The following is a 54,394-nucleotide window of genomic DNA, read 5'->3' on the forward strand; positions in this document are numbered from 1 at the left end:
GTGCGCCAGGCCGGCGATGATCCGGTTGCGATAGGGAAAATGGCGCGCTCTGGGATCCACCCCCGGCGGCTGCTCGGCGATCAGCAGTCCGCGTTCCGTGATCGCCTGCTGCCGGTCGGCATTTTCAGGCGGATAGGCGACGTCGATGCCGCCGGCGATGATTGCGATGGTGCCGCTCTCCAGCGCGCCGTCATGCGCCGCCGTGTCGATCCCGCGCGCCAGCCCGGAGACGATGACCGCCCCCGCTTCGCCGACCTGCCGTGCCAGCTGGCGGGCGAAGCGGCAGGCGGCGGCCGAGGCGTTGCGCGCGCCGACCATGGCGATGGCGGGCTTTTCGAGCAGCGACAGATGGCCTTTGACGATGAGAGCCGGCGGCGCTGTCTCCAGCTCGGCGAGCAAGGGCGGATAAAGACCCTGGCCGAGGAACAGGTAACGCGCGCCGAGCGCGGCCACCGCCTCCATTTCCCGCTCCACGACGCCACGCGCGACCAGCTTGGGCGCCCGCCCGCCGCCGCGCGCCGCGAGGTCCGGAATCGCGTCGAGCGCCGCGCCCGCCGAGCCGAAGCGGGCGAGCAATTGGAAATAGGTGACGGGGCCGATATTGTCGGAGCGGATCAGCCGCAGCCTGGCGATCTGGTCTTCCGAGGCGGAGCGCTCAAGCATCGGACGGATCGCTTCGGCCGCCGCCGCCGACGCGCGGCTCCGTCCCGGCGAGCAGCCGCTCCAGATTGGCGCGGTGCTTCCAGAATAGGAGCAAGGCGAGGCCGAGATAGACCAGCACGAGGTCGAACCGCCCGAAGGCCGCGGCGGCGACCGGCGCCATCAGCGCGGCCGAGACTCCGGCGGCCGACGAGTAGCGGGTCAGCGCGAGCATCCCCAGCCAGGCCGCCGCATAGAAGATCGACGATTCCCAGTGCAGCGCCGCCATCAGGCCGAAGAATGTGGCCACCCCCTTGCCGCCCCTGAAGCCCAGCCAGACCGGGTAGAGATGGCCGATGAACGCGGCGATCGCCGCCATCTGCTCGTGCCCCGGGAAGAGCCAGGCGACGAGGAGTACCGCGGCCGCCCCCTTGAGACCATCCAGCAACAGGGTGAGCGCGGCCAGCCCCTTGCGGCCGGTGCGCAGCACATTGGTCGCGCCGATATTGCCCGAGCCGATCGCGCGCAGGTCGCCCGCGCCGGCGAAGCGGGTCAGCAGCACGCCGAACGGGATCGACCCCAGAAGATAGCCGAGCAGCAAGGACAGCAGCGGAGCGGCCAGAATATCTGCGTTCACTGGGTAGGTTTCCCCCGAAAGCGCCAGCTTACCAACAAATGACGGCGGCGCAACAATTTGGAATAATGCACTTTATCCCGAAGCGGTTGCACGCCTCGGCGGGCCCGCTAAAGCGGCCGCCGATGACGATCGCAAGAGCGCTGCTGATTTTCGACTCGGGTGTCGGCGGCCTGTCCGTGCTGCGGCCGATACGCGATCTCCTGCCTTCCGCGCCCATCGTCTATGCCGCCGACAATGCCGGCTATCCCTATGGCACCAAGAGCGAGGCCGAGATCGCGGCGCGGGTGCCGGCGCTGCTCGGGCGGCTCGCCGAACGCTTCGATCCGCGGCTCATCGTCATCGCCTGCAACACCGCCTCGACGATCGCGCTGGATGCGGTGCGCGCCGCGCTGGACGTTCCGATCGTGGGAACCGTCCCCGCGATCAAGCCCGCCGCGGCCGTGTCGAAGAGCCGGGTCATCGGCGTGCTCGGCACCGATGCGACCGTGCGCCAGCCTTATGTCGATCGCCTCGCCGCCGAGTTCGCGTCCGACTGCATTGTCCTCCGTCACGGATCGGCCGAGCTGGTGGACCTGGCCGAAGCGAAGCTGCGCGGGGAGCCGGCCAGTCCCGCCGCTTATGCCCGCTGCCTCGACGGCCTGCTCTCGCAACCCGGAGGCGACCGCCTCGATACCATCGTCCTTGCCTGCACCCATTTTCCATTGGTCGAGGAGGAATTGGCCGCCGCCGCGCCCCGGCCGATCGCCTTCGTCGACGGCAATGAGGGAATCGCGCGGCGCACCGCCTGGCTGACCCGCGACCATCGATGGCCGGCGGAGCCCGGCGAAGGCACCGCCATCTTCACGCGCCGCTCGCCCGGCATCGAGGCGTATCGCAAGGGGTTGATTTCTTACGGCCTCGGACGCATCGGGGTCTTGTAGCAGGGTTGTTGCGAGCCGTTCTCACTGGCCTTCCACCCCTCCGATCCATTAAGAACGGCCGAGCACCGGGAGCTTAGACTTGGATTATCAGCGCATATTCGCGCAGGCGATCGATCGGCTGCATGCCGAGGGGCGCTATCGCGTCTTCATCGACATCTTGCGCAACAAGGGCGCCTTTCCCGACGCACGCTGCTTTGCCGGCCATAATGGGCCGAAGCCGATCATCGTCTGGTGCTCCAACGACTATCTGGCGATGGGCCAGCATCCCGACGTGGTCGAGGCGATGGAGGCGGCGCTGCATGATGTCGGCGCCGGATCGGGCGGGACGCGCAACATCGGCGGCAACACCCATTATCATGTCGAGCTGGAGGCCGAGCTCGCCGATCTCCACGGCAAGGAAGCGGGCCTCCTCTTCACGTCCGGTTACATCTCCAACGAGGCGACGCTCTCGACCATCGCCAAATTGCTTCCCGGCTGCGTCATCTTCTCCGACGAATTGAACCACGCCTCGATGATCGCCGGCATCCGCAATTCCGGCTGCGAGAAAAGCGTCTTCCGCCACAATGATCTCGCGCATCTGGAAGAGCTTTTGAGCCAGACACCGGCCGAGGCGCCCAAGCTTATCGCCTTCGAGAGCGTCTATTCGATGGACGGCGACGTGGCGCCGATCGCCGAAATCTGCGACCTCGCCGACCGCTACAACGCCATCACCTATCTCGACGAGGTCCACGCCGTCGGCATGTACGGCCCGCGCGGCGGCGGCATTTCCGAGCGCGACGGGGTCGCCGACCGTCTCACCATCATCGAGGGCACGCTCGGCAAGGCCTTCGGCGTGATGGGCGGCTATATCGCCGCCGACAGGAACATCATCGATGTGGTGAGGAGCTATGCCCCGGGCTTCATCTTCACCACCTCGCTGTCGCCGGTGCTGGTCGCGGGCGCTCTCGCTAGCGTGAAGCACCTCAAGAGCTCCAGCGTCGAGCGCGAGGGCCAGCAGGCCGCCGCCGCGAAGCTGAAGGCGATCTTCGCCGACGCCCATCTGCCGGTGATGAACTCCACCACCCACATCGTGCCCTTGATGGTCGGCGATCCGCTCAAGGCCAAAAGGATCAGCGACATATTGCTCGCCGAATATGGCGTCTATGTGCAGCCCATCAATTATCCCACGGTCCCTCGCGGCACCGAACGCCTGCGCTTTACCCCCGGCCCGGCGCATAGCGAGGAAATGATGCACGATCTCGCCAGGGCGCTGGTCGAAATCTGGGACCGGATGGAGATGAAGCTGGCGGCCTGAGCCGCAATATCCGGTGGCATTCGGCGACGCCTTTAACTAGAGGCTGTGCACCAATCCATGACTGGAGTCTCTCGCGTGGCCGAGCGCATTGCCATCGCTTCCGATCACGCCGCCATCGAGATGAAGGCGGCGCTCGCGGAGCATCTGCGCGGGCTCGGCCATGAGGTGCTGGACCTTGGGCCGGAAGGCGCCGCGTCGGTCGATTATCCGGATTATGGCTACAAGCTCGCCGAGGCGGTCGCTTCAGGCGCGGCCGGCAAGGGCGTCGCCATTTGCGGCTCCGGCATCGGCATCTCGATCGCGGTCAACCGCCATCCCGCCGCCCGCGCCGCGCTCGTCTCGGAGCCGCTTTCCGCCCGCCTCGCCCGCGAACATAACGACGCCAACGTCCTCGCCATGGGCGCGCGGCTGATCGGCGTCGAGATGGCCAAGGAATGCATCGACGTCTTCCTCGCCACCGATTTCGGCGGGGACCGCCACCAGCGCCGCGTCGAGAAGCTTTCCAACCCCGTCTTCGCCAAGGAACCCGCATGAGCAGCCGTCCCGCCAACGACCTCCACGATGTCCAGCCGGCCGGCTTCTTCACCGAGGCCCTACGCGGCGCCGACAGCGCGGTGGCCGACGCCATCGCCGCCGAGCTCGACCGCCAGCAGAACCAGATCGAGCTGATCGCGTCCGAGAACATCGTATCCCGCGCGGTGCTGGAGGCGCAGGGCTCGGTCCTCACCAACAAATATGCGGAAGGCTATCCCGGCCGCCGTTATTATCAGGGCTGTGGGCCGTCGGATTCGGTCGAGACGCTCGCCATCGAGCGGGCCAAAAAGCTGTTCAACTGCGGCTTCGCCAACGTCCAGCCGCATTCGGGCGCGCAGGCCAACGGCGCCGTCATGCTGGCGCTGACCAAGCCGGGCGACGCCATCCTCGGCATGTCCCTGGACGCGGGCGGCCACCTCACCCACGGCGCCAAGCCCGCAATGTCGGGCAAATGGTTCAACGCCATCCAGTACGGCGTCCGCCCCGACGATCATCTCATCGATTTCGACCAGGTCGAGGCCCTTGCGAAGGAGCACCGGCCCAAGCTCATCATCGCCGGCGGCTCGGCCTATCCGCGCCACATCGATTTCGCCCGCTTCCGCGCCATCGCCGACGAGGTGGGCGCGATCTTCATGGTCGACATGGCCCATTTCGCCGGCCTGGTCGCCGCTGGCGAGCACCCGACGCCGTTCGGCCACGCCCATGTCGTCACCACCACCACCCACAAGACCCTGCGCGGCCCGCGCGGCGGCATGGTGCTGACCGATGACGAGGCGATCGCCAAGAAGATCAACTCGGCGGTCTTCCCCGGCCTTCAGGGCGGCCCGCTGATGCACGTCATCGCCGCCAAGGCCGTCGCCTTCGGCGAAGCGCTCCAGCCCGAATTCAAGACCTACGCCCGCGCCGTCATCGAGAACGCCAAGGCGCTCGCAGGCACGTTGAAGGAGCGCGGCGCCGACCTCGTCGCCGGCGGCACCGACACCCATCTCGCCCTGGTCGATCTTCGCCCGCTCGGCATCACCGGCAAGGACGCCGACGAGGCGCTGGAGCGCTCGGCCATCACCTGCAACAAGAACGGCATCCCCTTCGACCCGCTGCCCCCGGTCAAGACCAGCGGCATCCGCATCGGCTCCCCCGCCGGCACCACCCGCGGCTTCGGCGTGCCTGAGTTCCGCCAGATCGGCGACATGATCGCCGACGTGCTGGAGGGCCTGCGCACCAAGGGCGAGGAAGGCGATCCCGCCGTCGAAGCCGACGTTAAGGCGCGCGTCCGCGAACTTTGTGCTCGTTTCCCGATCTACCCGTGACTTCCGTGGCGCAATCCCCATCCGTTCGTGTCGAGCGAAGTCGAGACACCCTTTCGAGCAAAGGCGAGAAATCGCCTCGGCTACGCTCGGCTGGGCCCCTCGACTTCGCTCGGGGCGAACGGGGCTTTGATGCCGCCCGCTAAATATGCGCTGTCCATTCTGCGCCCATGAAGACAGCCAGGTGAAGGACAGCCGTCCGACGGAGGACGGCGCCTCGATCCGCCGGCGCCGGCAATGCGAGGATTGCGGCGCCCGCTTCACCACCTTCGAGCGCATCCAGCTGCGCGAGCTGACGGTGGTCAAGTCCGAGAACCGCCGCGAGCCGTTCGACCGGCTCAAGCTGGAACGCTCGGTCGCGATCGCCTGCCGCAAGCGTCCGGTGTCGCAGGAGCGGATCGACAAGCTGCTCTCCTCGATCCAGCGGCAACTGGAAACGAGCGGCGAGAGCGAGATGGCGTCGAGCCGGATCGGTGAGATGGTGATGAACGGCCTCAAAGCCCTGGACACCGTCGCCTACATCCGCTTCGCCAGCGTCTACAAGGACTTCCGCGAAGCCAAGGATTTCGAGGATTTCGCGGTGACGGTCGGCGAGGCCGGACGAAGCCCGGAGCAATAGCAGTTTTCCGTTCGTGTCGAGCCCTTCGGCTGGCTTTGCCGGCCGCTCAGGATAAACTCCATCGAGACACCCAATCGAGCGAAGCCGAGACCTTACGACATGAGCTTCTGGACGTACATTCTTCGCCTCTCCAACGGCATCTATTATACTGGCCATACGGACGATCTGGATCGCCGGATCGCCGAACATCGAAGCGGGGCGATAAAGCGGTATACTCACGATAAGCGGCCCCTGGAGTTCATGTGGGCGGATGAATTCCCCACCCGCGCGGAAGCGCTGGAGGCCGAGCTCAAGATCAAGAAATGGTCGCGCGCCAAGAAGGAGGCGCTGATCGCCGCCGATTGGGACAAACTGAGCCATTTCGCCGTTCCGCCGGGCGAACGAAATCGAAGAACCTCGGCTTCGCTCGGGGGGGTCCCTCGACTTCGCTCGGGACGAACGGAGGTCAGGGATCATCCGAGGCAATCCGTTCGTGTCGAGCGCAGTCGAGACACCCTCCCGAGCGAAGCCGAGGGACGAATTGACACCGTTACCCACCCCGCCCCCCCCGCCATCGTCCTCGTCCGCCCCCAGCTCGGCGAGAATATCGGCAAGGCGGCGCGGGCGATGCTCAATTTCGGGCTCACTGACTTGAGGCTCGTCACCCCGCGCGACGGCTGGCCCAATCCTTCCGCCGGCCCCGCCGCGTCGGGCGCGGATAGCGTGCTCGAAAAGGCGCGGGTGTTCGGCAGCGTTGCCGAAGCCGTGGCGGATTGCCCGTTCGTCTATGCCACCACCGTGCGCAAGCGCGGCCTCGTCATTCCCGTCGTCTCGCCGGAAGAGACGGCGCGGGAGATTCGCGCGAACGCCGGCCCCTCCGCCATCCTGTTCGGCGCCGAACGCTCCGGTCTCGAGACCGAGGAGGTCGCCGTCGCGCAAAAGATCGTCACCGTTCCGATCAATCCCGAATTCCGCTCGCTGAACCTCGCCCAGGCGGTGATTCTGGTCGCCTACGAATGGTCGAAGCACGCCGATCTCATGATCCCCACCGAAGGGGATCCGGCCGAGCCGCGCGCGGCCCAGGAGCAACTCGAAGGCCTGATCGGCCAGATGGACGAGGCGCTCGCCGCCGCCGGCTATTATTATCCGCCGGATCGCGTCCGCGTCACCAAGAACACGATGCGCACCATCCTCAGCAAGGCCGGCTGGTCGAACCGCGAGATCCAGGCGCTGCGCGGCATGATCCGCGCGCTGGTGAACCCGAGGCAGCGCTAGCTGCGGCGATCGAAAACCAAGCCGCTCATCCTGAGGAGGGACTGAGCCACGGCGAAGGCCCATCTCGAAGGACAGACAAAGCGGTCCTTCGAGACGCCGCTTCGACTTCGCTCAGCGGCTCCTCAGGATGAGCGGTGGTGGTCCGATTCATGTTCGCTGCGTTAACCGCGTGTCTCGTCGTAGCGGTCGAATTCGTAGGCGATCGAGCTTTCGATGAGTGCGTCGTAGAGCGAGGCGATCCGCTCCGCCGGCGCATCCTCGCGCTCCGCCGCCGCCCGCGCCTTGGCGATCACTTCCGCCTTGCGCCGTTCGTCGCGCACCGCCTCGCGATCGGGCTTGATCCGCGCCGCGGCGTCCATGTAGCGGAAACGCTCGGCGAGCAATGCCACGATCCGCTCGTCCAGCCGATCGACGCCGTGGCGGACCTCCGCCATCGTCCGGCAGTCCGCCGGCTTCATTCTTTCTCCAGTCATGCCCGCTCTTTAACGGCCGCGCCCGCCCTGTCGAGGTTGACTTGTCGGGCCGAAGCGGCCAAGAGCCCGCCTTCGCAATTGGCTCCGCACCCCGGTGAAGCGGCAGCCGCGTCGATCCTCCGGATCGGCGGTGCGGTTCCGGGAAGCCTGAACACGAGCAAATTGGAGTATCACATGACAAAGCGCACCAGCGCCAAGTACAAGCTCGACCGCCGCATGGGCGAGAACGTATTCGGACGTCCCAAGAGCCCGGTCAACAAGCGCGAATACGGCCCCGGCCAGCACGGCCAGCGCCGCAAGTCGAAAGTCTCCGACTTCGGCATCCAGCTGCGCGCCAAGCAGAAGCTCAAGGGCTATTATGGCGACGTGACCGAGAAGCAGTTCAAGCGGACCTTCACCGAAGCCGCCCGGATGAAGGGCGACGCCTCGCAGAACCTGATCGGCCTGCTCGAGCGCCGCCTCGACATGGTCGTCTATCGCGCCAAGTTCGCCCCGACCATCTGGTCGGCCCGCCAGATCGTCAACCACGGCCACATCCGCGTCAACGGCGTCAAGTGCAACATCGCGTCGCGCCGGGTGGATGTCGGCGACGTGATCGAGCTCGGCCCCAAGGCGCAGGAGATGGCGCTGGTGATGGAAGCCCAGGGCCTCGCCGAGCGCGACATCCCCGATTATGTCGTTCCCGACGGCAACACCAAGGCGACCTATACCCGCGTGCCGACGCTCGACGAGGTGCCCTATCCGGTGAAGATGGAGCCGAACCTGGTCGTCGAATTCTATTCGCGCTAAGCGTCAGCCAATTGGCGAAGAAGAAGAAGAGCGGTCCTCGGGCCGCTCTTTTTTTGCTCCCCGATGAGGACGGGGAGGTGGCTTACATTCCGACCGCGGACCTGAGAAAGGCGTCGCTCTTGCTGAGCATCTCGATGCGGGCCGCCGAATCTTCGAGATAATGGTCGAGCTTCGGAAAGACGACGAGCTCGACCGCCTTGCCTGCATCGACCAATGCCTCCTTCATGATCTTCGACTGGTTGGGATTGACGTTGCGGTCGCGCTCGCCGTGAAAGATCAGCACCGGCGCGGCGAAGGCGGCGGCGTTCCGTGCTGGCGATCCCTGCGCGACATGGTGGCCCTCGCCGATAAATTCCCGCTGAAGGGCGAAGTTCGTCCAGCCGCGGCTCTCCTCCTTCAGAACGCGAAGATCGGTGACGGGAGCGATCGCGACGATCGCCTTGAAGAGGCCGGGATCGACCACGCCGGCCTGGAGCGCCGCATAGCCGCCATAGGACCAGCCGACGATGGTGAGCCGGGAGGGATCGGCGACGCCCTCGGCGATCAGCCATCGCCCACCGTCGTTGATGTCGCCGATCGCGGTGCGCCAGGCTTTGAAGCCGTTTTCCCGGAACCAATCGTCGCCGTAGCCGGCCGATCCGCGAAAATTGGGCTGGAGCACGGCGAAGCCGCGCGCGGCGAAATATTGCGCCATCCAGTCGAATCCCCATTCGTCTCGTGCCGACGGGCCGCCATGCGGCATGACGATGGCGGGAAGTCCCTTGCCGCTGCTGCCTGCGGGCAAGGTGAGATAAGCTGGGATCATGGCGCCGTCGGCCGCGCGATAGGTGACCGGCTTGACCGACGCGAGGACGACGTCTTCGAGCTGGGGCCGGCTGAGCAGCACCTCGGCGAGCTTGCGGCTGGCCTTGTCATAGACGTAATAGCGACCGGGATCGGTATCGCTGCCGGCCCAGAGCAGCAGCTTGCCCTCGTCCATGCTGGAATCGACGAAGCGGATCAGCGGCAGACCGGGAAGCGCCCGGGAGAGCGCCGCCGCCAGCGCCTTCAGCTCCGGATCGAAATAGGCTGCCCCCCGCTTTTCGGTGGCGAAGCCGGCGCCGACGATGCGGCCGCGGCGACCGATGCGGATGACCTCGTCGACATCGACCAGAGGATGGGCGAACATCAGCTCCTTCCGGAGCGAATCGTCGAGCGCCACCCGGAACAATGCCTTGCGCCCATCCACCTTCTCGAAAGCCCAGGCGAAGCCGCCGTCCACGGCGATCGGGTCCAATCCTTCGCCGGTGACGAAATTGTGGGTCGAGAACTCCTTCCAGTCGTTGCTCTCGTCGAGGCGATAGGAATAACGCCTCCGGTCACCGACCATCTCGGTGGCGCCCCTGACCGACTGCATCCCCTTGATGACGACATGGCCGCGGCCATCGGTGATGAACTCGTGCGCGCCGCGCCGGGCGCTGATCACCTCCTCGAATTCGGCATCGGTCGTATCGACCCGCGACACGCCGTAGGTGTGGATCAGCACCCTCTCCTTCTCGTCCGGCAGCCAGTCGATCACCGCGCCGCCACCAAGGCCTGCATAATCCTCGTCGCCGCCGGCGCTGAGCAGCTGGAATCCCGATCCGTCGGCGTTGACGGCGACCAGGCGGCTGACCGGCAGGTTCCTGCGGTCGGCCCGAACCATCGCGAAGATGGTACAGACCAGCCGCCGGTCGGAAATCCACCGGCAGTGCGACAGACGCTGAGGATCGCCGTCGGCGACGGTGACGAGCTTTGGTTCGCTCCCATCGAGCGTGACGGTGTAGAGCGCCGACCCCTGCCCATCGCGGGGCGTGATATAGGCCAGCTTCGTGCCGTCGGGAGACATGCTGATTTGCTCGACGCTCTCCCTGAGGCCGAAGGCCGCGGCCGGATCCGCCGGCTTATTGGCCTGGAGCAGGAGCGCGCCCGTCAGGACGAGCATCGCGCGGGTTAGCATCGCGTTCCTCCTTTGAAGCGCGCTACATTCCCATCGACGCGCGAAGAAAGGCGTCGCTCTTCTTGAGCATGTTGGTGCGGACGGCCGAATCCTCGAGATAATGGTCGAGCTTGGGATAGACGACCAGCTCCACCTCCTTGCCGGCGTCGGTGAGCTTGTCTTTCATGAAGATCGACTCCTTGACGTCCACATTGGCGTCGACGTCGCCGTGGAACATCAGCACCGGCGCCTTGATCTTCTCGGCATTCTGCGCCGGCGATCCCTCTCGGATATGCGGCCCGCTGCCGATGAAGTCACGGGACAAGGCGAAATTGGTGAAGAAGCGCGATTCCTCCTTGAGCAAAGCGAGGTCCGTCACCGGCGCGATGGCGATGATCGCCTTGAACAGGTCGGGCGCGACCACGTTCGACTGCAACGCCGCATAGCCGCCATAGGACCAGCCGACGACGGCGAGCTTGGCCGGATCGGCGATCCCCTCGGCGATAAGGTAGCGGCCCGCGTCATTGACGTCGCCGATCGCCGTCCGCCACGACTGGAAGCCGTTCTTCTGGAACCAGGCGTCGCCGTAGCCGGCCGAGCCGCGGAAATTGGGCTGGAGTACCGCATAGCCGCGATTGGCGTAATATTGCGACAGCCAGTCGAACCCCCATTCGTCGCGCGCGCTCGGGCCGCCGTGGGGCATCACGATCGCGGGAAGGTTCTTGGCCGTCACACCCGGCGGCAAGGTGAGATAGCCCGGCACCATCGTGCCGTCGGCCGCCTTGTAGTTGATCGGCTTCACCTCGGCGAGCTTGACGCCTTCGAGCTGCGGCCGGCTGAGCATGATCTCCTCCAGCTTCCGCTCGCCCTTGTCGTAGATATAGAAACGGCCCGGATCGGTGTCGCTCCCCGCTCGCATCAGCAGCTTGCTCTCGTCCATCGACGAATCGATGAAACTGATCAACGGCAGGCCGGGAAGCGCCTTGGAGAGCGAATCGGCCAGCGCCTTCAGCTCCTTGTCGAAATAGAGGCTCTCGCGCTTGTCGGTGACGAAGCTCGCGCCGACGACCCGGTCGCGGCGGCCGATCCGGATCAGCCCGTCAATATCGACCCGCGGATGCGAGGCGACCAGCTCCTTGCGGCCCGAACCGTCGAGCGCCATCCGGTAGAGCGCGTCCCTGCCATCGGTTTTCTCGAAAATATAAGCGACGTCGAGATCGGGATCGACCGCCACCGGCCTGATTCCGACCTCGGTCACCGTGTTATATTCGCCGAGCGTCCGCCAGTCGTCGGATCCCTTCGCCCGATAGGAATAATAGATGGTCGCCCCCATCTGGCCGGTGGCGCCCTGCGGCGGCCGCATCGCCATGATGCGGATGGTTCCGCGCCCGTCCGAAATATAGTTGCTGGCGTTGCGCTTGGCGCTTTCGACGTCGCGACGGGCCAGGGTGCGGGTATCTACCCGCTCCACGCCGAACCCGTCCTTCTTCTGCTCAATCCGGGTATTCTCGCGATGCTCGGGTATGTAATCCTTGCCCATCAGCACGGCGCCGTCCTCGTCGGGCAACCAGTCGACGATGCTTCCCCCGTAGATCGCGTAGCGCGCCTGGTGCCGGTTATCGAGTTCGCTCAGCACCTTCACGTCCGAGCCGTCGGAATCGACCGCGAAAAGGCGCGTGACGGTGATCGGGAAGCCCTGGATATCGACCATGCCATAGACCGAACAGACCGCGCGATCGTCGGCCACGAAGCTGCATCCGCCCAAGCGCTGTGGATTGCCGTCCGCGGCCGCCATCAGCTGCGAGGCGCCGGTGGCGAGGTTCACGCTGTAAGCGGCGGACCCCTGCCCCGCGCGCGGCGCGACATAGATGAGCGAGGCGCCGTCGGGCGAGAGGCTGACGCTCTCGACACTCTCGCGCACGCCGAACGCGGCGGCGGGATCGGCCGGAGCATTGGCGGGCAACAGGAAAAGCGCGGCCGCTGCGGTAGAAATACGGTAAATCATCAATCCCCCCAGAAACTTCAGCGCCGAACGGCGCTTCCGCGAACATGGCAAGGTCGGAACGGGCGCGCAAGCTTGCGTGCGTTCGGTCGCGGTGCCAGAAGGCGCCCGATCCCGGAAAAGAGCCCACAGGAGAGACCATGTCCGCGCGCACCCATTTCGGCCTTGCCGCGGCGGCCCTGCTCGCCGCCTGCGCTCCCACGACACAGGAAGGGCCGGCCGCGACGGCCTCCGCATCGGCGCCCGAAATCTCGCTCGATACGCTGAAGACGGTAACGCAGCTTCTCTCCTCCGACGAATATCAGGGCCGCGCGCCGACCACGCCGGGCGAGGAGAAGACGGTCGCGCTGATCGCCGACCGTTTCGAGAAAGCCGGGCTCCGGCCGGGCAATGAAGGCAACTGGTTCCAGGACGTGCCTTTGGTCGAGACGATTGCGACGCCGACTCCGCTCAGGGTCACCGGCGGCGCCGAGCCGCTGACGTTCGAATTTCGCACCGACATGGTCGCCAACACGTACCAGGTGCAGCCCTCGGTCAGCCTCGACAATAGCGACATCGTCTTCGTCGGTTACGGCATCAACGCGCCCGAGCGCGGCTGGAACGACTATGCCGGCGTCGACGTGAAGGGAAAGACGGTCGTCATCCTGATCAACGATCCCGACTACCAGACGCAGGGCCTGGAAGGCCCGTTCAACGGCCGCGCGATGACCTATTATGGCCGCTGGACCTACAAATATGAGGAAGCCGCGCGGCAGGGCGCGGCGGCCGCCTTCATCGTCCACGAGACCGAGCCCGCTTCCTATGGCTGGAACGTCGTCCAATCCTCTTGGACCGGCGCGCAGTATAATATGGACGCCGCCAACAACCATATGGATCAGTCCAGGGTGATCGGCTGGCTGACGAACGAGGCGTCACAACAGCTGTTCGCCGCCGCCGGCAAGGATCTGGCGTCCCTCTCCGCCGCGGCGAAGCAGAAGGGCTTCAAGGCCGTGCCGCTCGGTCTCCAGGCCTCGGTCGGCCTCACCAACGAGATCAAGCGCCAGGCGTCCAGGAACGTGATCGGCGTGCTGCCCGGCGCGACGCGGCCCGACGAATATGTGATCTACACCGCCCATTGGGACCATCTCGGCATTTGCGACGCGGTGGACGGCGACAGCATCTGCAACGGCGCCGTCGACAACGCCACCGGCACGGCCGGGCTGGTCGCTCTCGCCGAAGCCCATGCCAAAGCCGGCCCCGCCGACCGTTCGATCGTCTTCCTTGCCGTGACGGCCGAGGAATCCGGCCTGCTCGGCTCGCGTTACTATGGCGAGAACCCGGTCTATCCCCACGCCCAGACGGTTGGCGGGATCAACATGGACGGCTTGAACGTGGTTGGCAACACACGCGACCTCGTCGTCATCGGCAAGGGCAAATCGGGGCTGGAAGATTATCTCCAGCGCGCCGCGGACGACATGGGCCTGGACCTCAAGAACGAGCCGACGCCGGAGGCCGGCTATTATTACCGCTCCGACCATTTCAGCCTCGCCAAGTTCGGCGTTCCGATGCTCTATGCCGAGAGCGGCGAGGATCTGGTCGACGGAGGCATCGCCGCCGGCCGCGCCGCCGCCGAGGATTATCGCGCCAACCGCTACCATCAGCCGAGCGACGAATATGACCCGGCCTGGAACTGGGATGGCGCGATCCGCGACCTCTCCCTTTACTACCGCATCGGCCGCGATCTCGCGGAAAGCGATGCCTGGCCCAATTGGGTCGAAGGCGACGAATTCCGCGCCATCCGCGACAGGAGCCGGGCGGGAGCCCAATGACCGCGCGCCAGCCGCCCGAATGGGCGCCCCATGAATGGGTCTGGATCGGCTTTCCAAGCCACGCCGATCTGTGGGAGGACGATCTGGAGTCCGCCCGCGCCGAGGTGCTCGCCTTTGCCCGCGCCGTCCATGCCGGCGGCAAAGGCGAGCAGGTCCGCCTCGTCGTGGCCGATCCGGAATCCACCGCGCGCGCGCGCGCGCTGGCCGGCCCGGACATCGAGGTGGTCCAGGAGATGTTCGGCGACATCTGGCTGCGCGACACCGCGCCGCTCATCCTCAACAGATCGGGCGGCGGGCGCTCGGCGGCCGATTTCGCCTTCAACGGCTGGGGCGGCAAATATGAGCTGGAGGGGGACGACACGATCGGCCGCCGCCTCGCCGATACGATGGGCCTGGAGGCCGATCGCCACGACTGGATATTGGAAGGCGGCGCGATCGACGTCGACGGCACCGGCCTCGCCGTCACCACCGAGCAATGCCTGCTCAACCCCAACCGCAACAAGGGCATGAGCCGCGACGAAGTGGAGGCGCGGCTGAAAAGCGACCTCGGCCTCGAGCGCATCCTCTGGCTCGGCGACGGGCTTTTGAACGACCATACCGACGGCCATGTCGACAATCTCGCCCGTTTCGTCGGCGAAGGCCGCATCGCCATCCCCGTTCCCGCCGGCGTCGACGATCCCAATATCGCCGTCTATGAAGATGCGAAGGAACGCGCGGAGGCGTTCGGCCTGGAGGTCGTCCCCCTTCCCTCGCCCGGCCGCGTCGAGCGTGATGGCGAAATCATTCCGGCTTCCTATATGAATTTCTACATCGGCAATGCGGCGGTCGTGGTCCCGCTCTACGGCGCGGCCAACGATGACGCCGCCGTGGAAGCGATCGGCGCCCTGTTCCCCGGACGCGAGGCGGTGGGGTTCCGGGCCGACCATATCCTCACCGGCGGCGGCAGCTTCCACTGCATCAGCCAGCAGGTGCCGGTGTGACGCGTTTTGAAAACCGCTCATCCTGAGGAGCCGCTGAGCGAAGTCGAAGCGGCGTCTCGAAGGACGTGCACGGTCCTTCGAGACGGGCCTTCGCCAGGCTCAGTCCCTCCTCAGGATGAGCGGATGGAGTGAGATTTCAGCATGAGTGAAACCAAAGTCGCCGCCCTCCAGCTCCCCTTCACCGACTGCGTCGACGACAATATTGACGCCGTCTCCGCGCTCGTGCGCGAAGCCGCCGGCAAGGGCGCCCAAATCATCCTCCCGCCCGAATTGTTCGAAGGCCATTATTTCTGCCGCACCCAGGACGAAGGCCATTTCGCCCGCGCCCTCCCCGCCGGCGAGCATCCGGTCGTCCTCGCCATGCAGCGCCTGGCCAGGGAGCTCGGCGTCTACATCCCGACCAGCTTCTTCGAATCCGACGGCCACCATCATTATAACAGCCTCGCCATGATCGACGACGAGGGCGCGCTGATGGGCGTCTACAGGAAGAGCCACATCCCCGACGGCCCCGGTTATTCGGAGAAATTCTACTTCCGCCCCGGCAATACCGGCTTCAAGGTCTGGAAGACGAAATACGGCACCTTGGGCGTCGGCATCTGCTGGGACCAATGGTATCCGGAGGCCGCGCGCGCGATGATGCTGATGGGCGCGGACATCCTCCTATACCCCACCGCGATCGGCACCGAGCCGCACGATCCCGGCCTCGACACCAGCCGTCTGTGGCGCCGCGCGATGATCGGCCACGCGGTCTCCAACGTCGTGCCCGTCGTCGCCGCCAACCGCATCGGCACCGAGGGTGACCAGCGTTTCTACGGCCACAGCTTCATCGCCGACGAGCGCGGCGACATGCTGGCCGAGTTCGGGGCGGAGGAAACCGGCGCCCTCGTCGCCACGGTGGACATCGTCCAGGCCAAGAAGCACCGCGCCGCCTTCGGCTTCTTCCGCGACCGCCGTCCGGAGCTTTACGGGCGGCTGACTCAGGATATTTGAGCGGGTCCGATCAGAGGCTTGCCCGAACCTCCAGCGCCCGCGCGAACACGGCCTCGAACATCTCCGCCGTCAGCCGCCCGGTATTCTGGTTGTAGCGCGAGCAATGGTAACTATCGATCAGGATGCGGCCGTCGGGCAGGACATGCTCGGCGAGGTGGCCGAACTTGTAGCGCGCCGGAATGCCGCCGCAGGTCCGCACCGCCGCGCCGTGGGCGATCTGGCCGAGCGCGACCAACACCCGCGCGCTCGGCAGCGCCGCCAGCGACATGCTGAGATAGGAGCGGCAGGTCTCGACCTCGCTCGGCAAGGGCTTGTTCTGCGGCGGCAAGCACTTGACGGAGTTGATGATCGCGCAGCCGGTCAGGCGCAGGCTGTCGTCGATCCGTTCCTCATAGACGCCCGTGGCCAGCCCGAATTTCTTGAGCGTGTCGAAGAGCAGCACGCCCGCATAATCGCCGGTGAAGGGCCGCCCGGTACGGTTGGCGCCATGCTTGCCCGGCGCGAGGCCGACCATGGCCAGCCACGCCTGCGGATCGCCGAGCGCCGGCACCGGCGCGTTCCACCAATCGGGATGCTCGGCACGCAATTCCTCGCGGAAGGCGACGAGGCGCGGGCAGAGCGGGCAGTCGCGCGGCGGCTCGGCGTCGGGGACTGGAGATGTGGCGGCAGGAACAAGCACGCCTCACCCTTACCGTTCGGGCTGAGCTTGTCGAAGCCCTGTTCTTCCCTCTAACGCGAATAGAAAGCCCTTCGACAGGTTCAGGGCGACCGGGTTCCACAGCCTCATGTCATATCTCTACGCCATCGCCCTGGGCTCCAACCGGCGGCACGGAGCCCACGGCGCCCCCGCCGCCATACTGCGCGGCGCATTGGCGGCGATGGCGGGCGAAGGACTGTCGATCGAGCGCGTCTCCAAAATCCGCTCCACCCGCGCTTTCGGTCCCGCCGGGCGCGGCTTCGCCAACGCCGCGGCCTTGGTCGCCACCGACTTGGGCCCGCCCGCACTGCTCGGCCTGCTCAAGGCGATCGAGCGCGGCTTCGGGCGCCGCCGCGGGCGCCGCTGGGGGCCACGCGTGCTCGATCTCGACCTCATCCTGTGGTCGGGCGGCGCCTGGGAGGGTCCGGGGCTGGTCGTTCCGCATCCCGCCTTCCGCGACCGCCTTTTCGTCCTCGACCCGCTCGCCGAGATCGTCCCGGACTGGCGCGATCCGGTCACCGGCGCCACCGTCCGCCAGCTCCGCTTCCGCCTCGCGCGCCGAAGCCCGGTTGACCCGGCCCTCCCGCGAACCTAGGGAAACCGCGAAGAAGGGGCCCTTAGCTCAGTCGGTAGAGCAACTGACTTTTAATCAGTAGGTCGCTGGTTCGAATCCAGCAGGGCTCACCAACCCCTTATCATCGGAAAATGCGGGCTTTCCAAAGCCGGATCGTTGCTTGGCGCATCCTCATTCCGACACGCCATTCCGACAGCATTCCAACGCTTGAGCGCGGTTTCGCTCTTTCGATTTCCAGCGTCCTTCTCGCGCACCTCTGAATTGCACTTCCGAACTCATTATCGATAGTCATGCCCGGTGCGCCAGCGAAGCGGCCGATAACCGGGTGGCGCTGCTCGCGCTGGAAAATGATAGCGCCCCCGGCCGTAGAGTCGCCCGATAAGCTGGCCCCTCTCCTCGTCCGGCTTGAGCTGCTTGGGCGTGAGTCAGGTATAGGGTAATGCTTGCGACACTCGAACGGAGGATCACATGGGGGACGACAGGAAGTCGGAACGGGAGCCCGCCCGCATTGAGGGCGACGGTCCCGGGACGCAACGCTACGGTCACCTGTCCGGCGACCCGGCCTCTCCCGGACGCTACTACGGCTCGCCCCAATATGTCGGCGTCGGCGCCGGCGACGGCGTTGTCATCACCGGAGTCGATCCGGACCCCGCCGCGCTCGGCCTTGATGGCGAGCGCCAGATCAGAATCCGAGTTGAGACGGACGGACCGCTCGGCGTCGGCAATGTCGGACGGTTCCTGCAGGAGGTCGATGACGCGTTGCGACAGGCGGCCGGTACCGAAGCAGCAAGGCCAGAGCTTGCGCACATCGGCACCGGCAGCCTTATCGTGGTCGTGACCGTGGGCGGGGCCGTCGCGGTCGCGAAACTTGCGTTGGAAACGTTCAAATATTTCGACACGAGGCGAATCGAGAAGAAGCGTCGGAATGAGGATATCGCGCGCGAAGAACAGCACCGCCGCGAGGACCGAGAGGAAAGAGATCGGCGGCGTCGAGAAGAGCGGGAATGGGAAGAAAAGAAGGCCGCCGCCAAGCTGGACAGGCATGTTACGAACGTCATTTTCTATGGTGGAGGGGCACGCTATGAACTGCGACCGCCGCGCTAATTGGCTCACCAACCCCCTTTAGTCGCTGGCTTTTTCGTGCCGCTTCCGGCATGTCGTTTCGAGCCCATATCGAAACCGGACGACCCGCGCTTATGATGAACGCCCGCACCCGCTTCTGGACAGGGATCGCCCTTGCCGGTTCGCTGTGGCTGGCGATGCTGCTGCTGGGCGGCGCCGGCTGGGAGCAGGATGAAGCGCTGCTCGCCATGATCCGGGCCGACGAGGACGGCGTCCTCGCCCGCAACGCGGCCGTGCTGACCAAATTCGGCGGCTGGATGGTGCTGAGCGCGATCACGATCGTCGCGGCGATCTATTTGGCCTTCACGCGCCGGATCCGCGCGGCCCTGCTCCTTTTCATGGTGTTCGGCGGGCGGCTGCTGGTCGAATTGATGAAGGTGATCGTCGATCGCGACCGGCCGGGCGCGTCGCCTTATCTGGAGGCGCTCCATTCGATGAGCTTCCCGAGCGGTCACGCGACCAATGCGATGATCACCTATCTCGCCATCGCGATCCTAGTGCCCGTCCGTCAGCGCAACCGGGCGATCGCGGTTGGCATCGGCCTGGCGATGGCGATCCAGGTCGGCTGGAGCCGGGTGGCGCTGGGTTATCACTGGCCGAGCGACATTGTCGGCGGCTGGGCCTTTGGCCTGCTCTGGATCATGGTCTGCATGCGCCTCGCCAGCGCCCGTCCGGACGCCGAGCCGAATGCCCCGCCGCGCTGAGCCTGGGAACGCCGCGCCCCTCTCCTTCATTTAAGAGGAGAGGAGAATCACCATGACCGACAATAAGCGCCCCGACGACAGCGATCTCATCGATGCGATGGAGGACGCCCCGAGCCAGAGCGGCGCGAGCGGCGGCAACCTTCAGCGCGACGTCGCCAGCCAGGCCGAGGAAGAGCATCTGATCGACGGCAAGACCGGCGTAACCCGGGTCCGCAAGGAAGACAAGGCCGACGACGGCGACGTCCCGACCCTGCCGAACCAGAACTGACCTCAGTTTCTCGGGAGCGGTCAGGAGCGGCGAAATGCAACCGACAGGTTGTTGGCGGGCATCTCGACCACGCTCTCCAGCGCAAGGCCCTGCCTGCCGGCCTCGGCGACGACATCGTCCAAGTCGCGAAGCCCCCATTGCGGGTCGCGGCTCCTGAGGGATTGGTCGAACGCCTCGTTGCTCGGCGCCGTCGGCACACCAGCTCGCCGATAAGCCCCGTAGAGGTAGAGCGGGCAGCCGGCGGGCAGCAGCAGCCCGGCGCCCCGCATCAGGCCCACGGTCGCCGCCCAGGGGCTGATATGGACCATGTTGATGCACAGGATCGCGTCGGCGCGTTCGATCGGCCATCGGACGGCCGCGGCGTCCAGCCGGATCGGAGGCAGCAGGTTCGCCGCGCCGGCCTCCAGCCGCCACGCTTCGATCGACGCAAGCGCTTCCGGATCGGGGTCGCTCGGCTGGAACGTCAGCGTCGGAAAGGCGCGGGCGAAGTGCAGCACATGCTCGCCGCTGCCGCTCGCCACCTCCAGCACCAGCCCCGCCTCCGGCAAAATGCCGCGCAGCACGTCCGCGATCGGCTCCGCGTTGCGGGTGACATGCGGGGCCGAGCGACGCGCGTCGCTCATTCCGCAGCCTGGGCCTGCTCCGGCTCCTTATAGACCAGCACGGGCTTCCTCGCGGCCAGCGTCTCGTCGAGGCGGCGGCGCGGCGCATGGACCGGCGCGGCCTTGAGCGACGGGTCGCCGGCCTTGGCCCGCTCCGCCACCGATCGCATCGCGCCGATGAACTGATCGAGCGCCGCCTTGCTCTCGGTCTCGGTCGGCTCGACCAGCATCGCGCCATGAACGACCAGCGGGAAATACATGGTCATCGGGTGGAAGCCCTCGTCGATCAGGCCCTTGGCGAGATCGAGCGTCGAGAGGCCGCCGCCGAAGCCCTTGTCGCTGAACAGGGCCTCGTGCATGCACGGCCCGCTCGCCCCGAACGGCGCGTCGAGCACGTCCTCCAATTCGCGCAATATATAATTGGCGTTGAGCACGGCATCGCCCGACACCTGGCGGAGGCCATCGGCGCCGTGGCTGAGGATATAGGTCAGCGCGCGGGTGAACATGCCCATCTGGCCGTGGAAGGCGGTCATTCGGCCGAAGGTTTGGCCGTGATGCTCCTCCGCTGTTTCCTCCTCGATCAGCGCGTAATGGTCGCCCTGCTTCTCGACGAAGGGCAGCGGCGCGAACGGCGTCAGCGCTTCCGAGAAGACCACCGGCCCGGAGCCGGGCCCGCCGCCGCCATGGGGCGTCGAGAAGGTCTTGTGCAGGTTGATGTGCATCGCATCGATGCCGAGGTCGCCGGGGCGGACGCGGCCGACGATGGCGTTGAAGTTCGCGCCGTCGCAATAGACGAGCCCGCCGGCTGCATGGACCGCCTCGGAAATGGCGATCATGTCCGGCTCGAAAAGGCCGCAGGTATTGGGGTTGGTGATCATCACGCCGGCGATGTCCGGGCCAAGCCGCGCCCTCAGCGCCGCGAGGTCGACGCGCCCGCGTGGCGTCGCCGGGATGTTCTCGACCCGGTAGCCCGCGAACGCCGCCGTCGCCGGATTGGTGCCGTGCGCGCTTTCAGGCACGAGGATCACCTCGCGCCCGTCGCCCCGCGCTTCCAGCGCCGATCGAATGGCGAGCAGGCCGCACAATTCGCCATGTGCGCCCGCCTTGGGGCTCATCGCCACGCTGTGCATGCCGGTGAGTTTGATGAGCCATTCACCGAGGTCGGCGATGACCTTCATTGCCCCTTGCACGGTGTCGGTCGGCTGGAGCGGATGGATGTCGGCGAAGCCCGGCAGCCGCGCCATCCGCTCGTTCAATCGCGGATTGTGCTTCATCGTGCACGAGCCGAGCGGGAACAGGCCGAGGTCGATCGCGTAATTCTGCCGGCTAAGCCGCGTGTAATGCCGCACCGCCTGCGGCTCGGACAGGCCGGGAAGATTGATGGGGCGGTTGCGCTCAAGACCCGCCAGCCTGTTTCCCGGCGAAAGCCGGGGTCCAGTTTCGGAGTCCGTCTGGACCCCGGCTTTCGCCGGGGAACCAAGCGGCTCGAAGTCCACGCCGGTGCCGTCCTCTTCGCCCATCTCGAAGATCAAGGGCTCCTCGAGCATCAGCGCCCGATTGCGGGTGAAGGTCTCCGCGGCTGCGTCGCCGCCGCTCTCGGGGCGTTCGGGCCGCCAGCCGCTCTGATTCATGCTCATGCCAGGCACTCCCGAAGCGCCGCCGCCAGCGCTTCCACATCTTCCTCGGTAACGGTTTCGGTGACGGCGACGACGAGGCCGTTCTCCAGCGCGTCTGCGCCAGGATAGAGCCGGCCGAGCGAGACTCCGCCCAGAATGTCTTCTTCGGCCAGAGCCCGAACGATAGGCCGCGCCTCCTTGGGCAGCTTCAGCGTGAATTCATTGAAGAAGCTGTCATTGACCAGCTCCACACCCGGCACCTCCGCCAGCCGCTCGGCGGCTTGGGCCGCCTTGGCGTGGTTGAGCGCGGCGAGCTGCCGCAGCCCCTTCTCGCCGAGCAGCGTCATGTGGACCGAGAAGGCCAGCGCGCAGAGCCCGCTGTTGGTGCAGATGTTCGACGTCGCCTTCTCGCGCCGGATATGCTGTTCGCGGGTGGAGAGCGTCAGCACGAAGCCGCGCTTTCCTTCCGCGTCCACCGTCTCGCCGCAAAGCCGCCCCGGCATCTGCCGGACGAACTTCTCCTGACACGCGAACAGGCCCACATAAGGTCCGCCGAAATTGAGGCCGACGCCGATCGACTGGCCTTCGCCGACGACGATGTCGGCGCCCATCTCGCCCGGGCTGCGGATCGCGCCCAGCGCCACCGGCTCGGTGACGACGGCGATCAGCAGCGCGCCTTCGGCGTGCGCCTTCTCGGCGATGGGTGCGAGGTCGGCGATGCGGCCGAGTATGTCCGGATACTGGACGACGACGCAGCTCGTCTCCCCGTCGATCGAGGCGAGCAGCCGCTCCGTATCGCTTTCGGCGACAAGCTCCGGCAATCTGGTGTCGAGTACATCGCCGGTGAACCGCGCCATCGTCTCGGCGACCGAGACATAATGGGGATGAAGGCCGGCCGACAGCACGGCCTTGCCGCGCCGGGTGATGCGCCGGGCCATGACGATCGCCTCCCAGCAGGCGGTCGAGCCGTCATACATGGAAGCATTGGCGACATCGCAGCCGTAGAGCCGCGCCACCTGAGTCTGGAACTCGAACAAGGCTTGCAAGGTGCCCTGCGCGATTTCGGGCTGGTAGGGCGTGTAAGCGGTCAGGAACTCGCCGCGCTGGATGAGGTGGTCGACGCTCGCCGGAATATGGTGGCGATAGGCTCCGGCGCCGAGGAAGAAGGGCACCTCCCCCGCCACCAGATTGCGGCGCGCCAAAGCATTCATCTGCCGCTCGACCGAAAGCTCGCTGGCATGGTCGGCCAGCCCTTCGATCGTGCCGGTGAGGCGCGCCGCCTGCGGCACATCGACGAACAGATCGTCGACGGAAGACGCTCCGATCGAGCGGAGCATCTCGCTCCGGTCGCGCTCGGCCAATGGTAGATAACGCATCAATGGGGCTTTCTCATCGTGAATCTAAGTCGGACATAATCGGCGAACCAGCTCCCGTCGGAGCGCCGGAGCCTGGGGGCGAGGCGGCGTTCGACCGCGGCGGCGACCTCAGCCTGCTCGTCCTCGGGGACACGAGCGGCGTCCATCCAGCCGGTGCGAAAAGTCTTCACCCAGGCCGCGACGCCGCTCGGCAAATCCGTCTCGCGCGGAATGATCTGCGCCTCGATGGCAACGAAGCCCGCGCGGCCGTAAATCCGGGTGAACTCCTCCACGCCAGGATACCATTGCGGATCGGTCGGCGGCACCGGGTAGCCCCGCTCCGTCAGCTGCTCGCGGATGCCGGCACGGAGAATGGCGATATTCCCCTCCCCGCCCATCTCGCCGACGAAACGCCCGCCCGGCGCGAGCGCCCGAAACACGCCGCTCGCCACGGCGTCGGGATCGAGCATCCAGTGCAGGGCCGCGTTCGAGAAGACGGCGTCGAACTGGGTATTGAAATCGAGCGCCTGCCCGTCGGCGACATGAGCGTCGATCCCGCGCGCCTTGGCCGCCTCGACCATTTCCTCCGAGGCGTCGACGCCGACCACCCTCGCCCCCGCCGCGGCGATCTGCTCGGTCAGCACGCCATCGCCGCAGCCAAGGTCGAGTATCGCTTCGCCCGGCTTCGGATCGAGTAACTCGAGCGCCGCCGCGCCCAACGCCGGCACGAAGGCAGCATTGCCGGCATAATCCGAAGGGGACCAGCGCGAGGCGGCGTTGACGGTCACGGGCGCTCCATCCTCACAGGCTGTCGCAGAAGCTCTTGTAATCGTCCGCGCTCATCAGGTCCGACAGTTCGTGATTGTCGGAGAGAGTGAGCTTGAAGAACCAACCCTCCCCTTCGGCATCGCTGTTGACGAGCGAGGGGTCGGCCTCAAGCGCCGCATTGCCTTCGGTCACCTGGCCCGAAATCGGGGCGTAGATGTCGCTCGCCGCCTTGACGCTTTCGACCACGGCCGCATCGCCGCCCTTCGTCACCTGGGTGCCGGCGGCGGGGACCTCGACGAAGACGATGTCGCCGAGCTGACCCTGCGCGAAATCGGTGATGCCGACGGTGGCGCTATCGCCCTCGACGCGGATCCACTCATGCTCCTTGGTGTAATAGACGGTCATTGGCCGGCTCCCTTGCGATGGTAGCGATGGGGGACGAACGGCGTCGAAACCACCTCCGCCTCGAAAATCTTGCCGCGCGACGCCAGGCGGATGTCGCTGCCGGGCTGGGCGGAGGCGGCGGGCACATAGGCCATGGCGATCGGCGCCTCCAATATCGGGGAGAAGCCGCCGCTGGTGACCCGGCCCACTTCGTTGCCGTCCGCGTCCACGACCATCGCGCCTTCGCGCACCGGCTGGCGGCCCGATACCGCCAGGCCGACGCGACGGCTGACCGCGCCGTTTTCAAGCTCGTACTGGATGCGACCCGCGCCCGGGAAGCCGCCTTCCGCCTTTCGCCGCTTGGAGATGGCGAAGCCCAGGTCCGCCTCGATCGGCGATGTCCGTTCGTCGAGGTCGTGGCCATAGAGCGGCAGTCCCGCCTCCAGCCGCAGCGAATCGCGGGCGCCGAGGCCTATCGGCTTCACTTCGGGCTGATCGGCGAGCAGGTCCGCGACCTTCTCCGCATCCTCGGCCGGAATCGAAATCTCGAATCCATCCTCGCCGGTATAGCCCGAGCGGCTGATCCAGGCCGGGACGCCGCCGATCTCGAAGGCATCGCCGGTCATGAAGGTGAGCGCCTCGACGCCGGGCGCGAGACGGGAGATGAGGTCGGCGGCCTTGGGCCCCTGCAACGCCAGCAGCGCCTGGCTGGTGAGGTGGTCAAGGCTCACCGAATCCGGCAGGCGGGACCGCAGGAGGGCAATGTCGCCTTCCTTGGTCGCCCCGTTCACCACCAAATAGAAATGCTCGTCGCGGCGCGTGACCATCAGATCGTCGACGATGCCGCCCTCGTCGTTCAAGAGCAGCGAATAGCGCAGCCGTCCATCCTTCAGCAGCGACAAATCGGCGGGGAGGATCGCCTCCAGAGCGGCGTCGAGATCGGGACCGCTGATCGTCAGCTGGCCCATATGGGAGACATCGAACAGGCCCGCCGATTCCCGCGTCCAGCGATGCTCGGCGATGATGCCTTCATATTGGATCGGCATCGAATAGCCCGCGAACGGCACCATGCGGGCGCCCTTGCCCTTATGCCACGCATCCAGCGGGAGGAGTTTTTCGGGGGCGTCGGTCATACCAGTCTCCAGAGTGGGCGTCGAACATCGCGCGTGACCGCGACCCGTCCAACACTGCACCCCCTCTGTCACTGGACCTGAGAGCTTTCCCCCGGACCGGCGTCCGGGGTTACCCCTTCGGTGGGACACGGCGAGCCGGTCCGCTTTCCAGAGTGTCTCGTGCCCGCGCGGTCCTTTTGACCTGAGAGATTCCGGGGCGGTTGCTCCTTCGGCGGCGGGCCCCGGCTTTCACCGGAGCACCACGCTCTCCCGCGCGTCCACCCGACGGTTTCCCGTCGGCGACCGCGACGCTCTGGAGCGCCGCCGCCACAGAGTCAACGCACCTTAACGCGTGGCGTTGTAGCGAAGCTGCTCGTCGGTCAGCTGGAAGCCGACGAGCAATTCGAAGCTCGCCCGCTGCACCGCCGCGCGCACCGCCGGATCGGCCATCGGATCGAGCGCCGCGTCGGCGTCGCCGGGCTTGCGCTCGCGCGTGATCTCGCGGCGGGTCGCCTCGGGCAGGGTGGCGGCGGAGCGCAGCACCCGGCCGGTCGCGGCCCCGGTCGTGCTGGCCCGATATTCGCCCTCGGCGAAACGCAGGCCGACGCGGCCAAGCCGCTTGGAGACGACATTGCTGCCGCCCTGCACGACGGCGGTGAAATAAGGGAGGGTGACCTCGCGGGCACCGCGGGGATCGCGGCGCTGGGCATGCACGACGAAGTTCACGTTGCTGACGATGTACTCGCCGGTCTCGTCGCACGTGCTGGTCACGTCGGTGATGCTCGCCACCACGTCGATCGCGCTCGCGTCGCGACTGGTCTCTGGGTTGAAGAGGGTGATGTCGCCGGTGCCCGCCGGAATGGCCACCGTCGGGCAGGCCGAGCGGGTGGTGATGACGCCCAGGCTGGTGAGCTCTCCCTCCCGGCTGCACCCCAGGAGAGCAAGCGACAGGAGGGCGGGAAGGGCCACTTTGGGGCTGATCACGAACATCGATCCTCGAACATGGGGTGAAGCCTGATCGGCTCTAAACGGTCGGCGGGATCATAGGAAGCGGCTTTCAAGGCTGCAAGCAGCCACGTCCGGTGGACGTGTAGGTCCGTTCGTCGTAGAGGCGCGGGCATGGCGACATCGAAGAATCCCCTCACCCTGCTGATCGCGGCGCCGCGCGGCTTCTGCGCGGGCGTCGACCGCGCCATCACGATCGTCGAACTGGCGCTGAAGCGTTTTGGCCCGCCCGTCTACGTCCGGCACGAGATCGTCCATAACAAGTTCGTCGTCGACAGCCTGAAGGCGAAAGGCGCGATATTCGTCACCGAGCTCGATCAGGTGCCGGACGGGGTGCCTGTCGTCTTCTCCGCGCATGGCGTCCCCAAGACCGTGCCGGCCATGGCCGAGGCGCGGGGCCTCAATTATCTCGACGCCACCTGCCCGCTCGTCTCCAAGGTCCACCGCCAGGCCGAACGGCTGGTCGAGAACGGGCGGCATATCCTGTTCGTCGGCCATGCCGGCCATCCCGAGGTGATCGGCACGTTCGGGCAGGTTCCCGAAGGGCGGATGACGTTGATCGAGACCGCCGCCGACGCCGAGGCGGTCGCGGTCGCCGATCCGGACAATATCGCCTTCCTCACGCAGACGACGCTTTCGGTGGACGACACGGCCGAGATCATCTCCATCCTCCAGCGTCGCTTTCCTTCGATCAAGAGTCCGCGGGGCGAGGACATCTGCTACGCCACGTCCAACCGCCAGCAGGCGGTGAAGGACATCGCCCGGCGCTGCGACGCGGTGCTCGTGATCGGCGCGCCCAACAGCTCCAACTCGGTGCGCCTCGTCGAAGTGGCGGAGCGCGAGGGCGTCAGGGCCAGGCTCGTCGGCCGCGCGAGCGACATCGACATCGGCTGGCTCGATGGCGTTTCCACGCTCGGCATCACCGCGGGCGCCTCGGCCCCCGAAATACTCGTCCGCGAGGTCGTCGAACGGCTGGCCGGCCATTTCGACGTGCGCGAGGAGCCGGTCGAAGGGGTCGAGGAACGGATGGTGTTCAAGCTTCCCCGCAGCCTCGAAGCGGCGGCCTGACCCTGTCCACCAACCCGGAACTGCCGCGCGTCGAGATATTCACCGACGGCGCCTGCAAGGGCAATCCCGGCCCCGGCGGCTGGGGTGCCGTGATCCGCTCGGGCGCGCGCGAGAAGGACATTTCCGGCGGCGAAGCGGTGACCACCAACAATCGGATGGAATTGCTCGCCGCGATCCGGGCGCTTGAGGCGCTCAAGAAGCCGTGCCATGTGACGCTCACCACCGACAGCGTCTATGTCCGCGACGGCATCACCAAATGGATATTCGGCTGGCAGAAGAATGGCTGGCGAACCGCTGCCCGGCAGCCGGTCAAGAATGCCGAGCTCTGGCAAGAGCTGCTCGCTGCCGCCAGGCCGCACCGCATCGACTGGAAATGGGTGAAGGGCCATGCCGGCCATGCCGAAAATGAACGCGCCGACAAGCTCGCCTGCGACGCCGCGCTTCAGTTCATGAAACGGCCGGCGAGGTAAAGCGAGGAGTCGATCCCCGCGATCATGGGTTCGGGCGTCGTTCCCAGGAGCAATGACGCCGCCAGCCTGGCCGCCGCCGGCGCCGTCTGGATGCCGAATCCCCCCTGCCCCGCGCACCAGAAGAAGCCCGGCACGCTGGCATCGAAACCATAAACGGGCAGGCGATCGGGCGCGAAGCTGCGCAGCCCCGCCCAGCTATGCTCGACCCGCTCGACTTGCCAGTCGACCACGCGCTGGAAACGGTCGATCGCCGAGGCGATGTCGATTTCCTCCGGCGCGCAATCGCAGGCGGCGCAGGCGGTCTCGTCATGGGGGCTGAGCCAAAGGCGCCCGCCCGCCTCGGGCTTGAAGTAGAAGCGGCCCAGCGCGTCGATCACCAGCGGCAGATCGGCGGGCGCGGCGGGGTCGGTGCGGAGCTGGATGATCGTGCGCCGGTAAGGCTGGACGCCGAGCGGCCTCGCGCCGGCCAGCCGCGCCACTTCGTCCGCCCAGGCGCCGGCCGCGTTGACGACGACGCCCGCCTCGACAGCGCCCTCGCGCGTCTCCAGCCGCCAGCCGCCCGAGGTTTGCTCCATCTTCTCGACCCGCGCGCCGACGAGGAGGGTAGCGCCGCGCCGCTGGGCGGATTTGAGATAGGCGGCATGGAGGCGGGCAACGTCGATGTCGGTGCAGCTAGGCTCCATCACGCCGTCGTCCCAGCCGGGCAGCAGACCGGGAATCATCGTCTCCAACGCGTCGCGGTCCAGCCGCGTCATGGTCACGCCGCTTCCGGAAAACTCATCGCACAGCCCGTCGAGCGCGGCCTGTCCCTCTCCGCCCGCAATGTGGAGGGCGCCGCGCGGCGACAGGAACGACCGGTCCGCGAACGCCGCCGGCGGATCGGCGAGAAAAGGGCCGGACGCGCTGGTCAGCGGCCGCACCATCGGGCCTCCATAGGTTTCCGACCAGAAAGCAGCCGAGCGGCCGGTCGAATGATAGCCCGGCTGCGCCTCGGCTTCGATCAGCACCACGGAAGCATGGTCGGCCACCTCGGCCGCGAGGCTGGCCCCCGCAATGCCGGCGCCGATAATGACGATGTCGGCGCGCTTCGTCACGGGCGAGCATGGTCTTCGAGGAACTGGTCGATGCGCGCCATCGCGACCAGTCGGACGGCATCGCTTTCGCGGAGCAGCTCGTGGGCGGCGTCGCGGAACACCAACAGCTCGGCCTTGGGGAGAATCCTGGCGGCCCGGCGTATCGCGGTCGGGCTCACCAGCCGGTCCCTGGCGGCGCCGAGGATCAGGATGGGCAGGTCGACGCCCGCCAGGACGGTCGGCGTCAGCTTCGCGATCGAGCGAAAGGCCGCGTTGAGCCAGCCCCAGGTGGGCGGTCCCAGATCGAAGCCCGCGCTGCGTTCGTGCCACCATTGTTCGTCGGCGTAGCGGTCGGGAGAGGAGGTGAGATAGGCCTGCCGCGTGGAGCCCGCGGGCGCTGGCCGCTCATTATGCTTCCACGCGCGCCTGTTGCTCAGGCCGAGGCGGGTCAGCGCGCCGGCGATGCGACTGCCGAGCCAGGGCGGGATCGGAGTCGCATTGACCCCGATCATCGGCGCGACCAGCACCGCCGCCGCAAGAGGCGGCCGGTGCTCGGCGATCACCCGCAGCAGCAAATGCCCTCCCATCGAATGGCCGATCGCGAAATGGGGGGCGGGCGTGCTCGCGATCCAGTCTTCGAGCAAGGACGCGCAGTCGGCGACGAGCGGGTCGAAGCTGTCGACATGGCCGCCGACGATGGCGCCACGAGAATCCCCCTGGCCGCGCCAGTCGAACGATGCGACGTTCCAGCCCCGGCCATGCCAATGACCGAGCGATTCGAGATATTTCTCGACGAAATCGCCGCGCCCGCCGGCGAAGAAGAGGCTGCCGCGCGCGGCCGTGGCTGTCGCCTGCGGCCAATCCATACGCCGCAGCGACCAGCCGTCCGCCGCCTGCCAGACCGAGAATTCGGCCCCGGCGGGATGGGCGCGCCGGTCGATCGCCGTCAGTTTCATGGACGCTGGTTACGGTTTGGCAAGTAACCCCGTCTAGACCTGTCGGTCATGCCGGGGATTGTCGCAGACATTTTGGTCGCCATTCTAGCCGCGATGCTTCTCGTCGCGGCGACCGGCGACCTGCGCGCGCGCATCATTCCCAATTGGCTGAACGCGGCGATCGCGTTGCTGGCCATTCCCTTCTGGTGGCTCTCGGGGCTCCCGCTCTGGCCGGAGGTCGTCGCGCAGATCGCGATCGCCGCCGGCGTCTTCGCGGTCTTCGCCATCGCCTTTCGCATCGGCGCGATGGGCGGCGGCGACGTCAAGATGGTGGCGGCGCTGGCGCTGTGGCTGCCGCCGCTGGCGGTGCTCAAGCTGCTCGTGATCATGTCGCTGGCGGGCGGCGTGCTCACTGTGGCCATGCTCGTCCGGCACCGGCTCGCCAAAGCGGGAGGGCGGCTCGAAATTCCTTATGGGGTCGCCATCGCATTCGGCGGATTTTGGCTGATTGGCGAACGATATCTTAACCAGTTTGGATGATTGATAGGCCGGGTTCGAATAGGCCCCGCAGGAGGCGACAGGCGTCATGGATGTGAAAAAAATCGTGCTGCTCATTGGCGCGCTCGTCATCGCCGCGGTCACCGCGGTGATGGCCAGGAACATGTTCACCGGAGCGGGCGCTCCCTCGGCATCGGCCACCGCGGTCGTCCCCGCCGGTCCGGAGGTTCTGGTCTCCACCCGGGCGCTGCCCGTCGGAACGATCATCGACGCCGAGGCGCTGCGCTACCAGGCATGGCCGGAAGGGCTCGTCCAGAACGCTTATTACATCAAGGGCGAGGCCGCGGTGAATCCCGCCGACCTGCTCGGTACCGTCGTTCGCACCGAAATCACCGCCGGCCAGCCGATCAGCCAGGGCGCCCTCATCAAGCCCGGCGATCGCGGCTTCCTCGCCGCGGCGCTCGGCCCGGGCATGCGCGCGATAACCGTGGCCGTCTCCGCGACCAGCGGCGTCGCCGGCTTTGTCTTCCCCGGCGACCGCATCGACCTCGTGCTGACCCAGGAAGTGCCCGGCGGCGGTGACGGTCCTCCGCTGCGGGCGTCCGAGACGATCATCCGCAACATCCGCGTCCTTGCCACCGACCAGCGCATGAATGTGCGCAACGAGGAAGGCAAACCCGTGGTCAAGTCGGTGTCGACGGTCACTCTGGAAGCGACCCCGAAAATCGCCGAGAAGATCGCGGTCGCCCAGACCATCGGTCAGCTCTCCTTGTCGCTGCGCTCGCTGGCCGACAATTCCGCGGAGCTGGAAATGGCCATCGCCTCCGGCGAGGTCGAGGTGCCCGAGGGCGACGACCCCAATGCCGAGAAGCGCCTGCTGCTCGCCGTCGCCGCCAAGCCGACCGACAAGAACACGACCTACACGCTCGGCGCCGACGTCTCGCGCTTCCAGCGCAGCACCGTTCCGAGCAAGGCCGCGCCCATCGACGGCGCGGGGGGGGCGGCAGTTGCCGGCGTCCCCGCCGCCGTCCCGGTCGGGCCCATCGTCCGCGTAGCCCGCGGCAATACCGTCACCGTCGTTCCGGTGGGAGCCAAGTGAAAATGACCCAGAGCAACATCAAGCGCGCAACGCTCGGCACGGCCATGGCCGCGGCCCTGGCCGCCGCCGTCGCTGTCTCCGCCGCTGCACCCGCCGTGGCGCAGCCCGGCGCGGTCAGGCCCGCCAACGACGTGACCCTGTCGGTCGGCACCGGCCGGCTCGTCAGTCTCGATTCGAGCATGTCGGACCTGTTCGTCGCCAACGAGGCCATCGCCGACGTCCAGGTGCGCTCCGCCAACCAGATCTACATCTTCGGCAAGACCGCCGGCGAGACGACCGTCTTCGCCACCAGCCGCGCCGGCAAGGTCATCTATTCCGCCAACGTCAGGGTCGGCAACAATATCGGCTCGATCGGCGAGATGCTGAGCCTGACCATGCCCGAGGCGCAGGTCCAGGCGACGCCGATGAACGGGATGATCCTGCTCACCGGCACGGTCGCCGCGCCCGCCGATGGCGCCGAGGCCGAACGCCTCGTGCAGGCGTTCGTCGGCGAAGGCACCCAGGTCATCAGCCGGCTCAAGACGGCGACTCCGCTGCAAGTCATGCTGCAAGTGAAGATCGCGGAGGTGAACCGCTCGCTGATGAAGCAGATCGGCGTCAACCTCCAGGCGGTCGATCTCACCAGCGGCTTTCAGTTCTTCGGCTCGACGGGACGCGACTTCATCACCGACGATGGCGCGTTCGTGAAACCGGACGGCAGCAACAGCTTCAACCTGCTCGGCGAGCTTTTCGGGGTGAATGTCGCGAGCGCCATCGATCTCAACGAGAATAGCGGCCTCGTCACCACCTTGGCCGAGCCGACGCTGACCGCCTTGTCCGGCGAAACCGCGAGCTTCCTCGCCGGCGGCGAATTCCCGATCGCCGCGTCGAACGGCATCAACGGCACGTCGATCGAGTTCAAGGAATATGGCGTCAGCCTCGCCTTCACGCCGACCGTGCTCGACGGCGGCCGCATCTCGATGCGAGTTCGCCCCGAAGTATCCGAGCTCACCTCCGAAGGCGCGATCACGCTCAACGGCTTCGAGATTCCCGCGCTCACGACCCGGCGCGCGGAAACGACCGTCGAGCTGGGTTCGGGCCAGAGCTTCATGATCGCCGGCCTCCTTCGCAACGGCGGCAACAACACCGTCGACAAGGTGCCGTTGCTGGGCGACATCCCGATTCTCGGCGCCCTCTTCCGGTCGAGCAACTACCGCCGCAACGAGTCGGAGCTCGTCATCGTGGTGACGCCTTATCTGGTGAAGCCAGTGAGCGCGAACCAGATCGCGCTTCCGACCGATGGCTTCCGCTCCCCGAACGAGGGCCAGCGCGTCATCGCCGACCAGCGCCACGACAGCCGCACCGGCGAGCAGCGCCCGGTGCCGCGGGTCGGCCAGCCGCAGGTCGTGGCGCCCGGCATCGGTGCCCTGGGCAGCGCGGAACCGCTGACCACCGCGCCGGCGCCCGTCGCGCAGGCGGGCCGCTCGGCGAACCCGCAAGGTGCCGCCTCCGCCCAGCCCGGCTTCAGCTTCTGATCGCCGCCGCAGACAAGGATAGCTTGAACATGGCAAGTCTGAAATCATCCTCTGCCCTTCTCGCTCTCGGCATCGCGGCCAGCGCGTGCACCGGATCCGGATACGGGCTTTCGCCTCATCACAATCCCACGATGACTTCGGTGAATCAGCCGGTCGTGCAACGCACCGATTATGTGTTCGATGTCGCCGCCGCCGGGGGCGTCCCCGCTTCCGAGCAGGAGCGTCTCGCCGCCTGGTTCGACACGATCGACGTGGGCTATGGCGACCGCGTCTCGATCGATTCGGGCGGCGCCTATGCCGATGCCGCGAGCCGCGCGGACGTGGCGGACATAGCCGCTTCGCGCGGCCTCCTGCTGAGCGAGGGCGCCCCGGTGACGGCCGGCAATGTCCAGCCGGGCTCCATCCGGGTGATCGTCAGCCGTTCGGCGGCGGTCGTTCCCGGCTGCCCGATCTGGGATGCCACGGAAGTCGGGGCGCGTCACACGACGTCTCCCAATTATGGCTGCGCCGTCAATTCGAACCTGGCGGCGATGATCGCCGACCCCAATGACCTCGTGCTCGGCCAGGAGGGAAGTCTCGACGGCGACGCCGCCACCGCTTCCAAGGCGATCAAGACCTACCGTGAGAAAGCGCCGACGGGCGCCGGGCCTCTGAAAGCAGAAAAGACGGATAGCAACTGATGAACGCACCATTCCAGGCCATGCGCGGGGCTTCGCTGCGCGATCCTTTCACCGCCTTCGTCTGCGACGAGGAGACGGCGGAGATGCTCCGTCCGATCGCCGTCGAGCATGGCTGGGCGCCCGAGAAGGTCAACAAGGGGGGCCTCCGGAACGCGGTTCAGTCGCTGTCGGTCTCGGCCAGTCCGAACATCCTGTTCGTCGACCTGTCGGAATCGGGCGATCCGCTCAACGACATCAACGCGCTGGCCGAAGTCTGCGAGCCGGGCACGGTGGTGATCGCCGCCGGCCAGGTCAACGATGTCCGCCTCTATCGCGACCTCGTCGCCAGCGGCATCCAGGATTATCTCCTGAAGCCGTTCAGCGCCGACCAGGTGCGCGACGCCTTCGCCAATGCCCAGATGACCATCTCCGGACCGCGCACCAACGAGCCTTCGCTGGAGCGGCCGCACGTGGTGGCGGCGGTGATCGGCGTCCGCGGCGGCGTCGGCGCGTCCACCCTCGCCTCCTCCATCGCGTGGCTGATGGGCGACAAGATCGGCCGCACCACCGCCCTGCTCGATCTCGACGTGCATTTCGGCACAGGCGCGCTCTCGCTCGATCTCGAGCCCGGCCGCGGCCTCACCGACGCGATCGAGAATCCGAGCCGGATCGACGGGCTGTTCATCGAACGCGCGATGGTGCGGGCGAACGACAAGCTCTCGGTGCTGTCGGCCGAAGCCCCTATCAACCAGCCGATGCTGACCGACGGCTCCGCCTTCTTCCAGCTCCAGGAGGAGATGCGCAACGCCTTCGAGACGACGGTCATGGACCTGCCGCGCCAGATGCTGGTCCAGCATCCGCACCTCGTCCATGACGCGCACGTCTGCATCGTCGTGGTCGATTTCACGCTCGCCGCGACCCGCGACGCCATCCGCATCCTTTCCTGGCTCAAGGCCAACGCGCCCCAGGCGCGGGTGATCGTGGTCGCCAACAAGGCCGTCGCCGGCGGCGCTCAGGAGATAAACCGCAAGGAATTCGAGAAGTCGATCGAGCGCAAGGTCGACATCGTCTTCCCGCTCGACCTGAAGGCGGCGACCCAGGCGGCCAAGCTCGGCCAGCCGCTCGCCAAGGCCAGTTCGAGCCCGAAGATCACGCATCCGATGAACCAGCTGGTGACGATGACGGTGTCGGCGGTCGACAGCGGCGACGACCGGCCCGAACCCGGCGAGGGCGGCGTCTCGTTGCTCGGCAAGATCGGCAGCTTCAAGGGGTTCACCAGAAAGCCGGCGAAAGCGGTCGCCTGAACCGCGACCGCTCCGCCGCCGGCGGAGGATGAACCAGGCGAGATAGGGGCGAGACGATGTTTCCGATGATGATGATGGCGGCAGGGCTTCTGGGCACGCTGGCGCTCGTCTATTTCGCCGTCGCCGGCCCGTCGCCCGCCAAGGCGCGGATACGCCGTCTGGAAAGCGTGCGGGAACGCCACAGCAAATCGTCCGAAATCGCCGCCCAGGCCCAGATGAAGAAGCTGCTGTCGGGCGTCCGCCAGACGAAGATGGACGGGTTCGCCCAGCGCTTCCTCCCCAACCCCGCCTTGCTCCGCCGGCGCATCCAGCAGACCGGCAAGCCCTGGTCCATCGGCCAGTATCTGATCGCCTCGATCGCGCTCGTGCTCGTGACGGCGCTGTTGCTCACCCTGCGGGGCGCGCCGCTCTTTCTGGCCATCTTCGTCGGCCTGTTCGTCGGCGTCGGGCTGCCGCATTTCGTGATCGGCAAGCTCATCAAGCGCCGCATCAACCAGTTCAACGCCCGCTTCCCCGACGCCATCGAGCTGATGGTGCGCGGCCTTCGCTCCGGCCTTCCCATTTCCGAGACGATCGGCGTCGTCGCCAGCGAGGTGCAGGGACCGATCGGAGTCGAGTTCCAGGCGGTGTCGGACAAGATGAAGATCGGCCGCACGATGGAGGCGGCGCTGCAGGACACGGCCGACCGATTGGGCACGCCGGAATTCCAGTTCTTCGTCATCACGCTCGCCATCCAGCGCGAGACCGGCGGCAATCTCGCCGAGACCCTCGCCAACCTCGCCGACGTGCTGAGGAAGCGCGCCCAGATGAAGCTCAAGATCCGGGCCATGTCGTCCGAATCCAAGGCTTCGGCCTACATTATCGGCTCGCTGCCCTTCATCGTCTTCGGCCTCATCTACTTCATCAACCCCAGCTACATGGGCGACTTCTTCGTCGACGAGCGGCTGATCGTCGCCGGCCTCGGCGGGCTGGTGTGGATGGGCATCGGGGCGATGATCATGGCCAAGATGGTCAATTTCGAGATTTGAGGAACGAGGCTTAGACATGGCACCTCCTTCGGCCTCCCCGACCATCCTCGGCGTCGACATCTTCATGGTGGCGACGGTGATGGCCGCTGTCGCGACCTTCGCCGTGCTCGTCGCCATCTACGCCGCGACCACCGTCCGCGATCCGATGGCGAAGAGGGTGCGGGCGCTCAACGAGCGCCGCGAGCAGTTGAAGGCCGGCATCGTCGCCTCGACCTCCAGGCGCCGCAAGAAGATCAGCAATCGCAACGAAGCGGCAGACAAGGTCCGCAACCTGCTCGGCTCGCTGAAGATGCTCCAGGACGAGCAGGTCGAGAAGGCGCAGATCAAGCTGATGCAGGCCGGCATCCGCTCCAAGGACCTCGCCTTCGTCGTCATCTTCGCCCGCTTCGTGCTGCCGGTGGTGGTCGGCACGATCGCGATTCTCGGCATCTACGTCTTCGACTGGTTTCCCGAATGGGGCGCGCTCAAGAAATATGGCGCCTGCGCCGGCGCGCTGATCGGCAGCTACAAGGCGCCCGACATCTGGCTCAAGAACAAGATCAGCAAGCGCACCGCGGCGATCCGCAAGGGCCTGCCGGACGCGCTCGACCTGCTGGTCATCTGCGCCGAGGCCGGCCTCACCGTCGACGCCGGCTTCAACCGCGTCGCCCGCGAGCTCGGCAAGGCCTATCCGGAGCTCGGCGACGAATTCGCCTTGACCTCGATCGAGCTGGGCTTCCTCACCGACCGCCGCTCGGCCTTCGAGAATCTCGCCATGCGCATCGATCTCGAATCGATCCGCGGCGTCGTCACCACCATGGTCCAGACCGAGAAATACGGCACGCCGCTGGCAAGCGCGCTGCGCGTCCTCTCCGCCGAATTCCGCAACGAGCGGATGATGCGCGCCGAGGAGAAAGCGGCGCGGCTGCCGGCAATCATGACGGTGCCGCTGATCCTGTTCATCCTGCCGGTTCTGTTCATCGTCATCCTTGGGCCCGCGGCCTGCTCGATCTCCGACAATCTGATGAAGGGTTAGTCCGGAGGCGGAACAACCGCCGCCCCTCGCCGATTGTATCCGAAACGATATAGGAGCGAGCGATGGACCCCTTTACCCTTGACCAGTGGGTGATGACGATATTGGCCTTCATCCTGGGGCTTGTCCTCGGAGGCTATCTCTTCGCCAGCACCAAGTGGAAGCGGCGCTACCGCGACGAGGCGCGCCGCACCGCCGAACTGGAAACCGAGAACAAGCGGCTGCACAGGGAAGCGGGCGAGATGGAATCGCTGCGCCATGCGGCGGTGAAACACCCGGTGGACCGCGACCGGACGACGCTTTGATCTCCGGTCCCCTCATCCTGAGGAGGGGCTGAGCGATTGGGACTCACGGCCTCAGCGCGGCCTGGGCCGCCGCCAGACGCGCGATCGGGACGCGGTAGGGCGAGGCGCTGACGTAATCGAGGCCGGTCTTCTCGCAGAAAGCGATCGAGGTGGGATCGCCGCCATGTTCGCCGCAAATGCCGAGCTTGAGGCCCGGCACGGCCGCTTTGCCCCGCTCCGCCGCCAGCGCGATCAGCTCGCCCACGCCTTCCTCGTCGATGCTGACGAACGGGTCGCGGGCGTAAATGCCCTTTTCGACATAGGTGGTGAGGAAGCGGCCGGCATCGTCGCGGCTGACGCCCAATGTGGTCTGGGTGAGGTCGTTGGTGCCGAAGCTGAAGAACTCGGCTTCCTCGGCTATCGATCCGGCCTGGAGCGCGGCGCGGGGAAGCTCGATCATCGTGCCGACCAGATAGTCGACGGAGGCCCCCTGCTCGTCGAACACCGCCTTGGCAGTGCGCTCGATCAGCCGGCGGATGATCGCCAATTCCGCTTTGGTGCCGACCAGCGGGACCATGACCTCGGGGATCGGCGCGTCGCCGCTCTCCTTCGCGACCGCGACGGCGGCCTCGAAGATCGCACGCGCCTGCATCTCGTAGATTTCGGGATAGGTGATGCCGAGCCGGCAGCCGCGATGGCCGAGCATGGGGTTGAACTCGTGCAGCTCCGACACGCGGCGCTTGAGCACATCGACGGTGGTTCCGGCGGCCTCGGCGACGGCGGCGAACTCCTCCTCGCTGTGCGGCAGGAATTCGTGGAGCGGCGGATCGAGCAGGCGGATGGTGACGGGCAGGCCCGCCATGATCCGGAAAATCTCCTCGAAATCGCTACGCTGGGCGGGGAGCAGCCGGGCGAGCGCGGCACGCCTGCCCTTTTCGTCCTCCGCGAGGATCATCTGCCGCACGTTGCTGATCCGCTCGGCGTCGAAGAACATATGCTCGGTGCGGCAAAGGCCAATGCCCTCGGCGCCGAATTCGCGCGCGACGCGGCAATCGCCGGGCGTCTCGGCATTGGCACGGACCTTCATGCGGCGCGCCTTGTCCGCCCATTCCATGAGGGTGCCGAAATCGCCGCTGAGCTCGGGCTGGACGGTGGCGACCGCGCCGAGCATCACCTCGCCGGTCGCGCCGTCGAGGGTGACGATGTCGCCTTCCCTCACCTCGCGCCCGCCGACCCGCATCAGCCGCGCCTTCGGATCGATCGCCAGGCCGCTCGCGCCGCTGACGCACGGCCGGCCCATGCCGCGCGCGACCACCGCCGCGTGGCTGGTCATGCCGCCGCGCGCGGTGAGGATGCCTTTCGCCGCATGCATCCCGTGAATGTCCTCGGGGCTGGTCTCGGTGCGGATCAGGATGACCGGCTCGTTCATCGCGGCGAAGCGCTCGGCCGTGTCGGCGTCGAACACGGCCTGGCCGCAGGCCGCGCCCGGCGACGCCGGCAGGCCCTTGGCGATGACCTCGCGCGCCGCCGCCGGGTCCAGGGTCGGGTGGAGCAATTGATCGAGCGCCGCCGGATCGACCCGAAGCACCGCTTCCTCCTCGCCGATCAGGCCGTCCGCCGCCATTTCCACGGCGATCCTGAGCGCGGCCTTGGCGGTGCGCTTGCCCGAACGCGTCTGGAGCATCCAGAGTGTGCCGCGCTCGACGGTGAACTCGATGTCCTGCATGTCGCGATAATGCATTTCGAGCAGGTCGAACACGTGCGCCAGCTCGGCATAGACGTCCGGCATCGATTCTTCCATCGACAGCGGCTTCGCCCCCGCTTTCTCGCGGGCGGCGCGGGTCAGATATTGGGGGGTGCGGATGCCGGCGACGACATCCTCGCCTTGGGCGTTGATCAGGTACTCGCCATAATAAGCGCGCTCGCCCGTCGCCGGATCGCGGGTGAAGGCGACGCCGGTGGCGGACGTGTCGCCCATATTGCCGAATACCATCGCCTGGACGTTGACCGCCGTGCCCCAATCGCCCGGGATGGAGTTCAAGCGGCGGTAAACCTTGGCGCGCTCCGACTGCCAGGAGCCGAACACGGCGCCGACCGCGCCCCAGAGCTGGTCGTGGACGTCCTGCGGGAAGGGTTTGCCCCAAGTTTCCTCGACCAGCTCCTTGTAGCGGCCGACAAGCGCCTCCCATTCGGCGGCTTCCAGATCGGTGTCGAGGTGGACGCCCTTGTCCTCCTTGGCGATCTCCAGCGCTTCCTCGAAGGCGCCATGGTCGAGGCCGAGGACGACGTCGGCATACATCTGGATGAAGCGGCGGTAGCTGTCCCAGGCGAAGCGGGCGTCTCCGGATGCGGCGGCGAGGCCCTCCACCGTTTCGTCGTTGAGGCCGAGGTTCAGCACCGTGTCCATCATGCCGGGCATCGAGACGCGGGCGCCGGAGCGGACCGACACGAGCAGCGGGTCGGCCGCGTCGCCGAAGCTCTTGCCGGTGATCGCCTCGATATGGGCGATGCCGTCCGCCACCTCGGCGCGCAGGCTGTCGGGGAAGGCCTCCCCTTCCGCATAATAACGGGCGCACATTTCGGTCGAGAGGGTGAAGCCGGGCGGCACCGGCAGCCCGATCGACGCCATTTCGGCGAGGTTCGCGCCCTTGCCGCCGAGCAGGTTGCGGTCCCCGGCTTTCCCCTCGGAGGCGCCGCCGCCGAACCGATAGACGTAGCGAGCCATTCAATTTCGCCCTTCAATGGTCCCAATGTTCGCGGTCGCCATGGGGATGCGCGTCACCCCTCGATCCGCGAGAAATCGGCGACCGCATGGACCGCCTCGCGGAAGCGGCCCAGGAGATCGAGACGGGCCTCGCGCTTGCCGGGATCGGGATCATTCACGGTCACCTTGTCAAAGAAACGGTCGATCGGCTCGCGGAGGGATGCGAGCGCGGCCATCGCCCCCTCGAAATCCTCCGCCTCCACGGCGGCGCGGGCCTTGGGCTCGGCCGAGTCGAGCGCGGCGATGAGGGCAGCTTCCTCGGATTCGGGCGTGTAGGAAAGCTCTTTTCCCTCTCCCTTGGGGGAGAGGGTAGGGTGAGGGGGTTCGGCGTCAGAAGGTTCACTCGGAGTCAGAACCCCCTCACCCCGACCCTCTCCCCGCCGGGGAGAGGGGGAAAAGCCCTCCTTCCTGAGGATGTTGGCGGCGCGCTTGTAGCCGGCGAGGAGGTCGGTCCCTTCCGGCGTCTCGACGAACGCCTGCAGCGCCTTCACCCGCGCGAGCAGGCGGACGAGATCGTCCTCGCCGCCGAGGGCGAAGACGGCATCGATCAGGTCGTGGCGGACCCCGGCCTCGCGCTGCTGGACTTTGAGGCGGTCGGCGAAGAAGTCGAGCGCATCGACAACAGTGCCCTTGAGTTGAGTAAGTGACTTTACCTTCGGTTCCCGTTGAGTGCCGGGCAAAGAACGGAGTTCGCGGTCGCTGACCGCCTCTAAATTCAAACGCTTCTCGATAATCTCGACAGCAGCCAGGGCGTCCTTCTCCGTAAACCGAATGACGGCTCGCGCCCCCCCCCTAAGCAATAAACTTGTGAGCTGAATACGAAGACCATTCTCCACGACTAGCGCGATTATGGCCAGGGCTGCTCGCCGGAGAGCGAAAGGATCTCTCGACCCCGACGGTTTCTCGCCGATTGCAAAAAATGCTGCGATCGTATCCAGCTTGTCCGCCAGGCTCACCGCCACCGTCACCGGGGCGGCGGGCACCTCGTCGCCCTGCCCCACCGGCTTGTAATGGTCGCTTATGGCGTCGGCGATGGGGGCGGGGTGGCTCTGGGCGCGGGCGAGGTAGCCGCCGATGAGGCCCTGAAGCTCGGGAAACTCGCCGACCATGCCGGTGACGAGATCGGCCTTGCACAAGCGGGCGGCGGTTTCGGCTTGGCCTGGAAGGGATGAGACATACCCGTTCGTCCCGAGCGAAGTCGAGGGACCCCGCCGAGCGGAGCCGAGGCCCTCTGTTTCACTATTCTCGCCTTCGCTCGAAAGGGTGTCTCGACTTCGCTCGACACGAACGGATTCCGCTTTCCCTTCGCCTCCTACTATCCCCTCCTCCACCAGCCACCGCGCCAGCTTCGCCACCCGCTCCACCTTGTCGGCGACGGTGCCGAGCTTTTCGTGGAAGACGATTGACCCAAGCTTTTTCGCCTGCTCCTCCAGCGGGACCTTCAAGTCCTGCTCCCAGAAGAATTTGGCGTCCGACAGGCGGGCGGAGAGGACGCGTTCGTTGCCGGCGACGATCGCGGTGCCGCCGTCCGACGCCTCGATATTGGCGACGCAGATGAAATTGGGCGCGAGCTGATCCTCCCCGTCGAGGGGAGGGGGACCGTTCGGCGAAGCCGAATGGTGGAGGGGTGCGGGCGTTTCCGGAGAGGCCGACACCCCTCCGTCAGCCCTCCGGGCTGCCACCTCCCCTCGAAGGGGAGGATTTACGCAGGCGAAATATTTCTGGTTGGTGCGCATGGTGAGCTGGATCACCTCGCGCGGGACTTCGAGGAAGGCGGGGTCGAAGCTGCCGAGCAAAGGCACGGGCCATTCGGTGAGGCCGGCATTTTCGACCACCAGCCCCTCGTCCGGCACGACCACCAGCCCGGCGGCCGCGGCCGCCTTGGCGGCGCCGTCGCGGATGATCGACTGGCGCTCGGCGGGGTCGATGAGAACGTGGCAGGCGCGCAATTTCTCGGCATAATCGTGGGCGCCGCCGATGGTGATGATGCCGGGATGGTGGAAGCGGTGGCCGACGGTGGCGGCGCCCGATTTGATGCCGGCGATCTCGAATATGACGATGTCCTCGCCGAACAGGGCGACGATGCCCTGCAGCGGGCGGACCCAGCGGAGGCTTTCGGTGGAGGCCGAGGCGTCGCCCCAGCGCATCGACTTGGGCCAGGGGAAGGCGCGGATGATTTGGGGGATCGCTTCGGCGAGGACGTCGGCGGTCTTGCGGCCGGGCTTGTCGATCACCGCGAAGAAGATGCCGTCGCGTTCGACGAGTTGCTCGGGGGCGAGGCCGGTCTTGCGCAGGAACCCTTCGAGGGCCTGCGGCGGGGCCGAGGAGCGGGGGCCCTTGATCTCTTCGCTAACCGCTTGCGTTTCGGCGGGGAGGCCGCGGGCGATCAGCGCGAGGCGGCGCGGGGTGGCGTAGGTTTCTATTCCCACCGCCTTGAGGCCGGCGGCGGCGAGTTGCTCGGAGAACAAGCGCGCGAGATCGGCCTGCGCCTTCGCCTGCATCCGCGCGGGAATTTCTTCCGAAAGGAGCTCGAGGAGGAAGTCAGACATGGTGCGCGCTCAGGAAGAAAAAGGGTTCACGCCCTTCGGCTGCCTTGCAGGCGCCCAGGATAAACTTGGCCTTTGGCCAAGACGCGGAAGCGCGAAGGGAAGAAGGGAGTTTCACGCGGAGGCGCGGAGAAGAAAGGAGAGGCGCGGAGAAGGACGCTCTGACCGCGCGAAGCGCCTTCATTTCTTCGAATCGGGACGAAAGGAAGCGCGCTTCGCGCGAATGCCCCCTCCGCGCCTCCTTTTCTTCCCCCGCGCCTCCGCGTGAACCAATACTCACGCTACCCACCCGTTCTTTTCCATCCAGGCGGTCGCCACGCTCTTCGTCAGGTCGCGCACCCGGCCGATATAGGCCTGGCGTTCGGCGACGGAGATGACGCCGCGCGCCTGGAGGGTATTGAAGATGTGGCTGGCCTTGATCGCCTGGTCGTAGGCGGGGAGCGGGAGCTGCTTGTCGACACAGGCGCGGCATTCCTCGGCGGCGTCCTTGAAGGCGCGGAACAGGGTGTCCGTATTCGCCACCTCGAAATGATAGGCGCTGAACTGCTGCTCGTTGGCCTTGAACACGTCGCCATAGGTGACGCCTTCATCGTTGAAGGCGAGGTCGTAGACGCTGTCGACGCCCTGGATATACATTGCGAGGCGTTCGAGGCCGTAGGTCAATTCGCCCGAGACCGGCTTGCAATCATAGCCGCCAACCTGCTGGAAATAGGTGAACTGCGTCACCTCCATGCCGTCGCACCAGACTTCCCAGCCGAGGCCCCAGGCGCCCAATGTCGGGCTTTCCCAATCGTCCTCGACGAAGCGAATGTCGTGGAGCAAAGGATCGATGCCGATCGCGGCGAGCGAGCCCAGATAAAGCTGCTGGAGGTCCGGCGGGCTGGGCTTCAGGATCACCTGATATTGGTAATAAGCGCCCAGGCGGTTGGGATTTTCGCCGTAGCGGCCGTCGGTCGGGCGGCGGCTGGGCTGGACATAGGCGGCCTTCCACGGGTCCGGCCCCAGCGCGCGCAGGGTGGTGGCGGGGTGGAAGGTGCCGGCGCCCATCTCGACATCATAAGGCTGGAGGATGACGCAGCCGCGCTCGCTCCAATAATCGTGGAGCGTCAGGATCAGCTTCTGGAAACTTAACGCTTTCGTGCCCAAATCGGCGGCCTTCGCGAGTGCAATAAATCTGGCGCCGCTTTGGCGCATGGGCGAAAGGCGGTCAAGCAAGGCCGGGTTCAGGCGGGCCCGGCGACAAGACCGGAATGCGGGAGAGAATATGATGCGTTGGTGGTCCAGTCTGCGAAGAGCGTCGGCGCGGCTCATATCGGCGGCGACGGCCGTCTCGCTCGCCGCCTGCGCGACCGCCCAGCCGCGGGCCGAGGCCGAGACGGCGGCGGCCGCTCCGGCCTTGTGGAAGCTCTCCGACGCGGACACGGCCATCTATCTGTTCGGCACCATCCACATCCTGCCCCGGGACGTGGAATGGCGGACGGCGGCGCTGGAGCGGGCGATCGCCCAATCGGACGAGCTGGTGCTGGAGACGGCGACCGGCACCGACCTCGGCAAGACCGGCCGGACGATGATGGAGATGGCGCTCTCCCCCGGCCTGCCGCCGCTGATGCAGCGGGTGCCCGAGGAAAAGCGCGCGGCGCTGGCCAGGCTGATCGAGAGCGCCGGCATATCCGGCCGCGCGCTCGACCGGATGGAGACCTGGGCGGCGGCGATGAGCCTGTTCGCCAGCAGCTTCCGGTCGATGGGCTTCGAGGCGGAAGCCGGCGTCGAGCAGGGCCTCGCGGCGCAGTTTCGCAAGGCCGACAAGCCGATGAGCGGGCTGGAGACGGTGGCCCAGCAATTCGGCTTCTTCGACACATTGTCCGAGGAATCGCAGCGCGCCTTCCTGGTCGGCTCGATCGACGATCCCGAGAAGGCCAAGGCGCAGTTCGAGGAGATGATGAAGGCCTGGGCGGCCGGCGACGTCGAGGCGATCGCCCGCACTTTCGACAGCGAGACCGGCCTGTCGCCGGAGTTGCGCGCGGTGCTGATGACCAACCGCAACCGCGCCTGGGCGGACTGGCTGGAGGCGCGGCTCGACACGCCGGGGACAGTGCTGGTCGCGGTCGGCGCGGGGCATCTGGCGGGCCGGGATTCGGTGCAGGCGATGCTGGAGGCGAAAGGGCTGAAGGCGGAGCGGGTGCAATGACCTCTCCCGTCCCTTGCCTCCGCGCCTCCCCTCGCTTATAGGCCGCCGCTTCCCCGTTCATGGTCATCCCTGGAGGCGTGCGCGGCGGATATTCGATTCATTGATTTAAGGATATTCACATGAGCGAACAGCTGACGCTGTCGGCCGAGACGCGCGAACGGGCAGGCAAGGGAGCCTCCCGCGCCATGCGTCGCGAAGGCCGCGTGCCCGCCGTCGTCTACGGCAACAAGGAAGAGCCCCTCGCCATCCATGTCGAGGAAAAGGCGCTGATGAAGATGCTCAATACCGGGCATTTCATGAATTCGGTGGTGATGGTCGACGTCGGCGGCAAGACCGCCCGCACGCTCCCCAAGGACGTGCAGTTCCATCCCGTCACCGACCGGCCGCTGCACGTCGACTTCCTGCGCATCTCCGAGCATTCGACGGTCACCGTCGCGGTGCCGATCCGCTTCGTCAACGAGGAAGGCTCGCGCGGCATCAAGCGCGGCGGCGTGCTCAACACGGTTCGCCACGAGCTCGAGCTCACCTGCGACGCGTCGGACATGCCCGACGAGGTTGTGATCGACCTGGCCGGCCTCGACATCGGCGATTCGATCCACATCTCGGCCGTCACCCTGCCCAAGGGGACCAAGTCCGCCATCGACGACCGCGACTTCACGATCGCGACGATCGTGCCCTCGTCCGGCATGAAGATGGAGACCGAGGACGCCGCGGCCGAAGCCGAAGCGGAAGCCGAGGCGCCCGAAGCCGACGAGGTTCCGACCGTGGGCGACGAAGCCGCCGAGGGCGAGGCCCCAGCCGGCGACAAGCCCGAGGCGTAGAGAATTTCCGTGCCGTCATTCCAGCGAAAGCTGGAATCTCTCTTTCCTTTCCTGAAGAGAAGAAGGGAGATGCCAGCCTCCGCTGGCATGACGGCGGGGGAGATTGGCGGCTTCGAACCGATGCAGATCTGGGTGGGCCTCGGCAATCCGGGCGCGCAATATGCGATGCACCGGCACAATGTCGGCTTCATGGCGGTGGACGCCATCGCCGAGACGCACGATTTCGACCCGCCGAAGAAGAGCTTTTCGGGCTGGGCGCGGCAGGGCCGGATCGGCGGCACGCGCGTGCTGCTGCTGAAGCCCGCCACCTTCATGAACGACAGCGGCCGCTCCGTCCGCGCGGCGATGGACTTCTTCAAGAAGGACCTGGCCGACGTCACCATCTTCCACGACGAGCTCGACCTCGCCCCCTTCAAGGTCAAGGTGAAGACCGGCGGCGGCACCGCCGGCCATAACGGCCTGCGCTCCACCGAAGCCCATGTCGGCAACGCCTTCCGCCGCGTCCGCATCGGCATCGGCCATCCCGGGCACAAGGACCGGGTGACCAAATATGTGCTCGGCAATTACGCCAAGACGGAGATGGACGACCTCTCCGACCTGCTCGGCGCCCTTGCCGCCGAGGCGGAGTGGCTCGCCAGGGGCGACGATGCGCGGTTCATGAGCGAAGTGGCGCTGCGCCTGCGGGATTGATAGGAAGGCCGATGAAGCTCAACCAGGTGACCGTCGGCACGACCGATTATGCCGCGTCGGTCGATTTCTACACCCGGCTCGGCCTCACCCAGATCGTCGACTCCCCTCCGCGCTACGCCCGGTTCGAGACTCCGAACGGCGAGACTCTCTCGATCCACCGGGTCGACGCGGTGGCGAGCAGCACGATCATCTATTTCGAGGTGGACGACGTCGATGCGTTCGTGGCGGGGCTGGACCTGCCGCTCGCGCACCCGCCGGCCGACCAGCCTTGGCTGTGGCGCGAGGCACGGCTCGTCGATCCTTCGGGAAACGAAATATGCCTCTACCATGCCGGCGAGAACCGCCGCTTCCCGCCCTGGCGGATCAAGGCGCCGCCGTCGCCCTGAACCGCCGTCCGCCTATCCAGGCCAGGCGTCCGGAGGCGGACAAAAGCTGCGCGTTTCCGAACAATCGACGCGACCCGGCGAAAGAGCCTTGGCCGGCGCTGACTAGACAATCCAACAGCTTAGCCTTCCCCGAGTGTCTGGCATGACTAATGCAGCAACACAGTCGGGCGACCGGAGAGGCCGGTCGCGCGGAGTGCCCTGCTTATGCCGCCGGCGAAGACCCCCGAAGCCCCTTCGCTCCCCGCTTTTCTCCTCCACCGCGTCGATCCCGTCGAAAGCCGGCTGACCTACCTGCCGACCTCGTCCGGCATCCTGCGCGCGGCGAGCTTCGTCGACGGCCGGACCCCGCTCGCCACCGGCCGTCCGATCACGCGCCGCATAGACGACGTGCTGCGCGCGCTGGAGCCGGTGCCCGCGCCGAGGCGGCGGTTCATCTTCCACGGCGCCTTTGGCGGCTCGACCTTGCTCTCTCGCCTCCTCGACTGCCCCGGCAAGACGTTGGCGGTGCGCGAGCCCAACAGCCTGGTCGACATCGCCGACTGGGTGGTCTCGGGCGCGCGTTCCGACCAGGGTGACAGCCGGACCCGGCAGCTCGTCCGCCTCGCCTGCGCCAACCTCTTCGCGTCGCCCCCGGGGAGCGAGACGATCGTGGTCAAGCCGAGCAACTGGGCGAATAACCTGCTGCCGGCTTTGTGCGATCCCGATTCAGAGGCGGTGTTCGTGACGATGCGGCCGCGCGCGTTCCTCCGCGCGGTTTTCCGGGGCGGACGGGAACGGCTCGCCTTCGCGGCGCGGGCTACGGCGCATCTGGCGGCCGGCCATGCCGGCGACGTATCGCTGCTCGGCGCGGCGGCCGGGGCCTCGCGCCACCCGCTCGACCAGGTCGCGCATTTCGCGGCCTTGCTCCATCATTTGCAATTGCGCCGGTTCGATCGGGCGATGCGGCTGCGCGACTGGGACCGCGACCGGATCATCTCCTACGAGGAGCTGGCGGCGTCGCCGCTCGCTGCGGCCGGGATCGCCAATCGCGCGCTCGGGCTCGGGCTGTCCCTGGAGGATCTGTCGCGCAGCGTGGCCGAAAAGCGCAAGATGCACGCCAAGGACGGCTCGGCCGTGTTCGAGCCGGCGGATTCGCGGCAGCGCGACGAGGCGGTCGAAGCGCATCATGGCGACCGCATCGACCGGGCGCTGGCCTGGTATCGCGATTGCCTGCCGGATGTCGCCTTGCCGGGCGACACCGGCGCGGCGGCGAGGGCCGCGTCGGCTTAGCGGGAGGCCGCGCATTGAACCCCCTACTCCGCCCGCGCCGCGCTCACGATGCGCACCGGGCTCGCCAGCATCTGCCCCTTCATCACCCCCTCGCCCTCGGTCGGCGATGTCGGCGCGGCGAGGATGCGGCGGACGACGTCCATGCCCTCGACGACGCGGCCGAACACCGCGAACCCCTGATTGTCGCCGGGCTGCGCCGGGTCCGCGTCCATCGATTCGAGATCGCCGATGGTGATGAAGAAATCGGCATCGGCCGTGCCGGGCGCATAGCGCGCCATCGAGATCGCGCCATCGACATGGCTGAGACCGGTCTTAGACGTCGGCTCGTGCGCGATCGGCGGCAGCACGCGCGCCGCATCCCCTTTCGCGCCGCCCTGGATCAGGCCATAGCCCTCGCCTATTTTGGTGGCGCGGTAGAAGGCGATGCCGTCGAACCTTTTCTCGTCGACGTAGCGCAGGAAATTCGCGGTCGTGACCGGCGCCCGCTCCTTCTCCAACTCCAGCACGATCGGCCCGAGGCTGGTCTGAAGCGCGACGCGGACGGTGGTGGGTTTGGGCGCCGGCGCGGGAGCATCTGGAAGAGGTGGTGACGCCTGCGCGTGGCCAGCGGACAGCGAGAGTCCCATTAATGCGAGAACGGCGAATCGGAAGAGCATGCGGTCTATACTAGCGGCTGTTCCTGCCGTGCGCGCAATCCATTGTGGATATGGCGAGCGTTCGCTACCTGCACCTGTTCTCGGGGAAGCCATGATGCTACGATCATTCAGAGTTTTGCTGGTTTCGCTGTCGATCCTGTCGGCCGTTCCGGCTGGTGCGCAAACGAGCTATTCTCTCGACCCGGACATTTCTTGGGATGTGCGCTGTTTTCTACTGGCTAGTCAGCTAGCCAATGATTCCGATCCGCAGGTGAAGGAACGCGCCCGCCGCATCGCGCCATTCTTTTTTGGCCGGTTGACGGCGCGCGCGGATTCTCATGCGGACTTGGTTAAACGCGTCCTGGAAGCTTCGAAGGATATGGCGGGCAAGCGAATTGAGCCTGTCGAGGTCAATTCTTGCGGGGCCTTCGTTGCCGGCGTTACCAAGCACCTTGCCATAGAGACGGACAGGCAGAAAACCGGCGCTGAATAGGCCCTCTCAAGGCTTCTTCGGAATCTCCAGCCCCCTCTGCACCGCCGGCCGCGCGAGGCCGCGTTCCAGCCAGGCGGGGACGTTTCTGAGCTCGTCATACTCAACTAGGCCCCCGGCTTCGTAGAAGCCGATCAGGTTCCGCACCCAGCCCAAGGTGGCGATGTCGGCGATGGTGTAGTCGTCGCCCATCAGCCAGTCGCGGCCTTCGAGACGGGTTTCGAGGACGCCGAGGAGACGCTTGCTCTCGTTGACGTAGCGGTCGCGGGGTCGCTTGTCGTCGTACTCGCGGCCGGCGAATTTGTGGAAGAAGCCGACCTGGCCGAACATCGGGCCGATCGCGGCCATCTGGAACATCACCCACTGGATCGTCTCGTAGCGCCGCGCCGGATCGGCGGGGAGGAAGCGATCCGTCTTCTCGGCGAGGTAGAGGAGGATCGCGCCGGATTCGAACAGGGCCAGCGGCCGGCCGCCCGGGCCGTCGGGGTCTATGATCGCGGGGATCTTGCCATTGGGGTTGAGCGAGAGGAATTCAGGGGTCCAGGTCTCGTTCTCGCCGATGTCGACGAGGTGGGGTTCGTAGGGCAGCCCCGTCTCCTCCAGCATGATCGAGACTTTGACGCCGTTGGGCGTGTTCAGCGAATAAAGCTGGAGGCGCTCGGGGTGCCGGGCGGGCCAGCGGGCGGTGATCGGGAAGTCGGAAAGGTCGGGCATGGGGTCGAACTAGTACCGGCAATCGAGATTGTGAAGGGCAATGGCCTTTCTCCGTCACCCTGAACTTGTTTCAGGGTCCAATTTCGAGCATCGCGGCCCGCGACAAGATGGATGCTGAAACAAGTTCAGCATGACGAAGTGGAGCACCAATGGGTTTTCGTTGCGGTATCGTCGGGCTGCCGAATGTCGGCAAGTCCACCCTGTTCAACGCGCTGACCGAGACGGCGGCGGCGCAGGCGGCCAATTATCCGTTCTGCACGATCGAGCCCAATGTCGGCCGGGTCGCGGTGCCGGACCCGAGGCTCCAGACGATCGCCAGGATCGGCAAATCGGCCAACATCATCGAGACCCAGCTCGAATTCGTCGACATTGCCGGGCTGGTGCGCGGCGCGTCGACCGGCGAAGGGCTCGGCAACCAGTTCCTGGGCAACATCCGCGAGGTCGACGCGATCGTCCACGTGCTGCGCTGCTTCACCGAGGGCGACGTCACCCATGTCGAGAACAAGGTCGATCCGATCGCCGATGCGGAAACGGTCGAGACCGAATTGATGCTCGCCGACCTCGAAAGCCTGGAGAAGCGCGTGCCGGCGGCGGCCAAGAAGGCGGCGCAGGGCGACAAGGAGGCGAAGGTGCAGGCAAGCGTGCTCGGCAAGGCGCTGGCGTTGCTGCGCGACAGCAAGCCCGCGCGGCTGACCGAGCCGGCCGACGAGGAGGAGAAGCGCGCGCTCGATCAGGCGCAGCTGCTGACCGCCAAGCCGGTCCTTTACGTCTGCAACGTCGACGAGGGCGATGCGGCGAGCGGCAACGCGATGAGCGCGCGGGTGTTCGAGCGCGCCGCGGCGGAGGGCGCGAAGGCGGTCGTGATCTCGGCGGCGATCGAGGCCGAGATCGCGATGATGGCGCCCGAAGACCGCGCCGACTTCCTGTCCGACCTGGGTCTTGAGGAAACCGGTCTAGGCCGCATCATCCGCGCCGGCTATGATCTGCTCCACCTCATCACCTTCTTCACCGTCGGCCCCAAGGAAGCACGCGCCTGGACGGTCGAAAAGGGATCGAAGGCCCCCCAGGCGGCGGGCGAAATCCACAGCGATTTCGAACGCGGCTTCATCCGCGCCGAGACCATCGCCTATGACGATTTCGTGGCGTGCGGCGGCGAGAGCGGCGCGCGCGACGCCGGCAAGCTCCGGTCCGAAGGCAAGGACTATGTGACCAAGGACGGCGACGTGATGCTGTTCCGGTTCAACGTGTAAGGCGAAACCGAGCGGAATCACCCCTCGTCATTCCAGCGAAAGCTGGAATCTCCCTACCGTTGATCCCACAAGACAACCGAGATTCCCGCTTTCGCGGGGAATGACGGGAGCAGCATAAATGATCTATCTCGAAGACTTGGAAGTCGGCCGGAAGGCGTCGTTCGGCTCCTATCATGTCACGCGCGAGGAGGTGCTGGCATTCGCGCGCCAATATGACGCGCAGCCCTTCCACCTCTCCGACGAGGCGGCGGCCCAGACGCATTTCGGGCGGATCGCCGCATCCGGCTGGCATACCTGCGCGATGACCATGGCGATGATCGTCGAGAATCTCGGCGCCGAGCCGCAGGCCGGCCTGGGCTCGCCCGGCGTGGACGAGCTCCGCTGGCTTAAGCCGGTCTATCCCGGCGACACTTTGCGCGTCGAGAGCGAGATCGCGGAGGTGACGCCGTCCCGCAGCAAGCCCGACATCGGATCGTTCCGAACCCTGGTCACCGTGTTCAACCAGGACGACGTGGCCGTCCTCACCTTCACCTCGATCGTGCTGATGCGGCGGCGTCCGGCTTAATCGCGGCGGTCGCGGCGATCCTCGCGGCGATCACGGCGCAATTCACGTCGATCCTCGCGGCGGTCCTGTCGGAAATCGCGCCGGTCGCCGCGCCGGTCCTGGCGGAAGTCCCGCCGATCCCGCCGGAAGTCGCGCCATTCGGCCCGGCGCTCGCCGCGCCAGGAGCCGCGCCGGCCTTCCCAATAGCGGCGGTGGCCGTCGTTCCAGCGGTGGCGGCGGCCGCCTCGGTCGTAGACGTAGACGCCGATGCCGGGATAATAATAATTGTCGTACCAGCCATAATAAGACGGCGCGCCATAGCCGTAGCCATAATCGCCATAGCCATATCCACCGAAATAGGGGTCGTAATAGCCGGCGCTGCCGTAGCCGACGGACAGGCCGCCATAGCCGTAGCCGTCGTCATAGGTGCAGGCGCTGAGGCCCAAAGTGGCGGCGGCGGCGAGGACGAGTGTGCGGGGCACGGACATGGGCGACTCTCCCGAATGGATCCTGGGAATGCGGGGAGACTCCGTCCGAAAGGTTGAACGGGGTCTGAACCTTCAACCCGCTGTAAACGCGTCGGCGGCGGCGCAAGTTCCTGGGGCGGAACAATTGCGGCCGCGCTCAGCCGCCTTCGAAGGCGATGAGGCTTCGCACCGGGAAGCCCTGCTCGCGCAGCCGCTCCGCGCCGCCGAGGCCGGGCAGGTCGATGACGAAGCTCGCGCCCAGCACGATCGCCCCCGCCCGGCGCACCAGCCGCGTCGCCGCCTCGGCCGTGCCGCCGGTGGCGATGAGGTCGTCGACCAGCTCGACTCGGGCGCCGGGAGCGCAGGCGTCGATATGCATGGTCAGGCGGTCGGCGCCATATTCGAGCAGATAATCCTCGGCGATGGTCGCGCCGGGCAGCTTGCCGTCCTTGCGGATGAGGAGGAGCCCGACGCCGAGCCGCTGGGCGAGCGCGGCGCCGACGACGAAGCCCCGCGCCTCGATGGCGGCGACGAAATCGGGCTTCTCCTCGATCCGGAAGGCGATGCGCTCGATGGCCGCGGCGAACCCGGCCGCGTCGAGCAGCAAAGTGGAGATGTCGCGAAACTGGACGCCCGGGCGCGGAAAATCCGATATCGTCCGGATCAGCGCCTTGAGGTCGTCGTTACCATTCGGCATCGCGCTTCCTCAAGGCGACGGCTCTTATCCGTCCATCCCCGCTTCGCGGCTGGCGGCGTCGCGCTTGGCCATGTTCTCCGGATCGAGCGGGCCGATGGCGCGCACGTCGCGCTTCGCCGTCGCCCAGATGTTGCGGTAGGACAGATAAGCGAGCCCGGTCGCGATCAGCAGGAAGATCAGAACCGCGATGCCGGTGCGGTGGCGGCTCTCCAGATTGGGCTCGGCGGTCCAGACGAGGAAGGCGGACACGTCCTTCGCCATCTGGTCGACCGTGGCGTTGGTTCCGTCGGCATAGGTCACCTGGCCGTCCGCGACGATCGGCGGCGGCATCGCGATGTTGAGGTTCGCGAAATAGGGATTGTAATGGAGCCCCTGCCCCGGGCGGTTCTCCGCCGGCAGGTTGGCGGGCGGGTTCTGATAGCCGGTGAGCAGCGAATAGATATATTCGGCGCCGCCGTTGCGCGCCTTGGTGATCAGCGAGAGATCGGGCGGGAAGGCGTTGTTGTTGGCGGCGCGGCCGGCGACTTCGTTGGCATAAGGATGCGGGAAGCGATCGGCGGGGATCGCCTTGCGGGTGGCGGCCTCCCCGGTATTGGGATCGATGCTCGGCACCTCGATCACCCATTGGTCGGCGATCGCCTTCACCTCGGCCTCGTTATAGCCGATCTGCTCGAGGTTGCGGAACGCGACCAAGTTGAGGCCGTGGCAGGCCGCGCAGACCTCCTTGTAGACTTGGAAGCCGCGCTGCAGCTGCTGGCGGTCGAAGGTGCCGAACGGACCTTCGCTCGCGAAAGCCACGTCCTTCGCCTCGCGGTGGAATTCATGTTCCACGGTCGGCTGGGGAGGCTCCTGGATGAACGCGCTCGCGCCGGTGATCAAAGAGACCAGCAGGACGAGGATGAAGCCGGCTCCGACCAGGGCGCCAATCAAACGGATCATGACCTGTCTTACCCCTTACTCAGCAGGCGCGGGCTGGACGCCCAGTGGCGCGGCTTCCGCTTTCTCGCCGTGCAGCACGCTTTCCGTGATCGAATTGGGCAGCGGCAGCGTCTTCTCCAGGCTGGAGACGAGCGGCAATATGATGAGGAAATGCGCGAAATAATAGATGGTCGCGAGCTGGCTCAGCATCACGTACGGCTCTTCGGCGGGAAGGCCGCCGCACCAGCCCAGGATCAGCACGTCGATGACGAGCAGCCAGAAGAACTGCTTGAAGCGCGGCCGGTAGCTGCCCGAGCGCACCGGCGACCGGTCGAGCCAGGGCAGGAAGAACAAGAGCAGGATCGACGCGAACATCGCGATCACGCCCCACAATTTCGCCGGCAGGATGAAGTCGACGGTGAAGGCGCGCAGGATCGCGTAGAAGGGCCAGAAATACCATTCGGGCACGATATGCGCCGGCGTCGAGAGCGGGTTGGCCGGGATGTAATTGTCGGCATGGCCGAGGAAATTCGGCGCGAAGAACATGAGCAATGCAAGCGCGATCAGGAAGATGCCGAGCCCGAAGCCGTCCTTGGCGGTATAATAAGGATGGAAGGGCACCGTGTCCTGCGGGGTCTTGACGTCGACGCCCGTCGGATTGCCC

General features: G+C 66.6%; 56 protein-coding genes, 1 tRNA gene and 1 riboswitch (2 of these 58 cut by a window edge). Of the genes, 33 read left to right on the top strand and 24 right to left on the bottom strand.

Going from position 1 to position 54,394, the window contains the following annotated elements:
• Together dprA and plsY are read right to left on the bottom strand one after the other, a co-directional pair.
• Nucleotides 1-663 carry the 5' portion of a DNA-processing protein DprA gene (gene dprA, locus ACFQRC_RS02765; protein WP_379957508.1) on the bottom strand. Its footprint begins 435 nt before the window's first position, so the window shows 663 of its 1,098 coding nt (coding positions 1-663); it begins with the start codon at nt 661-663; its stop codon lies beyond the left edge, outside the window.
• Nucleotides 656-1,276: a glycerol-3-phosphate 1-O-acyltransferase PlsY gene (gene plsY / locus ACFQRC_RS02770; RefSeq protein ID WP_379957510.1), complete on the bottom strand. Its 621-nt coding sequence runs from the start codon at nt 1,274-1,276 to the stop codon at nt 656-658. The genes dprA and plsY overlap by 8 nt, the downstream gene beginning before the upstream one ends.
• A 122-nt stretch (nt 1,277-1,398) precedes the next feature.
• Between plsY and murI the strand changes: the two genes are divergently transcribed.
• From murI to ACFQRC_RS02800, 6 genes are all read left to right on the top strand, one after another.
• Nucleotides 1,399-2,196 carry a glutamate racemase gene (gene murI / locus ACFQRC_RS02775; protein ID WP_379957512.1) on the top strand — a complete coding sequence of 266 codons (798 nt, stop codon included), beginning with the start codon at nt 1,399-1,401 and terminating at the stop codon, nt 2,194-2,196.
• A gap of 79 nt (nt 2,197-2,275) precedes the next feature.
• Nucleotides 2,276-3,490 (top strand): 5-aminolevulinate synthase, encoded by a 1,215-nt coding sequence (gene hemA / locus ACFQRC_RS02780; RefSeq protein ID WP_379957514.1) that lies wholly within the window; start codon nt 2,276-2,278, stop codon nt 3,488-3,490.
• A 75-nt stretch (nt 3,491-3,565) separates the two neighbouring features.
• Nucleotides 3,566-4,024 (top strand): ribose 5-phosphate isomerase B, encoded by a 459-nt coding sequence (gene rpiB, locus ACFQRC_RS02785; protein ID WP_379957516.1) that lies wholly within the window; start codon nt 3,566-3,568, stop codon nt 4,022-4,024.
• Nucleotides 4,021-5,331: a serine hydroxymethyltransferase gene (gene glyA, locus ACFQRC_RS02790; protein ID WP_379957518.1), complete on the top strand. Its 1,311-nt coding sequence runs from the start codon at nt 4,021-4,023 to the stop codon at nt 5,329-5,331. The genes rpiB and glyA overlap by 4 nt, the downstream gene beginning before the upstream one ends.
• Nucleotides 5,332-5,476: 145 nt before the next feature.
• Complete coding sequence (nrdR, locus tag ACFQRC_RS02795) at nt 5,477-5,947, top strand: transcriptional regulator NrdR (protein ID WP_379957520.1); 471 nt, start codon at nt 5,477-5,479, stop codon at nt 5,945-5,947.
• A gap of 99 nt (nt 5,948-6,046) precedes the next feature.
• Nucleotides 6,047-7,201 (top strand): TrmJ/YjtD family RNA methyltransferase, encoded by a 1,155-nt coding sequence (locus ACFQRC_RS02800; protein ID WP_379957522.1) that lies wholly within the window; start codon nt 6,047-6,049, stop codon nt 7,199-7,201.
• A 161-nt stretch (nt 7,202-7,362) separates the two neighbouring features.
• Here ACFQRC_RS02800 and ACFQRC_RS02805 read toward each other — a convergent pair whose 3' ends face one another.
• Nucleotides 7,363-7,674, bottom strand: coding sequence for a chorismate mutase (locus ACFQRC_RS02805; RefSeq protein ID WP_379957524.1), 312 nt, complete (start codon nt 7,672-7,674; stop codon nt 7,363-7,365).
• Nucleotides 7,675-7,848: 174 nt separating this feature from the next.
• On the opposite strand from ACFQRC_RS02805, the gene rpsD reads away from it, so the two are divergent.
• Complete coding sequence (rpsD, locus tag ACFQRC_RS02810; RefSeq protein WP_379957526.1) at nt 7,849-8,463, top strand: 30S ribosomal protein S4; 615 nt, start codon at nt 7,849-7,851, stop codon at nt 8,461-8,463.
• An 82-nt stretch (nt 8,464-8,545) separates the two neighbouring features.
• Here rpsD and ACFQRC_RS02815 read toward each other — a convergent pair whose 3' ends face one another.
• Both ACFQRC_RS02815 and ACFQRC_RS02820 read right to left on the bottom strand, forming a co-directional pair.
• On the bottom strand, nt 8,546-10,441 hold the full coding sequence (locus tag ACFQRC_RS02815; RefSeq protein WP_379957529.1) for a S9 family peptidase: 1,896 nt from the start codon (nt 10,439-10,441) through the stop codon (nt 8,546-8,548).
• A gap of 22 nt (nt 10,442-10,463) precedes the next feature.
• Complete coding sequence (locus ACFQRC_RS02820) at nt 10,464-12,425, bottom strand: alpha/beta hydrolase family protein (protein ID WP_379957531.1); 1,962 nt, start codon at nt 12,423-12,425, stop codon at nt 10,464-10,466.
• 137 nt (nt 12,426-12,562) lie between these two features.
• Here ACFQRC_RS02820 and ACFQRC_RS02825 point away from each other — a divergent pair, with 137 nt between their 5' ends.
• The 3 genes from ACFQRC_RS02825 (at nt 12,563) to aguB (ending at nt 16,200) form a co-directional block, all read left to right on the top strand.
• On the top strand, nt 12,563-14,230 hold the full coding sequence (locus ACFQRC_RS02825) for a M28 family metallopeptidase (RefSeq protein ID WP_379957533.1): 1,668 nt from the start codon (nt 12,563-12,565) through the stop codon (nt 14,228-14,230).
• Entirely contained in the window at nt 14,227-15,210 is a 984-nt protein-coding gene (locus ACFQRC_RS02830) for an agmatine deiminase family protein (protein ID WP_379957535.1), read from the top strand. The genes ACFQRC_RS02825 and ACFQRC_RS02830 overlap by 4 nt, the downstream gene beginning before the upstream one ends.
• A gap of 141 nt (nt 15,211-15,351) precedes the next feature.
• Nucleotides 15,352-16,200, top strand: coding sequence for an N-carbamoylputrescine amidase (aguB, locus tag ACFQRC_RS02835; RefSeq protein ID WP_379957537.1), 849 nt, complete (start codon nt 15,352-15,354; stop codon nt 16,198-16,200).
• Between the two features lie 10 nt (nt 16,201-16,210).
• Here the strand turns inward: aguB and ACFQRC_RS02840 are convergent, their stop codons facing one another.
• The gene (locus tag ACFQRC_RS02840) at nt 16,211-16,879 is read right to left on the bottom strand and encodes a uracil-DNA glycosylase (protein ID WP_379957539.1); all 669 of its coding nucleotides are present in this window, start codon (nt 16,877-16,879) and stop codon (nt 16,211-16,213) included.
• Nucleotides 16,880-16,985: 106 nt separating this feature from the next.
• Between ACFQRC_RS02840 and folK the strand changes: the two genes are divergently transcribed.
• From folK to ACFQRC_RS02865, 5 genes are all read left to right on the top strand, one after another.
• Nucleotides 16,986-17,492, top strand: coding sequence for a 2-amino-4-hydroxy-6-hydroxymethyldihydropteridine diphosphokinase (gene folK / locus ACFQRC_RS02845; protein WP_379957541.1), 507 nt, complete (start codon nt 16,986-16,988; stop codon nt 17,490-17,492).
• Nucleotides 17,493-17,508: 16 nt separating this feature from the next.
• Nucleotides 17,509-17,584: transfer RNA gene (locus tag ACFQRC_RS02850), tRNA-Lys, on the top strand.
• Nucleotides 17,585-17,939: 355 nt separating this feature from the next.
• On the top strand, nt 17,940-18,575 hold the full coding sequence (locus tag ACFQRC_RS02855; protein ID WP_379957543.1) for a hypothetical protein: 636 nt from the start codon (nt 17,940-17,942) through the stop codon (nt 18,573-18,575).
• 92 nt (nt 18,576-18,667) lie between these two features.
• Nucleotides 18,668-19,297 (top strand): phosphatase PAP2 family protein, encoded by a 630-nt coding sequence (locus ACFQRC_RS02860; protein ID WP_379957545.1) that lies wholly within the window; start codon nt 18,668-18,670, stop codon nt 19,295-19,297.
• 52 nt (nt 19,298-19,349) lie between these two features.
• A complete protein-coding gene (locus tag ACFQRC_RS02865; RefSeq protein WP_379957547.1) occupies nt 19,350-19,565 on the top strand; it encodes a hypothetical protein in 216 nt (71 codons plus the stop codon).
• A gap of 20 nt (nt 19,566-19,585) precedes the next feature.
• On the opposite strand, the gene ACFQRC_RS02870 is transcribed toward ACFQRC_RS02865, so the two are convergent.
• The 7 genes from ACFQRC_RS02870 to ACFQRC_RS02900 form a co-directional block, all read right to left on the bottom strand.
• Nucleotides 19,586-20,188, bottom strand: a complete 603-nt coding sequence (locus ACFQRC_RS02870; RefSeq protein ID WP_379957549.1) for a DUF938 domain-containing protein — start codon at nt 20,186-20,188, stop codon at nt 19,586-19,588.
• Nucleotides 20,185-21,804: an aminomethyl-transferring glycine dehydrogenase subunit GcvPB gene (gene gcvPB, locus ACFQRC_RS02875; protein ID WP_379957551.1), complete on the bottom strand. Its 1,620-nt coding sequence runs from the start codon at nt 21,802-21,804 to the stop codon at nt 20,185-20,187. The genes ACFQRC_RS02870 and gcvPB overlap by 4 nt, the downstream gene beginning before the upstream one ends.
• Entirely contained in the window at nt 21,801-23,159 is a 1,359-nt protein-coding gene (gcvPA, locus tag ACFQRC_RS02880) for an aminomethyl-transferring glycine dehydrogenase subunit GcvPA (RefSeq protein WP_379957553.1), read from the bottom strand. The genes gcvPB and gcvPA overlap by 4 nt, the downstream gene beginning before the upstream one ends.
• Nucleotides 23,159-23,926 carry a class I SAM-dependent methyltransferase gene (locus tag ACFQRC_RS02885; protein ID WP_379957555.1) on the bottom strand — a complete coding sequence of 256 codons (768 nt, stop codon included), beginning with the start codon at nt 23,924-23,926 and terminating at the stop codon, nt 23,159-23,161. The genes gcvPA and ACFQRC_RS02885 overlap by 1 nt, the downstream gene beginning before the upstream one ends.
• Nucleotides 23,927-23,939: 13 nt before the next feature.
• Entirely contained in the window at nt 23,940-24,311 is a 372-nt protein-coding gene (gcvH, locus tag ACFQRC_RS02890; protein ID WP_379957557.1) for a glycine cleavage system protein GcvH, read from the bottom strand.
• Nucleotides 24,308-25,423 (bottom strand): glycine cleavage system aminomethyltransferase GcvT, encoded by a 1,116-nt coding sequence (gene gcvT / locus ACFQRC_RS02895; protein ID WP_379957559.1) that lies wholly within the window; start codon nt 25,421-25,423, stop codon nt 24,308-24,310. Before gcvT ends, gcvH begins: the two co-directional genes overlap by 4 nt.
• A 158-nt stretch (nt 25,424-25,581) precedes the next feature.
• Nucleotides 25,582-25,685, bottom strand: a riboswitch (glycine riboswitch).
• 62 nt (nt 25,686-25,747) lie between these two features.
• On the bottom strand, nt 25,748-26,386 hold the full coding sequence (locus ACFQRC_RS02900) for a hypothetical protein (RefSeq protein ID WP_379957561.1): 639 nt from the start codon (nt 26,384-26,386) through the stop codon (nt 25,748-25,750).
• A gap of 135 nt (nt 26,387-26,521) precedes the next feature.
• Between ACFQRC_RS02900 and ispH the strand changes: the two genes are divergently transcribed.
• Nucleotides 26,522-27,475: a 4-hydroxy-3-methylbut-2-enyl diphosphate reductase gene (ispH, locus tag ACFQRC_RS02905; RefSeq protein WP_379957563.1), complete on the top strand. Its 954-nt coding sequence runs from the start codon at nt 26,522-26,524 to the stop codon at nt 27,473-27,475.
• A 2-nt stretch (nt 27,476-27,477) separates the two neighbouring features.
• The gene (rnhA, locus tag ACFQRC_RS02910) at nt 27,478-27,945 is read left to right on the top strand and encodes a ribonuclease HI (RefSeq protein ID WP_379960389.1); all 468 of its coding nucleotides are present in this window, start codon (nt 27,478-27,480) and stop codon (nt 27,943-27,945) included.
• On the opposite strand, the gene ACFQRC_RS02915 is transcribed toward rnhA, so the two are convergent.
• Both ACFQRC_RS02915 and ACFQRC_RS02920 read right to left on the bottom strand, forming a co-directional pair.
• Nucleotides 27,918-29,039 (bottom strand): NAD(P)/FAD-dependent oxidoreductase, encoded by a 1,122-nt coding sequence (locus ACFQRC_RS02915; protein ID WP_379957565.1) that lies wholly within the window; start codon nt 29,037-29,039, stop codon nt 27,918-27,920. The genes rnhA and ACFQRC_RS02915 overlap by 28 nt on opposite strands.
• Entirely contained in the window at nt 29,036-29,974 is a 939-nt protein-coding gene (locus ACFQRC_RS02920) for an alpha/beta fold hydrolase (protein ID WP_379957567.1), read from the bottom strand. The genes ACFQRC_RS02915 and ACFQRC_RS02920 overlap by 4 nt, the downstream gene beginning before the upstream one ends.
• Before the next feature lie 48 nt (nt 29,975-30,022).
• On the opposite strand from ACFQRC_RS02920, the gene ACFQRC_RS02925 reads away from it, so the two are divergent.
• From ACFQRC_RS02925 to ACFQRC_RS02960, 8 genes are all read left to right on the top strand, one after another.
• Nucleotides 30,023-30,493 carry a prepilin peptidase gene (locus tag ACFQRC_RS02925; RefSeq protein ID WP_379957569.1) on the top strand — a complete coding sequence of 157 codons (471 nt, stop codon included), beginning with the start codon at nt 30,023-30,025 and terminating at the stop codon, nt 30,491-30,493.
• 46 nt (nt 30,494-30,539) lie between these two features.
• A complete protein-coding gene (gene cpaB / locus ACFQRC_RS02930) occupies nt 30,540-31,550 on the top strand; it encodes a Flp pilus assembly protein CpaB (RefSeq protein WP_379957571.1) in 1,011 nt (336 codons plus the stop codon).
• A 2-nt stretch (nt 31,551-31,552) separates the two neighbouring features.
• Nucleotides 31,553-33,064: a type II and III secretion system protein family protein gene (locus tag ACFQRC_RS02935; RefSeq protein ID WP_379957573.1), complete on the top strand. Its 1,512-nt coding sequence runs from the start codon at nt 31,553-31,555 to the stop codon at nt 33,062-33,064.
• A 29-nt stretch (nt 33,065-33,093) separates the two neighbouring features.
• Nucleotides 33,094-33,744: a CpaD family pilus assembly protein gene (locus tag ACFQRC_RS02940; protein ID WP_379957575.1), complete on the top strand. Its 651-nt coding sequence runs from the start codon at nt 33,094-33,096 to the stop codon at nt 33,742-33,744.
• Nucleotides 33,744-35,027, top strand: coding sequence for a hypothetical protein (locus tag ACFQRC_RS02945; protein WP_379957577.1), 1,284 nt, complete (start codon nt 33,744-33,746; stop codon nt 35,025-35,027). Before ACFQRC_RS02940 ends, ACFQRC_RS02945 begins: the two co-directional genes overlap by 1 nt.
• Before the next feature lie 56 nt (nt 35,028-35,083).
• Nucleotides 35,084-36,055, top strand: a complete 972-nt coding sequence (locus tag ACFQRC_RS02950) for a type II secretion system F family protein (protein WP_379957579.1) — start codon at nt 35,084-35,086, stop codon at nt 36,053-36,055.
• A 16-nt stretch (nt 36,056-36,071) separates the two neighbouring features.
• Nucleotides 36,072-37,070: a type II secretion system F family protein gene (locus tag ACFQRC_RS02955; protein WP_379957581.1), complete on the top strand. Its 999-nt coding sequence runs from the start codon at nt 36,072-36,074 to the stop codon at nt 37,068-37,070.
• A gap of 62 nt (nt 37,071-37,132) precedes the next feature.
• On the top strand, nt 37,133-37,372 hold the full coding sequence (locus ACFQRC_RS02960) for a LapA family protein (RefSeq protein WP_379957583.1): 240 nt from the start codon (nt 37,133-37,135) through the stop codon (nt 37,370-37,372).
• Between the two features lie 43 nt (nt 37,373-37,415).
• Here the strand turns inward: ACFQRC_RS02960 and ppdK are convergent, their stop codons facing one another.
• The 3 genes from ppdK to ACFQRC_RS02975 form a co-directional block, all read right to left on the bottom strand.
• Nucleotides 37,416-40,076 carry a pyruvate, phosphate dikinase gene (gene ppdK, locus ACFQRC_RS02965; RefSeq protein WP_379957585.1) on the bottom strand — a complete coding sequence of 887 codons (2,661 nt, stop codon included), beginning with the start codon at nt 40,074-40,076 and terminating at the stop codon, nt 37,416-37,418.
• A gap of 53 nt (nt 40,077-40,129) precedes the next feature.
• The gene (locus tag ACFQRC_RS02970; protein ID WP_379957587.1) at nt 40,130-42,664 is read right to left on the bottom strand and encodes a glycine--tRNA ligase subunit beta; all 2,535 of its coding nucleotides are present in this window, start codon (nt 42,662-42,664) and stop codon (nt 40,130-40,132) included.
• Nucleotides 42,665-42,937: 273 nt separating this feature from the next.
• On the bottom strand, nt 42,938-43,807 hold the full coding sequence (locus ACFQRC_RS02975; RefSeq protein ID WP_379957589.1) for a glycine--tRNA ligase subunit alpha: 870 nt from the start codon (nt 43,805-43,807) through the stop codon (nt 42,938-42,940).
• A 118-nt stretch (nt 43,808-43,925) separates the two neighbouring features.
• Between ACFQRC_RS02975 and ACFQRC_RS02980 the strand changes: the two genes are divergently transcribed.
• From ACFQRC_RS02980 to ACFQRC_RS03000, 5 genes are all read left to right on the top strand, one after another.
• Complete coding sequence (locus ACFQRC_RS02980) at nt 43,926-44,849, top strand: TraB/GumN family protein (RefSeq protein ID WP_379957591.1); 924 nt, start codon at nt 43,926-43,928, stop codon at nt 44,847-44,849.
• Between the two features lie 119 nt (nt 44,850-44,968).
• Entirely contained in the window at nt 44,969-45,670 is a 702-nt protein-coding gene (locus tag ACFQRC_RS02985) for a 50S ribosomal protein L25/general stress protein Ctc (RefSeq protein ID WP_379957593.1), read from the top strand.
• A gap of 69 nt (nt 45,671-45,739) precedes the next feature.
• Nucleotides 45,740-46,360 carry an aminoacyl-tRNA hydrolase gene (gene pth / locus ACFQRC_RS02990; RefSeq protein WP_379957595.1) on the top strand — a complete coding sequence of 207 codons (621 nt, stop codon included), beginning with the start codon at nt 45,740-45,742 and terminating at the stop codon, nt 46,358-46,360.
• An 11-nt stretch (nt 46,361-46,371) separates the two neighbouring features.
• The gene (locus ACFQRC_RS02995; RefSeq protein ID WP_379957597.1) at nt 46,372-46,746 is read left to right on the top strand and encodes a VOC family protein; all 375 of its coding nucleotides are present in this window, start codon (nt 46,372-46,374) and stop codon (nt 46,744-46,746) included.
• A gap of 204 nt (nt 46,747-46,950) precedes the next feature.
• A complete protein-coding gene (locus ACFQRC_RS03000; RefSeq protein WP_379957599.1) occupies nt 46,951-48,015 on the top strand; it encodes a hypothetical protein in 1,065 nt (354 codons plus the stop codon).
• A 23-nt stretch (nt 48,016-48,038) separates the two neighbouring features.
• Here the strand turns inward: ACFQRC_RS03000 and ACFQRC_RS03005 are convergent, their stop codons facing one another.
• Nucleotides 48,039-48,671 carry a peptidylprolyl isomerase gene (locus ACFQRC_RS03005; RefSeq protein ID WP_379957601.1) on the bottom strand — a complete coding sequence of 211 codons (633 nt, stop codon included), beginning with the start codon at nt 48,669-48,671 and terminating at the stop codon, nt 48,039-48,041.
• A 91-nt stretch (nt 48,672-48,762) separates the two neighbouring features.
• Between ACFQRC_RS03005 and ACFQRC_RS03010 the strand changes: the two genes are divergently transcribed.
• Nucleotides 48,763-49,143, top strand: a complete 381-nt coding sequence (locus tag ACFQRC_RS03010) for a hypothetical protein (RefSeq protein ID WP_379957603.1) — start codon at nt 48,763-48,765, stop codon at nt 49,141-49,143.
• A 6-nt stretch (nt 49,144-49,149) separates the two neighbouring features.
• Here the strand turns inward: ACFQRC_RS03010 and ACFQRC_RS03015 are convergent, their stop codons facing one another.
• Nucleotides 49,150-49,854, bottom strand: coding sequence for a glutathione S-transferase N-terminal domain-containing protein (locus tag ACFQRC_RS03015; protein WP_379957605.1), 705 nt, complete (start codon nt 49,852-49,854; stop codon nt 49,150-49,152).
• 149 nt (nt 49,855-50,003) lie between these two features.
• On the opposite strand from ACFQRC_RS03015, the gene ychF reads away from it, so the two are divergent.
• Both ychF and ACFQRC_RS03025 read left to right on the top strand, forming a co-directional pair.
• Nucleotides 50,004-51,104 (top strand): redox-regulated ATPase YchF, encoded by a 1,101-nt coding sequence (ychF, locus tag ACFQRC_RS03020; protein ID WP_379957607.1) that lies wholly within the window; start codon nt 50,004-50,006, stop codon nt 51,102-51,104.
• Nucleotides 51,105-51,222: 118 nt separating this feature from the next.
• On the top strand, nt 51,223-51,669 hold the full coding sequence (locus tag ACFQRC_RS03025; RefSeq protein WP_379957609.1) for a MaoC family dehydratase: 447 nt from the start codon (nt 51,223-51,225) through the stop codon (nt 51,667-51,669).
• On the opposite strand, the gene ACFQRC_RS03030 is transcribed toward ACFQRC_RS03025, so the two are convergent.
• The 4 genes from ACFQRC_RS03030 to ACFQRC_RS03045 form a co-directional block, all read right to left on the bottom strand.
• Nucleotides 51,666-52,136 carry a hypothetical protein gene (locus tag ACFQRC_RS03030; RefSeq protein ID WP_379957611.1) on the bottom strand — a complete coding sequence of 157 codons (471 nt, stop codon included), beginning with the start codon at nt 52,134-52,136 and terminating at the stop codon, nt 51,666-51,668. The genes ACFQRC_RS03025 and ACFQRC_RS03030 overlap by 4 nt on opposite strands.
• A 136-nt stretch (nt 52,137-52,272) precedes the next feature.
• Nucleotides 52,273-52,812 carry an adenine phosphoribosyltransferase gene (locus ACFQRC_RS03035; protein ID WP_379957613.1) on the bottom strand — a complete coding sequence of 180 codons (540 nt, stop codon included), beginning with the start codon at nt 52,810-52,812 and terminating at the stop codon, nt 52,273-52,275.
• Nucleotides 52,813-52,836: 24 nt separating this feature from the next.
• Nucleotides 52,837-53,751, bottom strand: a complete 915-nt coding sequence (locus tag ACFQRC_RS03040) for a cytochrome c1 (RefSeq protein ID WP_379957615.1) — start codon at nt 53,749-53,751, stop codon at nt 52,837-52,839.
• A gap of 15 nt (nt 53,752-53,766) precedes the next feature.
• On the bottom strand, nt 53,767-54,394 hold the end of the coding sequence (locus tag ACFQRC_RS03045) for a cytochrome bc complex cytochrome b subunit (RefSeq protein ID WP_379957617.1). The gene runs 668 nt beyond the window's last position; only the last 628 of its 1,296 coding nucleotides appear in the window; its start codon lies off the right edge, out of view; it ends in the stop codon at nt 53,767-53,769.

The organism is Enterovirga sp. GCM10030262 (assembly GCF_042666435.1).
Taxonomy (GTDB): domain Bacteria; phylum Pseudomonadota; class Alphaproteobacteria; order Sphingomonadales; family Sphingomonadaceae; genus Allosphingosinicella.

Excerpts from the sequence above, each read along its gene's own strand:
- murI (WP_379957512.1), top strand. The coding sequence starts at position 1,399 with ATGACGATCGCAAGAGCGCTGCTGATTTTCGACTCGGGTGTCGGCGGC.
- glyA (WP_379957518.1), top strand. The coding sequence starts at position 4,021 with ATGAGCAGCCGTCCCGCCAACGACCTCCACGATGTCCAGCCGGCCGGC.
- nrdR (WP_379957520.1), top strand. The coding sequence starts at position 5,477 with ATGCGCTGTCCATTCTGCGCCCATGAAGACAGCCAGGTGAAGGACAGC.
- ACFQRC_RS02800 (WP_379957522.1), top strand. The coding sequence starts at position 6,047 with ATGAGCTTCTGGACGTACATTCTTCGCCTCTCCAACGGCATCTATTAT.
- ACFQRC_RS02805 (WP_379957524.1), bottom strand. The coding sequence starts at position 7,674 with ATGACTGGAGAAAGAATGAAGCCGGCGGACTGCCGGACGATGGCGGAG.
- rpsD (WP_379957526.1), top strand. The coding sequence starts at position 7,849 with ATGACAAAGCGCACCAGCGCCAAGTACAAGCTCGACCGCCGCATGGGC.
- ACFQRC_RS02815 (WP_379957529.1), bottom strand. The coding sequence starts at position 10,441 with ATGCTAACCCGCGCGATGCTCGTCCTGACGGGCGCGCTCCTGCTCCAG.
- ACFQRC_RS02820 (WP_379957531.1), bottom strand. The coding sequence starts at position 12,425 with ATGATTTACCGTATTTCTACCGCAGCGGCCGCGCTTTTCCTGTTGCCC.
- ACFQRC_RS02825 (WP_379957533.1), top strand. The coding sequence starts at position 12,563 with ATGTCCGCGCGCACCCATTTCGGCCTTGCCGCGGCGGCCCTGCTCGCC.
- ACFQRC_RS02830 (WP_379957535.1), top strand. The coding sequence starts at position 14,227 with ATGACCGCGCGCCAGCCGCCCGAATGGGCGCCCCATGAATGGGTCTGG.
- aguB (WP_379957537.1), top strand. The coding sequence starts at position 15,352 with ATGAGTGAAACCAAAGTCGCCGCCCTCCAGCTCCCCTTCACCGACTGC.
- folK (WP_379957541.1), top strand. The coding sequence starts at position 16,986 with ATGTCATATCTCTACGCCATCGCCCTGGGCTCCAACCGGCGGCACGGA.
- ACFQRC_RS02855 (WP_379957543.1), top strand. The coding sequence starts at position 17,940 with ATGGGGGACGACAGGAAGTCGGAACGGGAGCCCGCCCGCATTGAGGGC.
- ACFQRC_RS02860 (WP_379957545.1), top strand. The coding sequence starts at position 18,668 with ATGATGAACGCCCGCACCCGCTTCTGGACAGGGATCGCCCTTGCCGGT.
- ACFQRC_RS02865 (WP_379957547.1), top strand. The coding sequence starts at position 19,350 with ATGACCGACAATAAGCGCCCCGACGACAGCGATCTCATCGATGCGATG.
- ACFQRC_RS02870 (WP_379957549.1), bottom strand. The coding sequence starts at position 20,188 with ATGAGCGACGCGCGTCGCTCGGCCCCGCATGTCACCCGCAACGCGGAG.
- gcvPB (WP_379957551.1), bottom strand. The coding sequence starts at position 21,804 with ATGAGCATGAATCAGAGCGGCTGGCGGCCCGAACGCCCCGAGAGCGGC.
- gcvPA (WP_379957553.1), bottom strand. The coding sequence starts at position 23,159 with ATGCGTTATCTACCATTGGCCGAGCGCGACCGGAGCGAGATGCTCCGC.
- gcvH (WP_379957557.1), bottom strand. The coding sequence starts at position 24,311 with ATGACCGTCTATTACACCAAGGAGCATGAGTGGATCCGCGTCGAGGGC.
- gcvT (WP_379957559.1), bottom strand. The coding sequence starts at position 25,423 with ATGACCGACGCCCCCGAAAAACTCCTCCCGCTGGATGCGTGGCATAAG.
- ispH (WP_379957563.1), top strand. The coding sequence starts at position 26,522 with ATGGCGACATCGAAGAATCCCCTCACCCTGCTGATCGCGGCGCCGCGC.
- ACFQRC_RS02920 (WP_379957567.1), bottom strand. The coding sequence starts at position 29,974 with ATGAAACTGACGGCGATCGACCGGCGCGCCCATCCCGCCGGGGCCGAA.
- ACFQRC_RS02925 (WP_379957569.1), top strand. The coding sequence starts at position 30,023 with ATGCCGGGGATTGTCGCAGACATTTTGGTCGCCATTCTAGCCGCGATG.
- cpaB (WP_379957571.1), top strand. The coding sequence starts at position 30,540 with ATGGATGTGAAAAAAATCGTGCTGCTCATTGGCGCGCTCGTCATCGCC.
- ACFQRC_RS02935 (WP_379957573.1), top strand. The coding sequence starts at position 31,553 with ATGACCCAGAGCAACATCAAGCGCGCAACGCTCGGCACGGCCATGGCC.
- ACFQRC_RS02940 (WP_379957575.1), top strand. The coding sequence starts at position 33,094 with ATGGCAAGTCTGAAATCATCCTCTGCCCTTCTCGCTCTCGGCATCGCG.
- ACFQRC_RS02945 (WP_379957577.1), top strand. The coding sequence starts at position 33,744 with ATGAACGCACCATTCCAGGCCATGCGCGGGGCTTCGCTGCGCGATCCT.
- ACFQRC_RS02950 (WP_379957579.1), top strand. The coding sequence starts at position 35,084 with ATGTTTCCGATGATGATGATGGCGGCAGGGCTTCTGGGCACGCTGGCG.
- ACFQRC_RS02955 (WP_379957581.1), top strand. The coding sequence starts at position 36,072 with ATGGCACCTCCTTCGGCCTCCCCGACCATCCTCGGCGTCGACATCTTC.
- ACFQRC_RS02960 (WP_379957583.1), top strand. The coding sequence starts at position 37,133 with ATGGACCCCTTTACCCTTGACCAGTGGGTGATGACGATATTGGCCTTC.
- ppdK (WP_379957585.1), bottom strand. The coding sequence starts at position 40,076 with ATGGCTCGCTACGTCTATCGGTTCGGCGGCGGCGCCTCCGAGGGGAAA.
- ACFQRC_RS02970 (WP_379957587.1), bottom strand. The coding sequence starts at position 42,664 with ATGTCTGACTTCCTCCTCGAGCTCCTTTCGGAAGAAATTCCCGCGCGG.
- ACFQRC_RS02980 (WP_379957591.1), top strand. The coding sequence starts at position 43,926 with ATGATGCGTTGGTGGTCCAGTCTGCGAAGAGCGTCGGCGCGGCTCATA.
- ACFQRC_RS02985 (WP_379957593.1), top strand. The coding sequence starts at position 44,969 with ATGAGCGAACAGCTGACGCTGTCGGCCGAGACGCGCGAACGGGCAGGC.
- pth (WP_379957595.1), top strand. The coding sequence starts at position 45,740 with ATGCCAGCCTCCGCTGGCATGACGGCGGGGGAGATTGGCGGCTTCGAA.
- ACFQRC_RS02995 (WP_379957597.1), top strand. The coding sequence starts at position 46,372 with ATGAAGCTCAACCAGGTGACCGTCGGCACGACCGATTATGCCGCGTCG.
- ACFQRC_RS03000 (WP_379957599.1), top strand. The coding sequence starts at position 46,951 with ATGCCGCCGGCGAAGACCCCCGAAGCCCCTTCGCTCCCCGCTTTTCTC.
- ACFQRC_RS03005 (WP_379957601.1), bottom strand. The coding sequence starts at position 48,671 with ATGCTCTTCCGATTCGCCGTTCTCGCATTAATGGGACTCTCGCTGTCC.
- ACFQRC_RS03010 (WP_379957603.1), top strand. The coding sequence starts at position 48,763 with ATGATGCTACGATCATTCAGAGTTTTGCTGGTTTCGCTGTCGATCCTG.
- ACFQRC_RS03015 (WP_379957605.1), bottom strand. The coding sequence starts at position 49,854 with ATGCCCGACCTTTCCGACTTCCCGATCACCGCCCGCTGGCCCGCCCGG.
- ychF (WP_379957607.1), top strand. The coding sequence starts at position 50,004 with ATGGGTTTTCGTTGCGGTATCGTCGGGCTGCCGAATGTCGGCAAGTCC.
- ACFQRC_RS03025 (WP_379957609.1), top strand. The coding sequence starts at position 51,223 with ATGATCTATCTCGAAGACTTGGAAGTCGGCCGGAAGGCGTCGTTCGGC.
- ACFQRC_RS03030 (WP_379957611.1), bottom strand. The coding sequence starts at position 52,136 with ATGTCCGTGCCCCGCACACTCGTCCTCGCCGCCGCCGCCACTTTGGGC.
- ACFQRC_RS03035 (WP_379957613.1), bottom strand. The coding sequence starts at position 52,812 with ATGCCGAATGGTAACGACGACCTCAAGGCGCTGATCCGGACGATATCG.
- ACFQRC_RS03040 (WP_379957615.1), bottom strand. The coding sequence starts at position 53,751 with ATGATCCGTTTGATTGGCGCCCTGGTCGGAGCCGGCTTCATCCTCGTC.